This is a genomic window from Hyalangium ruber, from assembly GCF_034259325.1.
GTDB classification, from domain to species: domain Bacteria; phylum Myxococcota; class Myxococcia; order Myxococcales; family Myxococcaceae; genus Hyalangium_A; species Hyalangium_A rubrum.
Window position 1 is genome coordinate 1 of sequence record NZ_JAXIVS010000018.1, and the last position, 56766, is coordinate 56766.

At 67.1% G+C, this 56766-nt stretch carries 48 protein-coding genes and 1 pseudogene (1 of these 49 only partly in view); 31 read left to right on the forward strand and 18 right to left on the reverse strand.

The window, feature by feature from the left end; genetic code table 11:
- Positions 1 to 612: 612 nt before the first annotated feature.
- From SYV04_RS37340 to SYV04_RS37350, 3 genes and pseudogenes are all read right to left on the reverse strand, one after another.
- Positions 613 to 2316, reverse strand: a complete 1704-nt coding sequence (locus tag SYV04_RS37340) for a hypothetical protein (RefSeq protein ID WP_321550827.1) — start codon at positions 2314 to 2316, stop codon at positions 613 to 615.
- A gap of 189 nt (positions 2317 to 2505) precedes the next feature.
- A pseudogene (locus SYV04_RS37345) lies at positions 2506 to 3298 on the reverse strand (IS5 family transposase).
- A gap of 701 nt (positions 3299 to 3999) precedes the next feature.
- Positions 4000 to 4389 carry a hypothetical protein gene (locus SYV04_RS37350; protein ID WP_321550828.1) on the reverse strand — a complete coding sequence of 130 codons (390 nt, stop codon included), beginning with the start codon at positions 4387 to 4389 and terminating at the stop codon, positions 4000 to 4002.
- A 210-nt stretch (positions 4390 to 4599) separates the two neighbouring features.
- Here SYV04_RS37350 and SYV04_RS37355 point away from each other — a divergent pair, with 210 nt between their 5' ends.
- Positions 4600 to 5076: an IS110 family transposase gene (locus tag SYV04_RS37355; protein ID WP_321550829.1), complete on the forward strand. Its 477-nt coding sequence runs from the start codon at positions 4600 to 4602 to the stop codon at positions 5074 to 5076.
- Between the two features lie 92 nt (positions 5077 to 5168).
- Here the strand turns inward: SYV04_RS37355 and SYV04_RS37360 are convergent, their stop codons facing one another.
- Positions 5169 to 6074 (reverse strand): LysR family transcriptional regulator, encoded by a 906-nt coding sequence (locus SYV04_RS37360; protein WP_321550830.1) that lies wholly within the window; start codon positions 6072 to 6074, stop codon positions 5169 to 5171.
- 242 nt (positions 6075 to 6316) lie between these two features.
- Between SYV04_RS37360 and SYV04_RS37365 the strand changes: the two genes are divergently transcribed.
- From SYV04_RS37365 to SYV04_RS37395, 7 genes are all read left to right on the forward strand, one after another.
- Complete coding sequence (locus SYV04_RS37365; protein ID WP_321550831.1) at positions 6317 to 7213, forward strand: aldo/keto reductase; 897 nt, start codon at positions 6317 to 6319, stop codon at positions 7211 to 7213.
- A gap of 43 nt (positions 7214 to 7256) precedes the next feature.
- Positions 7257 to 8354 carry an alpha/beta hydrolase gene (locus SYV04_RS37370; RefSeq protein WP_321550832.1) on the forward strand — a complete coding sequence of 366 codons (1098 nt, stop codon included), beginning with the start codon at positions 7257 to 7259 and terminating at the stop codon, positions 8352 to 8354.
- Positions 8355 to 8415: 61 nt separating this feature from the next.
- On the forward strand, positions 8416 to 9591 hold the full coding sequence (locus tag SYV04_RS37375; protein ID WP_321550833.1) for an aldo/keto reductase: 1176 nt from the start codon (positions 8416 to 8418) through the stop codon (positions 9589 to 9591).
- A 113-nt stretch (positions 9592 to 9704) separates the two neighbouring features.
- On the forward strand, positions 9705 to 10508 hold the full coding sequence (locus SYV04_RS37380) for a (R)-mandelonitrile lyase (protein ID WP_321550834.1): 804 nt from the start codon (positions 9705 to 9707) through the stop codon (positions 10506 to 10508).
- Positions 10509 to 10834: 326 nt separating this feature from the next.
- On the forward strand, positions 10835 to 12265 hold the full coding sequence (locus SYV04_RS37385; protein ID WP_479691455.1) for a restriction endonuclease fold toxin 5 domain-containing protein: 1431 nt from the start codon (positions 10835 to 10837) through the stop codon (positions 12263 to 12265).
- A 22-nt stretch (positions 12266 to 12287) separates the two neighbouring features.
- Positions 12288 to 13007, forward strand: coding sequence for an immunity 52 family protein (locus SYV04_RS37390; protein ID WP_321550836.1), 720 nt, complete (start codon positions 12288 to 12290; stop codon positions 13005 to 13007).
- Between the two features lie 104 nt (positions 13008 to 13111).
- Positions 13112 to 14620, forward strand: a complete 1509-nt coding sequence (locus tag SYV04_RS37395; protein WP_321550837.1) for a CPBP family intramembrane glutamic endopeptidase — start codon at positions 13112 to 13114, stop codon at positions 14618 to 14620.
- Positions 14621 to 14698: 78 nt separating this feature from the next.
- On the opposite strand, the gene SYV04_RS37400 is transcribed toward SYV04_RS37395, so the two are convergent.
- Positions 14699 to 16084, reverse strand: a complete 1386-nt coding sequence (locus SYV04_RS37400; protein WP_321550838.1) for an immunoglobulin domain-containing protein — start codon at positions 16082 to 16084, stop codon at positions 14699 to 14701.
- Positions 16085 to 16428: 344 nt separating this feature from the next.
- Here SYV04_RS37400 and SYV04_RS37405 point away from each other — a divergent pair, with 344 nt between their 5' ends.
- Complete coding sequence (locus SYV04_RS37405; protein ID WP_321550839.1) at positions 16429 to 16893, forward strand: acetyltransferase; 465 nt, start codon at positions 16429 to 16431, stop codon at positions 16891 to 16893.
- Positions 16886 to 17842 (forward strand): alpha/beta fold hydrolase, encoded by a 957-nt coding sequence (locus SYV04_RS37410; protein WP_321550840.1) that lies wholly within the window; start codon positions 16886 to 16888, stop codon positions 17840 to 17842. Before SYV04_RS37405 ends, SYV04_RS37410 begins: the two co-directional genes overlap by 8 nt.
- Positions 17843 to 17865: 23 nt before the next feature.
- On the opposite strand, the gene SYV04_RS37415 is transcribed toward SYV04_RS37410, so the two are convergent.
- Positions 17866 to 19263: a pyridoxal phosphate-dependent decarboxylase family protein gene (locus tag SYV04_RS37415; RefSeq protein ID WP_321550841.1), complete on the reverse strand. Its 1398-nt coding sequence runs from the start codon at positions 19261 to 19263 to the stop codon at positions 17866 to 17868.
- A 70-nt stretch (positions 19264 to 19333) separates the two neighbouring features.
- Here SYV04_RS37415 and SYV04_RS37420 point away from each other — a divergent pair, with 70 nt between their 5' ends.
- Both SYV04_RS37420 and SYV04_RS37425 read left to right on the forward strand, forming a co-directional pair.
- A complete protein-coding gene (locus SYV04_RS37420) occupies positions 19334 to 21943 on the forward strand; it encodes a carboxypeptidase-like regulatory domain-containing protein (protein WP_321550842.1) in 2610 nt (869 codons plus the stop codon).
- A 61-nt stretch (positions 21944 to 22004) separates the two neighbouring features.
- Positions 22005 to 23558 (forward strand): tannase/feruloyl esterase family alpha/beta hydrolase, encoded by a 1554-nt coding sequence (locus tag SYV04_RS37425; RefSeq protein WP_321550843.1) that lies wholly within the window; start codon positions 22005 to 22007, stop codon positions 23556 to 23558.
- An 84-nt stretch (positions 23559 to 23642) separates the two neighbouring features.
- Here SYV04_RS37425 and SYV04_RS37430 read toward each other — a convergent pair whose 3' ends face one another.
- A complete protein-coding gene (locus SYV04_RS37430) occupies positions 23643 to 24257 on the reverse strand; it encodes a glutathione S-transferase family protein (protein WP_321550844.1) in 615 nt (204 codons plus the stop codon).
- A gap of 150 nt (positions 24258 to 24407) precedes the next feature.
- On the opposite strand from SYV04_RS37430, the gene SYV04_RS37435 reads away from it, so the two are divergent.
- From SYV04_RS37435 to SYV04_RS37460, 6 genes are all read left to right on the forward strand, one after another.
- On the forward strand, positions 24408 to 25106 hold the full coding sequence (locus tag SYV04_RS37435) for a Type 1 glutamine amidotransferase-like domain-containing protein (RefSeq protein ID WP_321550845.1): 699 nt from the start codon (positions 24408 to 24410) through the stop codon (positions 25104 to 25106).
- Positions 25107 to 25144: 38 nt separating this feature from the next.
- Positions 25145 to 26401, forward strand: a complete 1257-nt coding sequence (locus SYV04_RS37440; RefSeq protein WP_321550846.1) for an LLM class flavin-dependent oxidoreductase — start codon at positions 25145 to 25147, stop codon at positions 26399 to 26401.
- Between the two features lie 4 nt (positions 26402 to 26405).
- On the forward strand, positions 26406 to 27074 hold the full coding sequence (locus SYV04_RS37445) for a type 1 glutamine amidotransferase (protein ID WP_321550847.1): 669 nt from the start codon (positions 26406 to 26408) through the stop codon (positions 27072 to 27074).
- A gap of 323 nt (positions 27075 to 27397) precedes the next feature.
- Complete coding sequence (locus tag SYV04_RS37450) at positions 27398 to 28102, forward strand: DUF6875 domain-containing protein (protein ID WP_321550848.1); 705 nt, start codon at positions 27398 to 27400, stop codon at positions 28100 to 28102.
- 18 nt (positions 28103 to 28120) lie between these two features.
- The gene (locus SYV04_RS37455) at positions 28121 to 29284 is read left to right on the forward strand and encodes a PrnB family protein (protein ID WP_321550849.1); all 1164 of its coding nucleotides are present in this window, start codon (positions 28121 to 28123) and stop codon (positions 29282 to 29284) included.
- A gap of 24 nt (positions 29285 to 29308) precedes the next feature.
- Positions 29309 to 29974, forward strand: a complete 666-nt coding sequence (locus tag SYV04_RS37460; protein WP_321550850.1) for a class I SAM-dependent methyltransferase — start codon at positions 29309 to 29311, stop codon at positions 29972 to 29974.
- Positions 29975 to 29983: 9 nt separating this feature from the next.
- Here the strand turns inward: SYV04_RS37460 and SYV04_RS37465 are convergent, their stop codons facing one another.
- On the reverse strand, positions 29984 to 31144 hold the full coding sequence (locus SYV04_RS37465) for a MalY/PatB family protein (protein WP_321550851.1): 1161 nt from the start codon (positions 31142 to 31144) through the stop codon (positions 29984 to 29986).
- A 321-nt stretch (positions 31145 to 31465) separates the two neighbouring features.
- Here SYV04_RS37465 and SYV04_RS37470 point away from each other — a divergent pair, with 321 nt between their 5' ends.
- Both SYV04_RS37470 and SYV04_RS37475 read left to right on the forward strand, forming a co-directional pair.
- On the forward strand, positions 31466 to 32182 hold the full coding sequence (locus tag SYV04_RS37470; protein ID WP_321550852.1) for a hypothetical protein: 717 nt from the start codon (positions 31466 to 31468) through the stop codon (positions 32180 to 32182).
- Positions 32183 to 32452: 270 nt separating this feature from the next.
- Positions 32453 to 32872 (forward strand): DUF1801 domain-containing protein, encoded by a 420-nt coding sequence (locus tag SYV04_RS37475; RefSeq protein WP_321550853.1) that lies wholly within the window; start codon positions 32453 to 32455, stop codon positions 32870 to 32872.
- A gap of 12 nt (positions 32873 to 32884) precedes the next feature.
- Here the strand turns inward: SYV04_RS37475 and SYV04_RS37480 are convergent, their stop codons facing one another.
- Positions 32885 to 33781, reverse strand: coding sequence for a hypothetical protein (locus SYV04_RS37480; protein ID WP_321550854.1), 897 nt, complete (start codon positions 33779 to 33781; stop codon positions 32885 to 32887).
- A gap of 311 nt (positions 33782 to 34092) precedes the next feature.
- Entirely contained in the window at positions 34093 to 35136 is a 1044-nt protein-coding gene (gene add / locus SYV04_RS37485; protein ID WP_321550855.1) for an adenosine deaminase, read from the reverse strand.
- Between the two features lie 157 nt (positions 35137 to 35293).
- Here add and SYV04_RS37490 point away from each other — a divergent pair, with 157 nt between their 5' ends.
- The 7 genes from SYV04_RS37490 (at position 35294) to SYV04_RS37520 (ending at position 40836) form a co-directional block, all read left to right on the forward strand.
- A complete protein-coding gene (locus tag SYV04_RS37490; protein WP_321550965.1) occupies positions 35294 to 36088 on the forward strand; it encodes a sigma-70 family RNA polymerase sigma factor in 795 nt (264 codons plus the stop codon).
- A gap of 85 nt (positions 36089 to 36173) precedes the next feature.
- Positions 36174 to 36482 (forward strand): pilus assembly protein N-terminal domain-containing protein, encoded by a 309-nt coding sequence (locus SYV04_RS37495; RefSeq protein ID WP_321550856.1) that lies wholly within the window; start codon positions 36174 to 36176, stop codon positions 36480 to 36482.
- A 73-nt stretch (positions 36483 to 36555) separates the two neighbouring features.
- Complete coding sequence (locus tag SYV04_RS37500; protein WP_321550857.1) at positions 36556 to 37998, forward strand: protein kinase domain-containing protein; 1443 nt, start codon at positions 36556 to 36558, stop codon at positions 37996 to 37998.
- A 72-nt stretch (positions 37999 to 38070) separates the two neighbouring features.
- Positions 38071 to 38361, forward strand: coding sequence for a hypothetical protein (locus SYV04_RS37505; protein WP_321550858.1), 291 nt, complete (start codon positions 38071 to 38073; stop codon positions 38359 to 38361).
- 96 nt (positions 38362 to 38457) lie between these two features.
- Complete coding sequence (locus SYV04_RS37510; protein ID WP_321550859.1) at positions 38458 to 39624, forward strand: chitobiase/beta-hexosaminidase C-terminal domain-containing protein; 1167 nt, start codon at positions 38458 to 38460, stop codon at positions 39622 to 39624.
- A gap of 153 nt (positions 39625 to 39777) precedes the next feature.
- Positions 39778 to 40494, forward strand: coding sequence for a hypothetical protein (locus SYV04_RS37515; protein ID WP_321550860.1), 717 nt, complete (start codon positions 39778 to 39780; stop codon positions 40492 to 40494).
- Between the two features lie 96 nt (positions 40495 to 40590).
- Positions 40591 to 40836, forward strand: coding sequence for a hypothetical protein (locus SYV04_RS37520; protein WP_321550861.1), 246 nt, complete (start codon positions 40591 to 40593; stop codon positions 40834 to 40836).
- Here the strand turns inward: SYV04_RS37520 and SYV04_RS37525 are convergent.
- Positions 40822 to 41661 carry an SDR family oxidoreductase gene (locus tag SYV04_RS37525; RefSeq protein WP_321550862.1) on the reverse strand — a complete coding sequence of 280 codons (840 nt, stop codon included), beginning with the start codon at positions 41659 to 41661 and terminating at the stop codon, positions 40822 to 40824. The genes SYV04_RS37520 and SYV04_RS37525 overlap by 15 nt on opposite strands.
- Before the next feature lie 93 nt (positions 41662 to 41754).
- Here SYV04_RS37525 and SYV04_RS37530 point away from each other — a divergent pair, with 93 nt between their 5' ends.
- Entirely contained in the window at positions 41755 to 42663 is a 909-nt protein-coding gene (locus SYV04_RS37530; protein ID WP_321550863.1) for a LysR substrate-binding domain-containing protein, read from the forward strand.
- A gap of 38 nt (positions 42664 to 42701) precedes the next feature.
- Here SYV04_RS37530 and SYV04_RS37535 read toward each other — a convergent pair whose 3' ends face one another.
- Together SYV04_RS37535 and SYV04_RS37540 are read right to left on the reverse strand one after the other, a co-directional pair.
- The gene (locus SYV04_RS37535; RefSeq protein WP_321550864.1) at positions 42702 to 43457 is read right to left on the reverse strand and encodes a class I SAM-dependent methyltransferase; all 756 of its coding nucleotides are present in this window, start codon (positions 43455 to 43457) and stop codon (positions 42702 to 42704) included.
- A 77-nt stretch (positions 43458 to 43534) separates the two neighbouring features.
- Positions 43535 to 45742 (reverse strand): fused MFS/spermidine synthase, encoded by a 2208-nt coding sequence (locus SYV04_RS37540; RefSeq protein WP_321550865.1) that lies wholly within the window; start codon positions 45740 to 45742, stop codon positions 43535 to 43537.
- A 113-nt stretch (positions 45743 to 45855) separates the two neighbouring features.
- Between SYV04_RS37540 and SYV04_RS37545 the strand changes: the two genes are divergently transcribed.
- The gene (locus SYV04_RS37545; protein ID WP_321550866.1) at positions 45856 to 46290 is read left to right on the forward strand and encodes a hypothetical protein; all 435 of its coding nucleotides are present in this window, start codon (positions 45856 to 45858) and stop codon (positions 46288 to 46290) included.
- 10 nt (positions 46291 to 46300) lie between these two features.
- On the opposite strand, the gene SYV04_RS37550 is transcribed toward SYV04_RS37545, so the two are convergent.
- From SYV04_RS37550 to SYV04_RS37560, 3 genes are all read right to left on the reverse strand, one after another.
- Positions 46301 to 51616, reverse strand: coding sequence for a trifunctional serine/threonine-protein kinase/ATP-binding protein/sensor histidine kinase (locus SYV04_RS37550; RefSeq protein ID WP_321550867.1), 5316 nt, complete (start codon positions 51614 to 51616; stop codon positions 46301 to 46303).
- On the reverse strand, positions 51613 to 52116 hold the full coding sequence (locus tag SYV04_RS37555) for a hypothetical protein (protein WP_321550868.1): 504 nt from the start codon (positions 52114 to 52116) through the stop codon (positions 51613 to 51615). The genes SYV04_RS37550 and SYV04_RS37555 overlap by 4 nt, the downstream gene beginning before the upstream one ends.
- Before the next feature lie 362 nt (positions 52117 to 52478).
- A complete protein-coding gene (locus SYV04_RS37560; RefSeq protein WP_321550869.1) occupies positions 52479 to 53246 on the reverse strand; it encodes a hypothetical protein in 768 nt (255 codons plus the stop codon).
- 284 nt (positions 53247 to 53530) lie between these two features.
- Here SYV04_RS37560 and SYV04_RS37565 point away from each other — a divergent pair, with 284 nt between their 5' ends.
- Entirely contained in the window at positions 53531 to 54679 is a 1149-nt protein-coding gene (locus SYV04_RS37565; RefSeq protein ID WP_321550870.1) for a spectrin repeat-containing protein, read from the forward strand.
- A gap of 24 nt (positions 54680 to 54703) precedes the next feature.
- On the opposite strand, the gene SYV04_RS37570 is transcribed toward SYV04_RS37565, so the two are convergent.
- The gene (locus SYV04_RS37570; RefSeq protein ID WP_321550871.1) at positions 54704 to 55300 is read right to left on the reverse strand and encodes a ClpP family protease; all 597 of its coding nucleotides are present in this window, start codon (positions 55298 to 55300) and stop codon (positions 54704 to 54706) included.
- Positions 55301 to 55404: 104 nt separating this feature from the next.
- Here SYV04_RS37570 and SYV04_RS37575 point away from each other — a divergent pair, with 104 nt between their 5' ends.
- Positions 55405 to 55959, forward strand: a complete 555-nt coding sequence (locus SYV04_RS37575) for a hypothetical protein (protein WP_321550872.1) — start codon at positions 55405 to 55407, stop codon at positions 55957 to 55959.
- 38 nt (positions 55960 to 55997) lie between these two features.
- On the opposite strand, the gene SYV04_RS37580 is transcribed toward SYV04_RS37575, so the two are convergent.
- Positions 55998 to 56766, reverse strand: the 3' portion of a protein-coding gene (locus SYV04_RS37580; protein ID WP_321550873.1) for a cytochrome P450. The gene runs 668 nt beyond the window's last position; 769 of the gene's 1437 nt are visible here — the last part of the coding sequence; its start codon lies beyond the right edge, outside the window; the stop codon is at positions 55998 to 56000.

Genomic DNA, 56766 nt, shown 5'->3' on the forward strand with positions numbered 1-56766 from the left:
TGCAGCAGTCGTCGAGGCTGAGCTCGACGCCATCTGCCGGGACGACTCCTTCCTGCGCCGCCTGTGGCAGAGTTCGGAGCTTCCGATCCCGCCAGCCCTGACATTACTTTCCTGAGAGCCTATAAATTAGGGGAGGTCGTCTACCAGGAGCCCTACCTTCTGCTGGGCCTCGGGAATGGAGGCAACGCCTGCACCGAGGACCTTCTCTTCGACTGTGGCGCGTCGATCATCGCGCGCGCCTCGTTCCTCCGGTTACCGGAGGTTGCGATCCCTATCCTTGGCGGCAAGGACGGCCTGCGGACGCTTTGGGCCGTGGAGAAGGGAGTCTTCGAACAGGCGGACTACCTGGAAGCGGCCAGGCTCTTCGCCTCGCGCCACGTCTACATGGTGAAGAGCCTCGCGGTCTGGAATTGGAGCCGCTCAGGCACTGTTGGCTGCGGAATGGCCAACAGCGCAACGCAACTTCTTCGGCTACCTGCCCGAGGAGCTTCAAAGGCATTTCCCTGAGGGACGCGATGCCGGGCGCCCTGCACGCGAGCCCGGGGGCAGAAGCGGGCTTCCTGGAAGCGCGCTTGGCGGCAGCTGCGCGTTCACCCGTCCTGCGCGCCAAACTCATTGGGCTTCGGTATCGAGCGTAATCCAGGCGAAGCCTTCACCATCGACCGACACCTTTGAAAGAGGGCCCTCGCCTGTCGGCAGCGTCCCGGCGGCGAGCGCCGTTTCCCGGCGACTGAGAAGGTCATCTCGATACCGCTCCACGTCGTTCGCCAGGCGTTCTCGGGAGGGCCGCTTCGAGAGGGCGAGGAGTTGCGCCGCGGCAAGTGCCGCGTCGTCGGCGTTCTTCGCGACGACCCGCAGCTCCGTTGTGCGGCGGGAAAGAGGCGCACGGTAGAGCCAGACGTTTTGCCCCTCGCGGACCGGAAGCGCAGTCACAGCGGTAGCTGAACGTGCGCGACGCAGCGTCGACGCCACCGTCTCCCAAGTGACCCCCTCAAGGAGCAGCGGCGGCAATGATGCCCGGTCTCGGGGCCGTCGAATGCTCCTGTGAGAGTGCTCCTTGAGCCACGTCTCAGGAGGGACGAGCTCGACCTCCTTTGCCTTCGCTGGGGGTGTCCGCGCAGGCGGCCCCCGCTTCGGGCCTTCCCGGTCCACCTGTGGAGCGCTCATAACCTCATCCGCCGACCCGCTGGCGGTAACACCTGGGGCCATCGCCGCAGTGGGATGCGTTCCCCGCTCGAAGTCGTGGAGTGTGACCGCGTCTGTCAAGGCTTCGCGGCCTGCGATGTGCTCCAGCTCCTTCAGCATCTTCCCCGCATCCGCCCAATCGTTGTCCGCTGCGAACGCGACCATGTCGAGGAGGGGCTGAAGGTGAGCCTGCGACTGGGGCTCCGGCGTGGTGTGGAGCAAAGAGGAGAACGCCTCGTGCAGAAACTCCGCCGCCTCAGCCCAATCGGCCTTGTTGGCGAGCATGTACGCCTCGAAGACCTGGGCAGGGCTCTTTGGCACCATCGGCTCGATGACGGTTTTGCTGTTGAAGAACAGCGGAAGGAGCACCATCGGCGCGCCGGCTCTGCGGAGGCATTCGGAGCACGTGTGGGGGCATGACTTCTGTTTCTTGAACTGCAAGCCTGGCAGCATGCCCAGAACGAATCTCCCGTCCGCGATAAAGGGGGTTGCAATCGCGGAGCGATGCGCGCTGACCCGAGCGCGGCGCACAATACGCTTCGTCACGACGGCCGATGCCTTGCCGCTGCCGAGCGGCCGGCTCAGCGTGTACACGGACGAAATCTGCTCTAACGCTTCCCGGCGCCTGGCGGAGATTTCACTACAGATGGAGTACGTCAGGGGGTCGAAGCTCCGCCGCGCGGCCTTCGCTCGAAGGCGCTCCGCGTTGTTAGTTCGGGCCTTCGCCTCAAGGGCGACGATTTCGTTTTTCGCCGGGTCGAAGCAGAGAAAGTCGGGGCGCATGTCACCCGACGGGCGAACGATTCGCGCGATGCGTGCTCGTGGGACATGCACTTGGCGGACTACCTCCGCCGCGAGGAACTCGCCGAAGTCGCCCAACAGCGAAGTGGGGACGGACTGAGAATCGTCGCCACGCCAATTTCCAGCGAGGAGGTCCGCGTAGAACTCAGGGAGGGCGCTGAGGATCTGGCCCCAGTTCCCCTCCAGCCGTGGCGCGAATTGCTCGAGCGTTTCCGGCGCGACTTCGAGGTCCAGCGGCTTCGCACGAGCCGCGAGAATCCCCTTCTTTATCGCGGATGCCTTGTCGCCGATGTGGAGCCGCGGCGTGACGATTTGGAACTTGGCTGGCATATCTCCCTCGAAAATGGCGGTTCGCTCTCCGCGTTGACCGTGGGGCTCCTCAATGTGAGCAGCGGTTCCGGGCGTTGTGAGCAGCGGAGCGTTGACAGGTTCCGGTTTCCGCGCCCCCACGCGGCCGCGCCACGCAGGCTTGCCGGAAAGACACTATAGAATATGTCTCTTTAGAGCGCCTAACAAAAGTCAGGTTTGAAGGCGGCGAAAGAGTATCAGGCAGTAGCCCAGGACGAGGAAGCCGAAGTGGATATCCTCCCGCCGTTCATCGCGTACCCGTAGGCGCCGCTACCGGTTCTTCCACGAGTTCGTTCGCTCCACCACCCAGCGGTGGCGCCCCAGCCGCTGCTTCGATTCGATGCCGGGTCTTGCAATACGAGGAGCGATGCCGCGTCGTCGCAGTTCCCGACGGTTCTTGCGCGAGGCGTACGCCTTGTCGGCGTGCAGTTTGGCGGAGCGGTGACGAGGACGCCCCTGCGGCTGCTTGACATCCGGGATGACGTCCAGCAGGGGGAACAACTCGTGGGTGTCATGGACGTTGGCCTCCGTCAGACTCTCGGCCAGAGGAAGGCCCTCTCTGTCGACGAGAAGATGATGCTTGCTACCCGCCTTCGCTCGGTCCGTCGGGTTCTTGCCTGCGAGGGCCCCCTTTTGAAGCTCGGACTGTCGAGGAGTCGATCGAGACACGGCTGAAGTCCACCAAGTCCTGCTGCCCCAACTCGTTGAGCAGGGCGCGCTGGAGCTTCTCGAACACTCCGGCCCGAATCCACTGCTCCAGGCGCCTCCATGCCGTCATCCCCGACAGGCCGAACTGCTTCTGTGGGAGCATCTCCCAGGGGATGCCGGTTTTGAGCACGAAGACGATGGCCTCCAAGGCGGCCCGGTCATCGGCACGTGGCCGGCCGGGCTTCTTCTTCTTGGGGGCGGGAAGCAGCGGAGCCACTCGCTCCCACAGTGCGTCCGGTACCAGCTCGCGAGCCATGCACCACGGTGTTCACGGTCCACCCGTCCGTCCAACTAAGCGTCGTGCAAGCGATATTCGTGCGCTACGCAGGCTCATCGGGTGCATCACGCAGGGGTGGAAATGGCATGAGCAACTCCAGCGCCTTCTCGACGGGCATCGCACCGTACAAGATTTCAGAGGTGCATTGGTCTGGGGCAGCAGCTTTTTGAAAACCGCTGATCGACGCACAGGAAACTCAATCAATCTGAAAGCGCTCTGCCAGGCACTCTACCATCACAATTTCACGAAGGCGGATCAACCGGCTCATGCACAGGCTCTGCTTCAAGTCATTACGGCAGTCGCGGCTGAGTTGGGGCTTCGCAACGAACTCGCTGAGGCACACAGGTCCTGGCGGCATCACACGCGGAATCAGTTCAGCTGGAGGTTGGCTGCACAAGACGGTGAACCTGAACTGGATCCCGTATTGGCCGAACTCTGGCCAAGGAAGAAGTCCTGAGGGGCGAAGGACCGCGTGCCCGGAGCTGGTGCTTGACGGTGGACTGGACCTGATCACTTCCGTTGCCAGGGACTACAACTGTTGTCAGCCCCCTCGGCGACGGGCGCGGCACCGGGGGCTGGCTCTGGATCGAGCGTGGACTACAGGCCTGGAAGAACCTGCACGGGGACGGATCTTGCCGCCCCCTCCCCCTCCTCGCTCGTGTCCGTGGGCCTCGCTAGAATCAGGCTCTGGGCTGCTTGAGCGTGCCGACCGTGAAGACCACGATGCTTGCCACGAACAGCAGCCCCGACACCAGTGCGAACACCGCTGTGACGAGCATGGCCCGAGTGATGGACTGCGCCAACAGGGCTGCCTTCTCCGCGGGATCCGCCGAGACGGTCTGGAACGCCCACACCAGGCTGAGTGCCGTGCAGGCCATGCCCAGGAGCCCGGCGCCGAGCGAGAGGACCGGCATCCATGCGGCCCGGCGCCACCAGCTACCGCCCTGCCGTTCCGCGACGCTCCGTCCCCAGACCCGCAGCGCCCAGGTGATGAGCACCTGGACCGCCACGCTGACAATCGCGCCAACAATGAAGCCAATGAATTCAGCGAAGGATCCCGAATCCGTCATCGGCGCCCATCATAGGGCCAAAAGGAGTGGTGGGCTCCAGCCGCGTCCCCGCATCGCAACGTGATGATCCGCACCGTGCCGGACGACCGCGCAACTGGCGGCCCATGGCCTCTCCAGCGTGACGCACGGCGCATCGATGGGATGAAGCGGCGGAGCACTATCCATGTGGTAGTGCAGCAGCCCACCACTCAGGACAAGTGGAGGCGCGCAGTGGACTTCATCGGCATCGACGTGCACAAGAGGGAGAGCCAAGTGTGCATCCTGGCTGCAGGGGGAGAGGTGGTGGAGAAGCGCATCCGCACCGAGCGGGAGCGTTTCGCCGAACTGCTTGAGGGCAGGCCCTCTGCCCGCATCTTCATCGAGGCCTCCACCGAGAGTGAGTGGGTGGCCAGATGCCTGGCGAAGCTGGGGCACGAAGTGGTGGTGGCCGACCCGAACTTCGCCCCCATGTACGCGACACGGAGCCGGCGAGTGAAGACGGACAAGCGCGACGCGCGGACGCTGGCGGAGGCGTGCAAGCTGGGAGCGTACAAGCCGGCTCACCGCACCTCGGATGCTCGCCGTCATCTGCGTGCCCATCCGGGCCACCGGGCGGATCCCCTCGCTCTGTCCCGACGGGGACGGCGAACTCTTACGAGCAAATCGGTTCTTGGCGGACCAGATTTGGACCCAATCCGGCGCGCATAGATCGCCGCTTCTGCGCCAAGTAGAAGTGGCCAGTTGGGGAGAGCGGACGTGTTGGGGCACTGCCGGCTGTACGTCGTGGCCCTGATGCGGAGTCACATCGTCTTGGCAGCCACTTCCTTGGCAACCTCGATGAAGAGCCGCAGCGGTCCCGAGCGCTGTGCGCGGCTCGGGAAGTAGAGAAAAAAGCCGGGCACGCTGGGCGCATACTCCTCGAGCACGCGCACCAGCCGCCCCGTGTGCAGCGCCTCCTTCACCGCTGGTTCGAAGGCGTATGCGAGCCCCAGGCCCTGCTCGACCAGGGCCTGCGTCAGCTCGCGGTGGTTGGTGACGATGCCGCCGCGCACGGGCACCCGCCAGTTGCGCTTGCCGCGCTCCAGTTCCCAGGCGTAGAGCGCACCGCTTGAGGGGACGCGGATGGTGAAGCACTCGTGGCGCAGCAGGTCCTCAGGCCGCCGAGGCGTGCCGTGCTTCGCGAGGTAGCTGGGGGCGGCCACCACAACGAAGCGAAAGGCGTCGGTGAGGCGCACCTGCACCATGTCCCGCTCGATGGCCTCGTGGAGGCGCACGCCCGCGTCGTAGCCCTCGACGACGATGTCCACGAAGCGGTTCTCGACCACCACCTCCACCTCCACCCTCGGGTGGCGGCCGCGGAAGGCCGGCAGCACCGGGGCGATGACGTAGGGCACCGCGATTTCGGGCACCGTCAGCTTCAGCCGCCCCACCGCTTCCCCCGGCTGTGCCGACACCTCCTGCAGGGAGGCAAGCGCCTGGCCGAGTCCCGGCCCTGCACCCTCAAGCAGTCGCCGGCCTGCTTCGGTGAGCGCCATGCTGCGGGTGGTGCGGGTGAAGAGCACTACCCGCAGCTGATCCTCGAGCTGGCGCACGGACTGGCTCACCGCCGCCGGAGAGACACCCAGTTCGCGCGCCGCTGCGCTGAAGCTCCGCAAACGGGCCACCACGAGGAACGTCTGCAACTGTGGCAGGAGGTTGGTCTTCATCGGGAAGTGTCCATGCGGACGCTGATGGGGCGCCCTGTCTGCGCATCGCGCCTCGGACCTGACGCGCTGGCCGCGACTGCCTCTTAGCAGCAGCCATTTTCAACTGCAGCTTTAAAGCCCTTTGAGCTCTCGCCACCTAGTTTGGTGCAGCCCAGAGGGCTACTTCTCTTCTTGTCACGGCGGAGCCCTCGAGTCGGGGGCCGCCACCCACCGCGCGACGGACGCGCAGGGAAGAGAAGAGCATGAGCACGAGGAACCCCTTTCTCACCCTCAACAACGGCGTGCAGATGCCGGCCCTCGGGCTCGGCGTGTTCCAGAGCACGCCCGAGCAGACATCGAGCTCCGTCGTCGCGGCCCTCGTGCGTGGCTACCGGCTCATCGACACGGCGGCCGCCTACCTCAACGAGCGGCAGGTGGGTGAGGCCATCGCCCGCAGTGGCGTGCCGCGCTCCGACGTGTTCGTCACGACGAAGCTGTGGATCAGCGACTACGGCTACGAGCGCGCCCTGCGCGCCTTCGATGTGAGCTTGCGCAAGCTCGGCCTGGAGTACATCGACCTGTATCTCCTCCACCAGCCGTTGCCCTCGGACTTCGAGGCGACCGTGGGGGCGTACCAAGCCGCCGAGAAGCTGCTCGCGGACGGGCGCGTCCGTGCCATCGGCGTGAGTAACTTCAGCCCGAAGCAGTTGGAGGACCTCGCCGCGCGCACCCGCGTGGTGCCCGCCGTGAACCAGGTGGAGGTGCACCCCTTCTTCACCCAGCGCGAGCTGCGCGCCCACCACGCGCGCCACGGCATCGTCACCCAGGCCTGGTCGCCACTCGGCGGCGTCAACGTGTATATGCCCGGTGACCCCAAGGCGGTAAAGAACCCGCTGGCGCACCCGGTCGTCGTCGTGCTCTCGGAGAAGTACCGCAAGACGCCCGCCCAGGTGGTGCTGCGCTGGCACGTGCAGAGCGGCCTGTCGGCCATCCCCAAGTCGGTGCGGCCCGAGCGCATCGCCGAGAACTTCGACGTCTTCGACTTCGCCCTGACGGCGGAGGAGGGCGCGGCCATCGACGCGCTGGACACCGGCGTGCGCGGCGGCCCGCCCGCCGAGGTCGTCGACAGCATGCGCTTCTCCATCTCCATCCCGGACTGAGTGGTCAGTTCTCGAAGACGCGGGAAAAGAAAGCATTGGACCGATGAAACACCTCGAGGCATTCGCGCTGCTCACTGTCGTTCTCAGCGCCTCTGCATGCGCAACCAGGGCCGAATACAATCCACCCGGAGCGCTGCTCATTCAGGAGCAAGGCAGCTTCGCGGTCGGCGGAACGGTCATCACCGCGCCCGGCACGTTCGACCCCTTCAGACAGGGCCATTTCAACCCCGCGGGGCAAGATCCCGCGGGGCAGACGTTGCACGGTGATCACGCCTATGTGTCCTATCAGCTCCCGGTAAATGCCAGAGCGCTCCCGCTCGTGTTCTGGCACGGCCATGGCCAGTCCGCGAAGACGTGGGAGAGCACGCCGGACGGCCGGGAGGGATTCCGGAGCATTTTCCTGCGCCGCCGCTTTCCGGTGTATTTGATCGATCAACCCCGGCGCGGCCGCGCGGCGCGCAGCACTCAGCCCAGCACACTGACGGCTGCGCCTGATGAACAGCTCTGGTTTGGTATCTTCCGCATTGGCCTGTGGCCGGACTTCTACCCGGGCGTGCAGTTCTCGAGCGATCCGGAGGTGCTCAACCAGTTCTTCCGGCAGATGGTGCCCAACACGGGCCCCTACGACGCGGACGTCAATATCAACGCCGTCTCCGCGCTCTTCGACCGGATCGGGCCCGGCGTTCTCGTCACACACTCACAGAGCGGTGGACTCGGCTGGCGCACGGCGATCAAGAACAGAAGTGTGCGAGCCATCGTTTCCTACGAACCGGGTAGTGGCTTCATCTTCCCGCAAGGCGAAGCACCTGAGCCGATGACGTACGCCGGAGGCACGGCAAGAGGCGTCGAGGTGCCGCTGTCGGACTTCATGCAGCTCACGAAGATCCCGATCGTCATGTACTACGGCGACTTCATTGCCGAGAGTCCGACCCCGAATCCGGGCCAGGACCAGTGGCGTGCCACGCTCGCTATGGCACGGCAGTTCCGCGATGCGGTGAACCGCCACGGCGGTGACGTGACTGTCGTGCACCTGCCCGAGGCCGGGGTTCGCGGCAATACGCACTTTCCCATGTCCGATCTCAACAATGTCCAGGTCGCCGACCTTCTGTCGCAGTTCCTCGCGCAGAAGGGGCTGGAGTGAGCCTGGTTGAGCCGTACTACCGAAGAGCAGCCGTCGCAGGACAATGAAGGAAACACCATACATGCGTTCGAAGAAAAATCAGCCCCAGAGCCCCGGCACGGCAGGAAGCAGCCGGCGTGACCTTCTCAAGGGTGCGGTGGCGATGGGTGCAGCTCCGCTCGTGGCCGGGGCCGCAGGTTGCGCGGGCCCGAGCATCGGCGCCCCTCCTCAAGAGTCGAAGGAGCCGCTTGGACGCCGTAAGCTGGGGCGGTTGGAGGTGTCGGCGGTCGGGCTGGGCGTTCAGAACATGAGCCGCAAGTATGAAACGACCGTGCCGAATCGGTCCCAGATGCTCAACATCATCCGGGCGGCCTTCGACCGCGGTGTCACCTTTTACGACGCGGCCGAGGCTTACGGCCCTCATGAGGTGGAACGCATCCTCGGCGAAGGTGTGGCCCCCTTCCGAGATAAGGTCCAGATCGCAACCAAGTTTGGCTGGAACATCGATCAGGAGACCGGCAAGCGACGCCCCGGGCTCAACAGCCGGCCGGAGCACATCAAACGGGTGGTGGAGGGCATGCTGAGGCGCCTTCGCACCGACCGCATCGATCTTCTCTACCAGCACCGGGTGGACCCGGAGGTCCCGATCGAGGACGTCGCTGGCGCAGTTCAGGAGCTGATGGGGCAAGGCAAGGTTCTGTACTGGGGCCTGTCCGAGATGGGGCTGAACACGCTGCGCCGAGCTCACGCCGCGCTGCCCGTCAGCGCCGTCCAGAACGAATACTCCATGCTGTGGCGCGGGCCGGAGCGCGACGTCATTCCGCTCTGCGAGCAGCTGGGAATCGGCTTCGTCCCGTGGAGCCCACTGGGGATCGGTTTCCTCGCCGGTGCCATCGACGCCAATACACGGTTCGCTCCGGGTGACATTCGCGGCGTTGAGCCCCGGTTCTCGCCAGAGAACCTGCCCCACAATCTGGCGCTCGTGGAGCTGGTGAAGAGTTGGGCTCAGCGGAAGCAGGCCTTCCCCGCGCAGATCGCTCTGGCGTGGCTGCTGGCACAGAAGCCCTGGGTCGTGCCCATCCCCGGGACAACACAGATGGCGCATATGCTCGAGAACAACGGCGCGGCTGCGGTTCGATTCACGTCCTCCGAACTCGCTGACTTGAATTCCGCGATTGCCGCGATTCAGGTCCAGGGGCAGCGTCTGCCAGACGCAGTGCTGGTCTTCTCGGGTGTGGAGTCGCCGCCGAAGAAATAGGGAGTTTCGAAAGGACCGACATGAAACTGCTGCCCCTGATCGCATTAGCGCTCCCGCTCGTTGCTGCGGCCTGTGCCCACACAAATAAAACTGGGACCGTCTCGGGTGCGCAGGTGCCCGCGACCGCCCCAGGCGACGGCGCGCAGGCGCTGCAGATTGCCCGTAGCGGCTCGCAGCCCCCGCGCCAGGGACCTGCCGAGAACTTCACGGGGGAGGTGCGCGTCGACCCGCTGTTCCAGGCGAAGGCCCCGGCACGCGCCTCGGGCGCCGCCGTCACGTTCGAGCCTGGCGCCCGGTCCGCCTGGCACTCGCATCCCCTGGGCCAGGTCCTGTACGTGACCGAGGGCGTGGGCCGAGTGCAGCGCTGGGGTGACCCCGTCGAGGAGATTCGCGAGGGGGACGTCGTCTGGATTCCGCCGGGGCAGAAGCACTGGCACGGCGCCTCGCCAAACAGCCGGATGAGGCATATCGCGGTTACGGAGCAGCTCGACGGCAAGGGGGTGGACTGGATGGAGAAGGTCAGCGACGCGCAGTATGGCGCGCCCGCCACGCGTCAGCCGGCCACGGCCGCCGCCCCCGCACGCCTTGGCGTCGGTGCAGATGGCCAGCCCACCACGGCGCAGCGCCTGTTCGGCGACATCTCGCCGAAGATGGTGGAACTCACGGACGGCGTGCTCTTTGGCGACATCTGGGAGCGGCCGCAACTCTCCAAGCGGGACCGCAGCCTGGTGACGGTGAGCGCCCTCATCGCGATGAACCGCCCGGACCAGCTCCGCGGCCACTTCGCCCGTGCGCGTGAGAACGGTGTGACGCGCGAGGAACTCATCGAGAGCATCACCCACCTGGCGTTCTACGCGGGCTGGCCGAGCGCGGTCACGGCACTCGGCGTGGCGAAGGAAGTCTTCGAGAGCAAGTGACACCTGGGCGAGGACACCTCCCGCACACTTCGCCACCCGCGAAGGGCCACCACCATAAGCACCTACCACCCTGCCCCTGCCTCGCACGGCCCCGGCCGCCGTAGGAGCGCTCGCGGCCGCCTGTACTTTCAAGACGGCGCTATTCCCAACGGAAACGGCGCTCGACTGGGTTAGAGCTCTCTCGCCAGAAGCTCCGAGCGGCGGGTTCGATTCCCGCCGCCTCCGGTATCCACGAGCCCTGTGATGGAGCAATAGGCCCGCGTCATCCTGTTAATCTCCTCCTGTGCGCCTGGTAGCGAGCGGGGGCACTGCCTAGGAGGCTGCAGGTGCTGCGCTGGTGGGTTCCGCTACTATTCGCGTTCCTCGCGGGGTGCAGTGCGTCTACAAAGCTCGTCCGACTCGATACAGGTCAGGGCGAGGCGCTCGTCCACTCCCCACGCCGAGACATGGAGCCGGTGGAGGTGAGCGAAGCGCAGTTCAAGCAAGCTGTAGCAGCGCACGCCCCGGCTGTGCCAGCCGTGGAGCGTCCTTTGGAGCACGCCCGGCAACTGCTCGGAGTGCCCGAGCGAAGCGGCTGGTACCGGTACGAGGGCAGGAACCCGCGGCTCATTCCCTCCGCGCCGGGGAACCATCAAGACCTGCGCCTGTTACCAGCGGATGACGAACTGAAGAGTCGCTATCTGCTGTGGTGCGCGAGGACATGGGCCAAGGGGGATTGCCTGCGCCTGCTGGTAGATAGCCCCTCTCTGGACGGGGATGCCAAGTACGCCTTGGCCATGGCGATTGCCCAGAGCCATGTGCTGGGGGCCATGAAGGAAGAACTCGCGCAGATGGTGAGCCCCCAGGCGGTAGTGGCCACGATCGTCAGTGGACTGACCATGTACGCCATTTTGTTGGCGCTCCCAGAGCCGGTGACCAAGGGTGTGGCCGCGCTGCTGACACTGGGAGCCGTGGCGTACCTGGGTTGGGACACGGTGTGGCGTCTGGTGGATGGGTGGCTGGTACTGATGAAGGAGGTGGATCGGGCCACCACCTTCGATGAACTCCAAGCGTCTGGAGAGAAGTTCGCGGGAGTGATGGGGCAAAAGGCGGCCCGAGCGTTTGTCATGCTAGCCACCGTGGCGATGGGAAACACGGCAGCGGGCATGGCGACGACGCTGCCAAAGTTGCCAGGCGCTGGGCAGGCCGCAGGGGTGGCCAGAGCGCAGTTGAACATCCACATGACGGCTCCTGCGCTGGCTCAAGTGGAATCCGTCGCCATCAGTGCCGAAGGCGTCACCATTGCACTGGCCCCCAACGCCGTGGCCATGGCGGCGCCCGACAGCCGCGGCAGTCAGGGTGACGCGAAGGCTGTGCTCTCCCGCTCCCAGGGTCCGGGAGAATGGGGCCACGCGGACGAGTCCATGTCTGAGCAGGCCCGCCGCTATCAGGCACAGGTGACGGGTGCCCCTGAAGGCTACGTCTACCGCGTCAAGGTGGGTGACAAGTCCGTCAAGTTCGATGGCTTCGATGGGGAAGTTCTGCTCGAAACCAAGAGCACTGGCTACGCACAATGGCTCAACAAGAAGCTGGATTTTTTCGGGAACTTCGAGGGGCGCGACCAGATGCTCGAACAGGCCAGGCGCCAGCTCAGGGCCGCCCGTGGAACGCCCATCCGCTGGGTCGTCGCCGAAGAAAAACTCGCGGGTGCGCTCAGGAAGGTATTCCAGGGAGAGGGCCTCCCCATCGAGGTCATTCATGTTCCCCCGGATCCGTGAGGAATCGAGGAATCGCCGTTCGATGATAGAGACCTATTACGCTGGCTCCTACTGGCTCGCCCGGCCTGAATCCGCCGAGGCTTGTGCATACCGCGCGGAGCATTTCTTCCGTAGCCTGGAACGCTGCGACCCAGCGTGGAATCGCTGGTACCCGCCTGCGGATTCCTTTGAGCAGGCGCGCAAACGCCAGTTCACTCCCAATGCCGCGAGTTTCCAGAAACTGTTCGCACAGCAGAAGCACCAGAGCGGTGAAGGCTTCAGTTTCCGCTTGTGGACGGGTGAAAGTCCGGAAGAAACCTCTTCTGCTGGGGCATCGTGCGGTTCAGCTGAGTCTTGGCTTCCATCCAACTGTGTGCTCACACCCTTCGATGAAGGTCCTGTCGGAGAGCGAGTGCTGACCGCTTCCGTCATGACCGACGTGCTGCGCTCCATGAGCGTGGCCTGGGAACCCGAGTGGGCAGTGGCTACCTCTCATCAGCACTTGGAGATGCTGGCTCAGCAGGTCATCCCCCCAGGCACTTTCGTAGGCTGGGTGATGTATTTCTCGCGGCTGCGAGGCACCGTGCCCCCACTGCCTGCCCCTGTGCGTATCGAGCCCTTGGAAGACAAGGGCACCCTCGTCATCCTTACCCCTGAGCGGTTCTCCGCCTCCAACCCCGAGCACGTGGCCCTGGCCGCCCGTGTCCATGAGTTACTGAAGCGTGCCGGGCTGCTGCGGCCGTTGCAACCCTGGCCGGCATGACGGCTTCACCAAGATGGCGGGTTCGATTCCCGCCGCCTCCATGCAGAACAACCCGCCGCTTTGAGTTCGCTCTCCTGCAACCCATGCACTAGGTTGGGACTCGCGTGTCCGAGACTGAGCTGCTGCCCGAGTCTGAGCCACCCACCCCCCCCGTGCCGCCTCCCGGGCAGCCCGTGCCGCCCGTGCGTCCCTTCAATGACGCGGTGACGGTGGGGTTCACGCTGGTGCTCCTCTTCGGTGTCATCACCACCATCGTGGGCTCGCTGGAGGGCACGCGTTACTTCGAGTCCTTCCGGCAGCCGCTGGCAGTGACAGCGCAGTTCTTCGATCGCGAACTGGAGATCGCCGAAGTGCCGCCTCCCACGGCCGCGTGGGCCCAGCCGTTGAAGCCGCTGCTCATCTCGCCGATGCCCGAGGTGCATGAGCTCGTCATCCGCGCGTTTGAACAGGCGCTCGAGGCGCATCTCCGCGGGACGATTGGCGGCCCACCGGAGGAGGTGCGCCTCGTGGAAGGGCGGCTCGCGCTGGTGCTGGGCGAGGCCGGCAGGAGCAAGCCGCTGGAGGGGCGGCTCCACTCCCTCGCGGCGATGGGGCAGGAGGAGGCGCGGCTCGCGAGGGTGATTCGCTACGCCTACGGGTTCTCGGACGAGCCGCTTTCCCGGGAACAGCTGGAGGAGGTGCTCCCGCTGTTGAACGATCCCGCGCGCCCGAAACACACCTGGGCCACGGACCGGCTGGAACAGCGCACCCTGCGCCGCTTGGGCGATCAGGAGGGAGCGCGCAACGCCGAGGCGCGCATCCTGGAGCGCGGCTCGCGGGCGTTCACTCACGACCTGGCGCTGTACGGGACGATGATGGGGGTGGTGCTGGTGGGGCTGCTGCTCGGGGTGCTCCGACTCCTGCTGCGCCGTCCGCTGCCGCGAGTGGCCTCGGGTTTCAGCCCCGCGCCCTGGACCGGGAGCGAGGGCTACGCCATGGCGGTGCGGGCCGTCGTCTTCTCTCAGGCCGGCTTCTTCTGCATCCCCGACGTCAGCCCGGCGAGCATGCTCCTCGGATTCCTGCTCGGCTGGGTGCCGATGCTGTACTACCTGACCCAGCGGGTGCCCAAGGCATACGGTGTCCAGCCCTCCGGGTTGTTCGGCCTCCGGCTCGAGGCGCCCGTCACGTCGCTGCTGCTGGTGACGCTGGTGCTCGTCTCGCTCGAGCAGGCGTTCGCGATGGGCGTGGGCATCGCGGGCCGCTCCCTGGAGATGGAGCGCTGGTACGAAGGGATGATGGAGGACCTGATGCGCGGCAGCCCCGCCGAGGTGGCGGGGCTCGTCATCATGGCGGTGATCGGCGCCCCGCTCTTCGAGGAGCTGGCCTTCCGGGGGATCCTCTACACGTCCCTGCGCACCCGGTTGGGCCCGTGGCTCTCGGCGGTGGTGAGCGCCGCGCTCTTCACGCTGCTGCACGTGTACTCGCCCATCGGCATGCTGATGCTGTTCACCGGCGCCGTGGTGAGCGCCCTCGTCTACGAGCGCACCCGCAGCCTGCTGCCCTGTATCATCGCTCACGCGATGAACAACCTGCTCGTCGCGGGGACGAGCCTGCTCGTGTACCGGGGGGCTTGACCTTCAATTCCCGCCTCCGCCAAGACCAAGCTCTGGGAGGTTCGTGGAGCCGGAGAGGCCGGCCCATTCTCGGCCCCCTCAGGGACTGGGCGTCGGGGCTCTCTCTTGACGCTCCGGTGGAGCGGGCACCCGCACACTCTGGGGGTGAACCACCTGGGGGATGACCCGCTGGTATCGCTCGCCGTGGGTCAGCGTCCCCAGGGCATAGACGACGAAGGGCGTTGAAGGGAGTTCCACCGATCCGAACAGCTCCAGCGGGTCTCCTTCCGCGTCCGGTGCGAGGTGGAGGGTGCGCAGGGGTACTCCCGCCTTGCTGCGCAGCTCGACCTGGACCGAGGCGATATCGCCGGAGAGCTCCACGGCCACGGTCATGGGCATGCCACTGACAGGGGAACCCTGGATGCGGAAGAGCCCCTGATGCCCGGGGCGCCCGCGAGGCTCGACGAAGGTGAACTGGTCCAGGTTCACCGGGCTCTCTCCGACGACGGTGAGCGAGTACGCGCCGCTCGGGTTCGTGGTGATGGTCCAGAGGCCGGCCTTGGGGGCGAGCACGGTCGCTACAAGGCCTGTCGAGAGCGAAACGAACTCCACCTCTCGATCCGTGGGCTTCACCACGGACCCATCGGGGCGGAGGAGCTGAAGAGAGGGGCTGCCGCTCATCGAGACCGTCACCCGTGACAACGTGGAGTCCACAGGGAGGGTGAAGCGCCTGTCGCCACCGCCGACGTCCGTCACCGAGAGGAGGGTGACGGCGTTGGCCGGAGCCAGGGTGGGCCCCACTCCGAGGAGCAGCTCGAGCTGACTCTGGGTGAGCTGGGCCTTGAGGTCACGGATGAACTGTTGGGTGGCCTCGCGCGCGGAGCGGGCCGCGGCACCGTGGAGGTGGGAGTGCTCGGAGAGCACCGGGAAGAGCGTGTCCTTGTTGATGCCTCCTCGCGGGCCGCGCCCGGAGTCGAAGGGCCCGCCGTGGCGACACTTGGAGGAGATCGCGGGTTGCTCCACCTCCCCCCCGTAGTAGCCACTGGTCAGGCTGGGGGTGATGACGTTGTGGGTGCAATCGATGCCTTCACAGGGCTTACACGTCGGGGCCTCCGGAGCCGCGACCTCTGGGAGCCCGATGCTGGCGTTCCACAAAGCCGGGAGGGCACCGCGCCCTCCGGACTCGATGAAGGTGGAATGTGAGTAGAAGTCCTGGAGGGTGTGGAGCGCCTGGCCCAGGCTGCTCCGGGCGCCCGTGGCGTCCCCCACGGCGAGCTTGCGCTTCACCTCGTCGGTGAGCGTGATGAGCCGTTGCTTGCCCGCGGCGAAGCTCTCGCCATCGAAGTGCTTGAAGCCATTCGTCTGGTCTTCATCCACCGCGGCGTTCGCGGTCCAGATTTCCTGGATGGCCTGCTTCATGGACGGGGTCAGCTCTGAAGTACCGAAGAACTCGGCATCGAGTTCCTGGATCGATTGCTTCGTCATCTCCTGGTGCGTGACACCCGATCCACCCAGGCCACACCGGAGACCCTTGGTGGGACAGAACGCCTGCGCCGGGTTCGACACACCCAAGGCGACCATGCCCAGCCCCAGTGCCCACGAGCGAACTCTCCAGGACACGCCCCTTCCCTGCCCCGCCATTCCCACCCCTCCCCGCGTGTGAGCGCAAGCTATGGCTTGCCCCCTGGCCCCGCAATCCCCGCGCTTCCATCGCGCCAGGCCGCGGTTGCCTGGGAATTGGGAGACACGGCTGGAGTTCAAGCTGGCCTGGACACTGCCCACGGGAACGGGGCGGCGGTGGAAGCGCTCAGCGGAGTAGAGTCGCGTGGATGGCGATCATCCTCCGCTCCTCCACCCTCGCCGATGTCGATGCGATGTTCCGCGTCTGGCATGACGCCGTGCGGGCGACACATCATTTTCTGACCGAGGAGGACATCGCGTTCTACGCGACGATTGTCCGCGAGCAGTACTTACCCGCAGCGGCCTTCACCGTCGCGGTGGACGACGCGGATGGCGGCGAGCAGATTGTGGGGTTTCTGGGCGTCACCGGGCCGAAGCTCGACTCACTGTTCATCGACCCGGCCGTCCACGGCCGCCGAATCGGTCGGCGGCTGGTGGAGTTCGCCCGCGCGGGACACGACTTCATGGACGTGGACGTCAACGAGGCCAATCAGGCAGCCCACGCGTTCTACGAGCACATGGGGTTCGTGCGGATCGGCCGCACACCCATCGACGAGCAGGGCCGGCCGCTGCCGCTGCTGCACCTGCGGTGGACACGCGGGGAGAATGGATGACTTTGTGCATCTGCACACGAATGGAGGAAGTGCCATGTGTCTGAAATCATTCGCCTTGCTACTGATGCTGACGGGAGTCGCCGCGACGCCCGAAACCCAGAGCGCCGCTGGCCCTCGCCCAACCCAGAGCGGGCACCTTCCCATCCATGGCCTCCAGGTCTACTACGAGGTCTATGGCGAGCTCGGGAAAGGGAAGACGCCTCCCCTCCTGCTGATCCCCGGCGCCTTCGGCTCGACCGAGTCCATGAAACCCATGGTCTTGGAGTTCATGAAGAAGCGAGCGGTCATCGTGTTCGACCAGCAGGGTCACGGCCGCACGGCGGACACCTCTCGAAAGATGTCCTACGAACAATTCGGAGACGACGCAGCGGCGCTCTTGCGCGCGCTCAAGGTCGAACGCGCGGACGTGCTCGGCTACTCCCAGGGCGGCGGCGCCGCGCTCCAGCTCGCCATTCGCCACCCGAAGCTCGTCAACAAGCTCGTCTCGCTCGCCGCGACGTACCGCAAAGACGGTTGGTACCCCTCGGTGTTCAAGGCCATCGAGGGCCTGGACGCGAAAATGTTCGCCGGTTCTCCCATCGAGGCGGCGTTCAAGAAGATGACGCCCGACCCGAAGGCTTTCGCGGCGTACATCGAGAAGATGAAAGTCTTGAACATCAATGACCAGAACATCAGCGATGCCCAGATGCGGGCGATTCCCGCCATGACGATGGTCATCATCGGCGACGCCGACGGAGTGAAGCCCGAGCACGCGGTGGCGATGTTCAAACTGCGCGGCGGAGGCAGTGAAGAGGCTGCCGCCTCGGGTCAGCTGACGACGCTTCCCAAAGCTCGCCTCGCCATCCTTCCCGCGACGTCTCACCTCGCGGTGGGTTCGGACCCCGCGATCCTGTCCGCGCTCGTCACACCGTTCCTCGACGACGTGCCGCCCGTCCAGGTGGCCTGGTAGCGAGGCCCCGTCTCCAGAACTGCTCAAAGGTCCTTCGCGGCCGCCAGGACTTCCTCCACCACCTGCCGGACATCCTCCGGGGTGGTGCGGTGGTTCACGAAGCAGGCCCGTAGGGCGAAGCGCCCGGAGATCGTCGCATTGGAGAGGTAGACCCGGCCCCGCGCGTTGAGCCGGGTCAGGAGCCCGGCGTTGAAGGCATCCCGCTCGGCCTCTGGTACGGCGCCCGCGTACCGGAAGCAGACAGCGCTCAGGGAGACAGGGGCCAGCAACTCCAGGGAGGCCTCCGCCTCCACGGCCTCGGCCAATCGCCGGGCATTCTGGAGATCCCGGTGGATCGCCTCCCGAAACGCGGCCAGGCCATGGTAGCGCATCGACAGCCACAGCTTGAGCGCGCGGAAACGGCGGGAGAGCTCGATCGACTCATCGAAGAAGGCGAAGCCCTCCACCGAGTCGCTGCTCATCACCCGCACATAGTCGCCCGAGAAGGAGAAGGCGCGGCGGGCGGCGATGGCATCCCGGAAGAGGAGCACCCCGCAGTCCACGGGCTGGTAGAGCCACTTGTGCGCATCCATCGAGAGCGAGTCGGCGCGCTCGAGCCCCGTGAAGAGCTCGGGGAGCGCCATGGCGGCGGGCACTCCGAAGGCGCCATCCACATGGAGCCAGAGGCCGTGCCGTGTAGCGAGCTCGGCGAGAGCGGGCAGCGGATCCACGGCGCCGGTATTGACCGTGCCGGCGGTGGCGACCACCGCCAGCGGCCGCCTGCCAGCCGCGACGTCCTTCGCGATGGCCTGCTCGAGCGCGTCGGGCCGCATCCGCCACTGCGAGTCGGTGGGAATGAGCCGCAGGTTTCGCCGCCCCAGGCCGAGCAGCGCCACGGCCTTGGCGATGGACATGTGCGCTTCGGTGGAGGCGTACACCACGCCCGAGGGAGAGCCGTTCTCGTTGGCGGGGGCGTGCGCTTCTCGCGCCATGGCGAGCCCCATCAGGTTGGCCGCCGAGCCGCCCCCCGTGAGACTGCCGGAGAAGCCCGGACAGCCCACGGCGGTGGCCAGCCCTCGCACCACGGCGCGCTCGAGGCTCACCGCCGCGGGAGAGGAGCGCCAGGCCGTGATGTTCTGGTTGAGCACGCTCGCCAGAAAGTCTCCCAGCGCTCCCACGGGCTCACCCGAGCCGAGCACGTAGCCGAGAAAGCGCGCATTGCCCGCGCGCGCTCCTTCCAGCAGCAGCGGCAGCGAGTCGAGCGCGGCTTCCTTCAAGCCCACCTCGGGGAGCCCCTCGGCGAAGGAGGCTTCGGTGTCCGCGCCCGTGAGCGCCGGGGCGATCCGGCGAGAATCCAGGGTGACGAGCCACTGCTCGGCAAGAGCGGTGATGCGGTCTGCCAGACGCCTGAACTCCTCGGGCGATAATTCAAGTGCGTTCATGGGGTTGGGTGCGGCTCTGTATCAGGAATGTCCAAGCTGGGTAGAGTTCGCACATGAGCAGGAGGGCGTGATGAACCGGAAGGCAGCCGTCATCGGGGCCGTGCTGGTGCCCCTGGGGGTGGTGGGGCTCTGGGCGCTCCTCGACACCCGCCCCACCCCTGGCGCTTCGGACAGCGTGGCCTCCGCCGCACCTGCGTCCCCCTCCCCCTCCCCGCCCAAGCGACGCTCCCCGGAGAGGCGCGCACCGCTCCCTCCGCTCAGCGAGGCGGAGCCCGGACAGGTGGTGGATGTCGAGGTCATCGCGGGGAGCACGCCCGTGGAAGGAGCCCAGGTCCAGCTCTACTGGAGCGAGCCTGGAGCTTCCCCCGCTTCACCGTCTCGCTGGCGGGGCGTGAGCGGAGGCGAGACAGGAGCGGACGGGCGCTGGCAAGGCCCGGCACGAGCCGGGAGCTACTTCGTGACGGCTCGCGCCGAGGGCTTTGCCCCTACCTCCCTCGGAGGGACGCATCCCCCGGGACAGGAGCGGACCTCGGTGCGCCTCTACCTGGAGACGGAGGCAGAGCTGGTGGGCTCCATCCTGTCGAAGGCCACGGGCGAGCCCGTGGCCCTGGCGGAGGTCCTCCTCACGCCGCAGGTCTTCCCGCCGGAGCTTCCAGAGCCCTTGGAAGGCCCCGAGGAAGAGCAGCGCTTCGCCATGAGCAGTCCGAGCGGCGAGTTCTTCTTCACGGGGCTGGCGCCGGGCCGCTACCGCGCCGAGGTGCGCGCCTCGGGCTACCTCCCCCAGGTGCTCCCCTCCCTCCCGGTCCCCTTCGGAGGACGCGTTACCCTCGAGCTCGCGTCGGGGAGCCACCTCGAGGGCATCGTGCTCAGCGCGGACGGACAGCCCCAGGCCGAAGCGGAGGTCGTCGCCTTCGGCCGGACCCCGCAGGCGCAGGCCACCACCGACGCCGAGGGGCGCTTCTCCCTCGATGTGCCCGCCGGCACCTACTCCCTCTCCGCCCAGCATGGAACGCAGTTCGGCGAGCTGGGCCAGCCGGTGACGGTCTCCGCGGGCCAGCAGCTCCGAGACCTGCGCATCACCCTGAGCGCGGGCGCCAGCATCTCCGGGTGGCTGCGACAGGAGGACGGCACGCCGATCCTCGGAGGACGGGTGGAGGCCTCCCCCCACAAGACCTACAAATCCGTGGGACGCTCGGTGACCGATGCGAGCGGCGCCTTCTCCCTCTCGCCTCTGGTTGCTGGGACCTATGACCTCCGAGCCGTGCTCCCCTCGGGAAAGAGGCTCCTCCACGAAGCGCTCACCGTGGCTCCCGGCGAGCACGCCACCGTGACGCTGACCGCCAACCAATCCCAAACCAGCCTCGAGCTGCAGGTGACGTCGCTCACGACACCTGAACACCCTCTGGAAGGTTGCCAGGTGAAAATGAGCGCCTTGCAGTCCCAAGCCCAGAGCGACAGTCAGGCCCTGGAGGGCAGAACAGATGCCCAAGGCCTCTTCTCCCGCACGGGACTGGAGGCGGGACTGTACCGACTGGAGGTCCAGTGTGCGCCAGGCGCTCCTGGCTCCGTGCTGATGGCAGCCGTCCGGCAGAACCAGACGAGACGCCTCACCGTCAAACTGCCTGGCGCGGCAGAGACTGAAGGTGGGATGGCGACGATCGAGGGTCGGGTCCTCCAGCGCTCGGGAACTCCTGTCCACGGCCCCGTCACCGTGCAGGTACAGCGGAAGTCCCCTGAGCGTCCGCAGACGCTCGAGTCCTACCTCTCTGGAGTCCTCACGGATGAGCAAGGGCGTTTTCGCCTCGTGCTGCCTCCCGGGCCGTATCTCCTGAGCACGTGGACGGCGGGGTCGGACCACTGCTCTGACGAGGCCAGCACTCCAATCCAGGTCGAAGCGGATCAGCGCATGGAGGTCACCCTCCACGTGGAGCAGCAACGCGAGCCCGTGGTCGTGCTCCATGTTCAGCAGGAGGATGGAACAGCCTTGAGCTTGAGACCGCTGCAGGTGCGCGCCACTTCTTTTTTCAGATCGGGGTACACGGATGCGCTGGGACAGTTCGCGCTGTGTGCCTACCGTTCAGAGAGCTTCCCGAGCGGTCCCTGGGTGGTCGAGTCCCTCACCACTCGGCAGATAGCGCTCCCGGAGTGGTCGCGCGACAGAGACCTCCCGGTCCGCCTGCGCTCCGTGGCTTCCGTTCGGGGGCGCCTGATCTCTGTGAGCGGCGCTCCGGTGAGGCGCTTTCACGCGACGCTGTGGAGCCAGGCCATGTCCCTCAGCCTCCAAAAACACGAATTCGTGGGAGACCAGTTCGAGTTTCAGGGGGTGCCGGCTGGCCAGCGTCTGCTCTCCATCCAGGTGGAGGATGGACGCAGGGCCGTGGTCTCGATCGACCTGCAGCCCGGGCGAGTGCTGAGCGTGGAGGTTCCCGTGGATTTCGATGTGCCGCTGACAGGCCGGCTCGTGGATGCCACCACGCGAGCCCCGCTGTCCGGCGTGCATGTCTCCATCTCCATGTATGACCAGGTCATTACTTCCCCGAGCGGGCGCTTCTCCTTTCGGCTTCCCCCCGGCGAGCACCTGATCCACACAGGCCGCGGATCCTCATGGGCGAAACACTCCGTGAAGCTCACGTCGGGCCGGCCGCACGACATGGGGGACATCCCGCTCGCCGCACCGTGAAGCATTCTGCGCTACTGTCCTGCGCCTCGACAGGGGTTGCTGTGGACATCCGGAGGAAAAAGTGAAAGCGATTGTACGTTCGGCACGCGCTGGCTGGGCCATCGGGCTTGCGTGCCTGTTGGCGGCATGCAGTGGAGATGACGACAACGTTCCCCCCGCCCCCACGCCAACGCCACCCGCCGCGCAGCTATGCGCCGACCTGGCTGGCAAGACGATCGGCGGCGCGACGATCAGCGCCACGAACATCGTCGCCGCAGCGGGCACCGTGCCCGAGTACTGCAATGTGATCGCGAAGATCCCTCCGAAGCTCAACTTCGAGGCGCGCCTGCCGTCCCAGTGGAATGGCAAGTTGCACTACAACGGGGGTGGCGGCTTCAACGGCATGATGACCCCTCCCAGTGCGGACGCGCTCTCCAAGGGCTTCGCGGACGTGGGGAGTGACTCCGGGCATAGCGCAGACCCCTTCACCGCCAACTGGGCGCTTGATGACCAGACCGCATTGGTGAACTTCGCGTTCGCCTCGGTCCCCACCGTCACGAATGCAACGCGCGAGATTCTGAAGGTGCGCTACGGAAAGGACGCCGACCGGTCGTACTTCGAGGGATGCTCGAACGGTGGCAGGGAAGCGCTGATGATGGCGCAGCGATACCCTGCTCAGTTCGACGGCATCATCTCGCGCGCGCCCGCCTACAACTTCACCGGCTTGCTGATGGCCTTCAACCGCACCGCCAAGGCCCTTGCGGCACCCGGCGGGGCGTTTACCTCCGGCAAGGTCGCCACGCTGGCCGGCGCCGTGCGTACCGCCTGTGACGCGCAGGACGGCGTCGCGGACGGCGTGGTCTCGAATCCACAAGCCTGCACCTTCAATCCCGCGACACTGCGGTGCGCGGGCGGCACGGATACCGGTGATTCATGCCTGTCTGACGCACAGCTCGCGGTCGTCCAGTCCTGGACCACCGACTTCTCGCTCTCGAGCGGCAATTTCTTCCTCAATACGGGATGGGCCCTGAGCGGCAACGAGGACGGTCTGTTTGCCTGGCCCGCCTGGGTGACTGGCGCCAACGGCGATCCCAGCACCTCGGTGCAGTTCGGCTTCCAGCTGGGCATGGTTCGATTCATGCTCAACAAGGACCCGGCGCTGAACACGCTGACCTACGACCCGAACGCCAACCCCGGTGCCGTGATGAGCTTGTCGGCGCTGCTGGATGCGACCGACCCGGAGCTCACCTCGTTCCGCGCGCGCTCCGGCAAGCTGATTCTCTGGCATGGAGAGAACGACTCCGCGATCAGCTATCGCGGCACGGTCCGGTACTACACGCAGGCAGTGAATGCCGCGGGCGGCCAGGCGAACGCCGACCCGTTCCTGAAGCTGTACCTCGCACCGGGCGTGGACCATTGCGCAGGAGGCCCTGGCGCGGACACCGTCGACCTGTTGGCCGCACTGGATGCATGGGTGACGACCGGCACGGCGCCGGGAGACCTCACGGCGACCAAGGCGGATGAAAATGGAAACCCGGTCCTGAGCCGTCCGCTGTGCCGCTACCCGAACTACCCTCGATACAACGGCAGCGGCGATGTGAACGCGGCTTCGAACTTCACGTGTACCGCTCCCTAACACCGCGGCTCGGGCATCGCGCTGTGGAGGCGGCGGGAGTCGAACCCCCAAGGGGACTTCGCTCCCGCCAGCGCTCCGAGGGCGCTACACCGGCGGCCGAGCCTTCTGCATGCTCGGGCGCGCATCCATGCGCTCGGCCCAGGCCTTCACGTTGGGGAAGGGCCTGAGGTCAATGCCCGCCATGTCCCGCATCAGCAGCGTCGTGGCGAGCGCGAAGTCCGCGACGGAGAGCTTCCCCGTCAGGTACTCGCGGCCCGTCAGCGCGGCCTCCAGCACCTTCAGGTCGCGCTTCACCGCCTCCATGCCTTCGGCCAGCACCTTCTCGTCCTTCGGGTGGCCAAAGAGCTTCTGGTAGTACGTGTTCCAGTTCACCTTGAACGCGTTGCCATAGAAGGCGGCCGAGTGCCAATGCAGCCACTTCTGCACCTCCGCCAGCCCGCGCGGATCCGTGGGCATCAGCCCACGCTCGGGCACCTTCGCGCCCAGGTACGTGACGATCGCGTTGGACTCCCAGACGATCAGGTCCCCATCCACGAGCACGGGCACCTTGGCATGCGGGTTGATGGCCAGGAACGCCGGCTGCAACTGCTGGCCCTTGGCGAGATCGACGGTGATGAACTCCACGTCGAGCCCCAGCTCATGAACGACGGCGGTGACCTTGAATCCAGAACCCGAAAAGGGATTGTTGTAGACCTTCATGCTTGATGTTCTCCGTGCGGGCGAGGCGCGCGAGGTTGCCTTCCCCGCCCCCTGCCTGTCCAGGACTCACGAGCCCGCCGCCGCCGGTTCTCTCGTGGTACATGGAGTGGGTAGTGGTCCGGCACACGCCGCGACGGGAACGGAGCCTCGATGGCGACACGACAGATCGTGGCCCTGAGCGGGGGCGGCTTCCTGATGGAGCCGGGCAACCCCCGCCTGGACAACCACCTCCTGGAGCTCCTCGGCTCCACCCGGCGGCGCGTGTGCTTCATCCCCACCGCCAGTGGGGACTCGGCCGACTTCATCGTCCGCTTCTACCAGGCCTATCCCGCCAGCCGCTGCCAGCCCTCGCACCTGCCGCTCTTCGTTCGTGGCAAGGAGGAGCTCCGCGCGCGCCTGCTCGAGCAGGACGCCGTCTTCGTCGGTCCGGGAAATACGCTCAACATGCTCGCCCTCTGGCGGCTGCATGGGCTGGATGCGGTGCTCCGGGAGGCTTGGGAGCAAGGCGTGATGCTGTGCGGCATGAGCGCCGGCGCCATGTGCTGGTTCGAAGGAGGCCTCACGGACTCGCTCGGGTCGCTCGCGCCCTTTCGCAACGGGCTGGGGCTGCTGCCGGGCACCCTCTGCCCCCACTATGACTCCGAGCCGGAGCGTCGGCCCGCCTACCAGCGCTTCATCTCCGAAGGCCTCTCGGGAGGCCTCGCCGCCGATGATGGCGTGGGGTTCCACTTCATCGGTACCCAGCTCACCCACACCTTCTCCTCCCGAGAGAAGGCCCAGGCCTGGCGCGTGGAGCGAACCGAGGCGGGCGTCCGGGAGCAGTCTTTGCCCGTCACCCTCCTTCAGTGAACATCCGGCAAGGTAGCTCGCGCAGGTAGGAGGTCCGCATGCTCTTCGACGTCTTCCACTCCCTGGGAACCTTCTCCTTCGAGCAGTCCGAGCGACAGACCTTCCAGGACTTCTTCGCGCAAGTCCGCCTGGCCGATGCGCTGGGGTTCGGCACCTGGTGGACCGCCGAGTCCCACTTCTCCAGTGAGGTCCAGAAGCGCCACAAGGAACCGGTCGTCCCCCACTACGTCGGAGAGGTGGGGCTGAACAACGACAGTCCCCAACTCGCCCACGGGGTGTTCGAATGCACCCGGCGCATCGGCTTCGGGACCGCCATCTACAACATCGTCGGTGGCAACGGCGGGCCCATCGCCGCCGCCGACCGCATCCGCTCCCTCGTCTTCCTCAACAGCCTTCGGGAGACGCCGCGCCAGCTGCACATCGGCGTGGCCAGCGGGCGCTTCCCGTACATCAACAAGCCCTTTGGCATCGTCCCCCGCGACCGCGAGGAGGAGGTGCTCTGGGAGCACTACAAGCGCTTCATCTTCCTCGAGGCCCTGGAGATCTTCCTGCGGTTGAGCAAGGGGGAGACGCTCAGCTCGGAAGACGTGACGCAGCGTGCCTTCACCCGCGAGTGCTTCCCCTCCGAGGCCGCCTGGGCCCGTTTCCTGGCCGAGGTGAAACAACTGCCGCCGCGCGCCGGCGCCTCCCCGGAGCGCCTCCCCTACCAGCCGCGATGGGTGTTCGAGCCACTCCGGCTCGTCCCCTCCCTGCCCGACAACGCCTCCGCGTTCTGCCGCTTCGTGCTGGGCTCCACGGATCCCCTGGCCCGGGAGCTTGGCCTGCGCCACGTGGATCTGGACCTCTTCAGCCTCTCCGTCACGCCCCCGCCCGCCCTGGAGGCGCTCCATGCCGAGATGTACGAGCGCAGCCTCGCCAGTGGCCGCCTGTGGCACCGCGGCCGGATGCCCCGCACCTCGCTCATCTTCATCGACAAGGACCGCAAGCGGGCCGAGGACATGGCGTCTCGCGGACTGGACGTCTACCTCGAGGGCATGCGCGGCACGGTGAATGTGCCCCGCAAGGAGGAGCTGCTCTCACGCGTGCTCGTGGGGGATGCGGCGATGGTGCGCGAGCAGCTCTCCCCAGGCAATCCGCGCGGGTTCCACCCGGAGGATTGCCTGATGCTCTGGTTCGAGTTCGCCAGGGACCACGCGGACGTCGTCTCGCAGATGCGCTACTTCGCCGAGGCGGTGATGCCCCACCTGGCCTCGCCCCTTGCGGCGCCTGGAGCTGGGGTAGACTCGCCCTCCTAGGAGGTTGAAAGCCACGCCGGTGCGGATCCTCTACCTGTCGCAGATCCTCTCCCATGACCACCCGCGCCGGGCCGCGTTCCCGGACGAGCGGCTGACGGTGGCGGAGCTGTTCAAGGAGCTGAACGCCGAGGCACACGTGGTGGATGCCACCTGCGAGGCGCTGCCGGACCCGCGCGGCTATGCGGGCGTGATGGTTGGCGGCAGCGCGGGCTCGGCCAACGACACGGAGCCGTGGCGGCTGCGGCTGGGTGAGTGGATGGGCACCTGGCAGGACGTGCCGCTGATGGGCATTTGCGGCGGCCACCAGCTCCTGGCCCGGGTGCTAGGAGCACGTGTGGCGAAGATGTCCCGCCCCCAGGTGGGCGTCCATCCGCTTCAGCTGCCCGGAATCCCCGACTTCACGGGCTGGGTCATGCACATGCATAGCGAGCGCGTGGAGGACGTTCCCCCGGGCGCCACCCTCTGGGCCGAGGACGTGGCGGGAATCCAGGCGCTCCGCTACCCCGGGCACCGCTGGACGGTGCAGTTCCACGCGGAGATGCCCGAGTCACTCGCCTACGGCGCGGGCCGCGGGCTGGGCGCCACCGCCGAGAGCTGGCCACAGCGCGAGGTGCGGGCCGCTGTCTCCGGGGGCCTGGCGCTCTTCCGCGCCTGGCTCAAGGACCTGCGCTAGGCGCGCGAACGCCGCGTCGGACTCACAGGGAATCTCGCGAGAGTGAAATCCCCGTTACGGATTCACTCCAGGTAGTTCTTTTGTTGCGAGTTGTCTGATTCTAATTATCATTTGCGTTCACTCCCGTGTTTCAAAAAGTCAGCTCAGCTCACCCTTGGTGACACACCGCGTAGGAGCTGCCCTCGATGCTGTCCCTCCCCCCGCCCTGTCCCAGCGGCATCGATTCTTCATTCCAGCACTCCGGCTCCGTCAGAAACGGAGTGGACCTTTCCAGGCTCGCGTTGGAGCCTCCCGAAGCGCTTTCCGCTCCAGCGCTCCCGAGAATGCACCATGCGCTGGACGTCCTGGCGCTAGAGGAAGGTGCGCTGCTCGAGGGACAGGACGCTCAAGAGACGGCGGTCCTGCGGGCCGTGGCGCAGTGGTCTCGAGACTACCTGACCCGACCGCATCCGGCGGTGGGACGCACGGGCGCGGTGTGCCCCTGGGTCGAGAAATCCATCCAGCAACGCTTGTATCACCTCACGTTGCTACCCGAGGCCCACCTGCGCATGGAAGAGGCGGAGCGGACGTTGCTCCTGCTCCTGAATCACTTCCTCGAGATGCCCCCCACGGTGTTCCGTCAAGGGCAGTTCAAAGCCATCGTGACGATCTTCAACGGGCTGCCGGGGGAGCTGGAGGCGGAGTTCATCAGCGGCCTCCACGATCGTCTCAGGCCTGCCTTCGTGAAGCAGGGGCTCATGCTGGGCGAGTTCTACCCGAGCTGCGTCAAAACGGGGTTGCACAACCGAGACTGGTATCCGCTGCGCTCGTCCCCACCGCTGCTGGTCATCCGCTCCATGGTGCGGCCGGACATCGCCTTCCTCCACACCCACGAAGAGTTCGTCCAGGCCTACCTGGGCAAGCACCAGCAGGAAGGCTGCACGGAGCTGCGCAACTACATCGCGCGCAACCGGGAGCACCTGGCGCCGGGCAACGTGAGCATGCTCGAGGAGACGCTGCTCAAGTTCCAGCAAGCCAAGGGCGGCTAGATGGAGTACTCCACGAACATGGCGCATGCACGAGGGGACGAGCCCCTTCCCGTCCAATCCGCGTGTCCAGGGCGCGGCTTCCTCCCCGAGCAGGACCCCTGCTCCCGGCTGCCTCCGGCCTTCGCCCCCTGGGATGAGCTGGGCAGCGAGCTGCCGCACCTGCTGGCCGCGGGCAGGGCGCGCGAGAAAATCGAACAGCTCCCGCTCCTGGACCCCCAGCACCTGGAGGACCCGCGGCACCTGGAGCGGGCAATGATGCTGCTGTCCTTCTTCGGGAACTCGGCGGTCTGGGAGAAGGGGCGGCAGCACCCGCAGCTGAGCTTCCCTCGCAGCGTGGCGGTCCCGTGGGTGAAGGTAGCCCGGCAGTTGGGGCGACCGCCGGTGCTCGCGTACACCTCGCACGCGCTGAACAACTGGCAGCGCATCGACCCCGAGGGCCCCATCGCCCTGGGCAACCTGAGGGTGCTCCAGACGTTCCTGGGGGGATTGGACGAGTCCTGGTTCATCCTCGTCCACGTGGAGCTCGAGGCCCGGGCCGTACCCATCTCGCGGGCCGCGGTGGCCGTCCAGGAGGCGGTGGTCTCGGACAAGCCCGCGCTGCTCCTCCAGCAGCTGCGGCTCATCGCCGAGGCGCAACAGGAGATGGAGCGGACGCTGCTGCGCATGACGGAGCGCTGCGAGCCCTCCATCTTCTTCAGCCGGATCCAACCCTTCCTCCATGGCTTCCTCGAGATGCCGGTGCTGTACGAGGGGGTCGAGGAGTTCACGGGCCAGCGGCAGCCGTTCGCGGGGGCCAGCGCGGCGCAGAGCGTGCTGGTGCCGCTGCTCGACGCGGTGCTGGGTGTGCGGCACGTGCAGGACACGCTGCACCAGTACCTGCTGGAGCTGCGCCGCTACGTGCCTCCCGCGCACCGGGCCTTCCTCGAGTCCGTGGAGCGGGGGCCCTCGGTTCGCGACTACATCCTCTCCCGCCAGACGCCGGAGCTCGCGGAGGCCTACAACGGCTGCCTGGAGGGGCTGGGCCGGTTCCGCCAGAAGCACATGGAGCTGACGGCCCGCTACATCGTCCAGCAAGCCCGCGAGCAGGCGCCCTCGCAGGGTGATAAGGGCACGGGCGGCACGCCCTTCATGCATTACCTCAAGAAGCACCGGGATGAGACGCACCGCTACCTCATCCGCTGAGAGCGCTCCGGAGAGAACACCGCAATGGACAATGAGTACTGGCTCAACCGCTGGCAGGTGGGACAGACCAGCTTCCACCAGGCCGACGTCGAGAAATACCTCCGGGCGAACCTCGGGCGGCTGGGACTTGCCCCGGGAGCGACGGTCTTCGTGCCCCTGTGCGGCAAGTCCATCGACATGCTGTGGCTGGCGACCCAGGGCTACCGGGTGGTCGGCGTCGAGCTGAGCGCCATCGCCTGTGAGGCCTTCTTCTCCGAGAACCGCCTGGAGGCCGCCACGCCGGTGACCGAGGGCCGCTTCCGCGTCCACCGCGCCAAGGACCAGCCCATCACCCTCTATGAAGGCGACTTCTTCGACCTGCGCGCCGCCCACACCGGGCCCGTGGCGGCCTTCTATGACATGTCCTCCTTGATCGCGCTGCCCGTCGAGCTGCGCAAGCGCTACGCCCAGCACATGAAGGACGAGCTGCTTCCCCCCACCGCCACGGGGCTGCTGATCAGCGTGGCCTACGATGCCCCGCACTACCCGGGCCCGCCCTTCTCCATCTCACCCGAGGAGCTCCCGCGGCTGTGGGGAGACCGGTTCCACCTCGAGCCGCTCGGGAGCGGCGAGAAGCTGGTGGGTCCCCCGACTGGGCGCATCTCGACGACCGAGAGCGCCTGGCTGCTCACGCCCCGCGCCCAGCGCTGAGCTACGCGCTCAGCGTCTGCGCTCCAGGGCCTGGCGCATCCGCTCCAGCCCCTCGCTCAGCAGCGCCCGGGGGCAGCCGAAGTTGAGCCGGACGAAGCCCTCTCCTCCCCGGCCAAAGCTCTCCCCAGGGCTGAGCGCCACCCGCGCGTGCTCCAGGAAGAAGGCCGTGGGGTTTCCCGGAATCCCCGCCCCACGGCAATCCATCCAGGCCAGGTAGGTCCCTTCCGGCGCCGTCATCTGGACACCGGGCAGGGAGCGCCGCACGAAGTCCACCAGGAAGTCGCGGTTCGCCTCCAGATACTCCACCAGCGCGCGAAGCCACGGCTCCCCCTCGTTGTAGGCGGCCTGCATCGCCACACAGCCAAAGAGGTTGGGCGAGGGGAGCATGTCCGCGCGCGCCGCGAGGAACTTCTGCCGAAGCGCGGCGTTCGGAATGACCGCGAACGCCATCTTGAGCCCGGCCAGGTTGAAGGCCTTGCTCGGAGACATGAGGGTGATGGTGCGCGCCTCGACCTCCGGGCTGAGCATGGCGATGCAGGTGTGCCGGTGGCCCCGGAAGACGAGATCGCAATGGATCTCGTCCGAGACGATGGTCAGCTCGTTGCGCAGGCAGTGCTCGGCTATGCGGGTGAGTTCCTCCCGCCGGAAGACGCGCCCCAGGGGGTTGTGGGGATTGGAGAGGAGCAGCACGCGCGAGCGCGGGTGGATCGCCTTCTCGAAGGAGTCCCAGTCGATCTCGTAGGCGCCGCTCGCGTCCCGGGTCAGGAACGCCTCGTCCCGACTGAGCCCGGCGTTCTTCGAGCACTGGAGCAGCGGGGGATAGGTGGGGACCTGCAGCAGCACGCCATCGCCAGGCTGAGCGAAGGCCCGGCACGCGACGTTGAAGGCGGGGATCAACCCAGGCAGGAGCACGATGGCCTCGGGCGCCACCTGCCAGCCATGGTGCTTGAGGAGGTAGCGGGTGACACTCTCGATGAGTTCGGGCAGCGGCTCGAAGGGATAGCCCAGGACACCCTGCTCGACGCGCGCGCGCAGGGCCTGGATGACGGGCTCCGGGGAGCGGAAGTCCATGTCCGCCACCCACATGGGCAGGACATCCCTCCCGTACTTTCGCCACTTGAGGCTGTCACTGCGCTCGCGCTCGAGGAGCTGGTCGAAGCCGTAGTCCATGTCTCCGTCCTGTACCGATGAAGTGCCCCATCCTACCAGTTAGAAATCGAGCCCAGTCCTAACCGGTTAGGAGTCGAGCCCAGTCCTAACCGGTTAGGAGTCATGCGATGTGCCTCCACCGAGTTGGCATCGGCGCACCGTCTCGCTGCGTGGACGGGTGTCCACGTTCTCGGACTGGGCCTCGTACACTTCACGCCCAAGTACCTGTTTTCAGGTCCGCTCAGAGGTTGGCGCGTCTCCTGCTTTACACCCTCGCAACCAATGCAGCCAGGTTGGCCGGGCTCACAATGACGTGCAGCCCTTCAAAAGGGGGAACCCCTCATGCTGAACCTGTGGAAGCCAAAGGAAGAGAAGAACACCCTTCAGAAGGACATGACACTCGAGGAAGTGCGAGTCGCCATGCGCCAGCTGCTGGGCGAGGAGAACACCAACCATTACCGCATGGGCGAGCTCTACAACTATGTGGTGAATCAGCGGCTGGCCGAGGCGGCGCACTACAAGAACGCGCAGGAGTACTTCAGCCAGCACCTGCGCGAGGTGTCGCAAGCGGCCCTGACCATGTACGGGGCGGTGGCGGAGTCCTTCAGCGTGCAGGTCTGCGGGCAGTTCGGCGTCACCCGCCTCTCGCTGCTGCTGACGTACGAGGAGTTCGTTGTGGGAGGGCTGAACCACGAAGAGCCGGGCGGCACGCTCATCCATGTACCGGGAGCGAAGGGCGAAGTGACGCCCAAGCGCTTCTCGGAGTGCAGCGTGGATGAGATGCGCAAGGCACTCCAGATCAAGCGCAAGCCCTCCTCTAGCCAGCCCTTGCCGCAGGAGGATATGTCCATCGCGGACCAGTACATGAAGGCGGTGGCGGGCCACTTCACCAAGGGAGATCGCGTCCAGGTACAGCTGCGCAACACCAAGGGCAAGCCGGTGCTCGACTTCAAGGGCATTCCGCTGGCGAAGGTGAGCAAGCTGGCCGAGGCGCTGCTGGCTCAGCCTCCCGCTCCGCGCGAGGAGAAGGAGGCAGCGCAGGCGCCGCTCGAGGTGTAAGCCCTGGCATCTGAAGGGTGGCACCGCGCTCCCGAGACAACCGGGGGCGCGGTGCCGTTTTCGTCCCCGTCTCCTACTTCCTCATGGGTCGCTCAGCCCATACGGAGCCTTCTGCTTCTGCCCCGAAGTAGCCGGACGGGGCGCCCCAAGGGCGGGCCAGTAACACTGCTTCTTCCATCCACCGATTGGAGCACCTCCACCGTCGAGACTTTCCGCTATTTTGCGCAGGAGCCCCCGAGCCTGCGTGGGGCTGCATTGGAGATTCCAGCCATGGCCGAACTCAAGACGAAGAAGACCGTTGCCAGCGTCGAGGATTTCCTCGCCAGCGTCAGCCCGGAGAAGAAGCGCCAGGATGCGATCGCCCTCTGCGAGCTCATGCGGAAGGTGACGAAGCTCGAGCCGAAGATGTGGGGTCCCAGCATGGTGGGCTTCGGCGATTACCACTACCAATACGAGAGCGGCCACGAAGGAGACACGTTCCTCGTCGGGTTCTCGCCACGAAAGGCGAACCTCACCCTCTACATCATGCCGGGCTTCGAGCCGTACACCGACCTGCTCTCCCAGCTCGGCAAGTACAAGACCGGCAAGTCGTGTCTCTACATCAACACGCTCGATGACGTAGACGCCCCCACCCTGCGGAAGATCATCCAGAGCGCGTTCGCGGACATGAAGAAGCGGAAGAAGGACTGACTCCCTCTGCGTTTACCGGGCCGTGCCGAGCACCAAGGTGGAGACGCCCGCGATGAGGGGAGCCAGCAGGGTGACGCCTTGCTGAATCTCCTGGAGCGCGGAGCCTTGCAAGCCCAGGTAGCTGCGAACGGCCTGCTGCTCATCGGTCCACTCCTTCCAGGTAGCCCGTGGACCGAGGGATTGCAGGACAAGTCGATCCGCGAGCGCCAGACCCACGTCCGACAGCGTCTTGGCGGCAGGCAGGTAGAGACTGGCGAGCATTCCCGTGAAGTAGATGCCGAAGCTCATGCCCACCGCGGTCGACATCAACTCGGGCTGCGCGGGGGCGGAGGCGTTGATCAGGTTCCGGAAAATGCCGATGCTCAAGAGCGAAGAGGAGATGCTCGCGGCCGCGAAGCCCAGAAACCGCTTCAACTGAGCGCGCAGGCGCAGAAAGCGTTGTACCTCCGCTTGGACGTCTGGCTCTGCCACCTCTGCAGGGGGCTTGTTCGGAGGCATGCACCCAATGAGTTGCACGTGGACCCCCACCATGCCGCCGGCGAGCATCACGCCGACCAACGAGCCGACGAGGTTGAGCAGATGCAGCTTGATGTACACATAGGGTACCTCGACCAACTCCTCCGCGTTGCTAGGGATGAAGGGTTGGCCGGCGATGACCTGGCCCCACACGGGTAGGGCGGCCATGGCAAAGAGGAAGCCGGCATAGAACACGACCGCCATCCGCTCCTTCCGCGTGGAGGGCCAGACCGAGGGGTTGCCCCGGAAGTCGCCCATCAGCCCCAGGAGGGCAGCCATCCAGAGCGTGGGCTGAAAGGCCACGAACACGTGCCAGAGCCGCGCGTGGCGTGAGTTCAGGAACGCCAGGCTCTCGAGGCTTTTCTCTCCCCGGAAGAGGAGCAGCGAAGCCATGAACGTCAGCGCCAAAAGGATGAAGAAGGCCAGGGGCGATCGGAAGATGAGCGCGAGGGCCGCGCCTGCATCCCGCCAGAACGAAAGAGGGTTTGCTTGCCGCGAGGCCCCAGGCATGAACGGCGCCCTGTCGTGCGATTCCCTCATGAATGTCCCCCCCGCCTGCAATGCCTCTCAGGCGATACACCTCTCACGCAGAGAGGAAGGGACCATGCTTGAAGCGAAATCCCCAAGCACGCCCAGGGGCTCGGGTCTGTTGGCGGGCGAGCAGCCCTCTCTCCCCACAGAACGGGAGAGACCCACCCCGCAGTTCAGCGCGTGACTTCCCCGGCGGCGATCTCACGCTGCGCTGCGAGCCAGGCCTGTTTGGTTTTCAGAGGCAGGAGGCTGTGCTCGAAACCCGCCGCCGCGAGCGACAGGACCTGCTCGGCACTCCAGGAGAAACGGGCCGCGCAGCGCAGGTACTCGTCAGTCAGGGAGGTAGAGAACAAGGGGGGATCATCGCTCGCCAGCGTCACGGCGAGTCCGGCCGCCAGGAGGCGCGGCAAGGGGTGCTGGCCGAGCTCGGCGCAGACACCCAGGGAGACGTTGCTGCTGGGGCACACTTCGAGGGCAATCCGTTTCTCGACGAGGTGCTGGACCAGCTCGGAGTCCTCCAGACAGCGCACCCCGTGGCCCAGCCTCTCCGCGCCCAGCCACCGCAGGGCCGCCCAGATGCTCTCGGGACCTGCATGCTCGCCGGCATGGGGCAGGCTGTGCAGGCCGTTCTCTCGTGCCCGCGCGAAGAGCGGCGCGAACGGCTGCAGCGGCCACTCCAAGGACTCGGGACCCGTCAGCCCCAACCCCACCACCCCTTGCTCCCGCCCTCGCAGCGCCAGCTCCAGAGTGGGCTCGGCCCGGTCGGCCTGATTCCGGAGGATGTCGAACACCCAGGCGAGCTCGACCCCATGCTCCTCGCGCGCTCGCATGCGGCCCTCGGCCAGCCCTGCCAGCAGCGCGTCTCCCGGAACTCCGCGCGCCACGTGCGTCATGGGCGTAACGGTGACTTCGGCATAGCGCACGTTCTGCTCGGCGAGCTGCCGCGCCAGGTCGACGGTGATGGTGGTGAAGTCCTCGGCGTCCGTGAGGCAGCTCGAGAGCGCGAGGTAGAGCCGTAGGAAATCGTCGAACGAGGTGAACCGGTAGTGCCGCCGCAGTCCCTCGACGCCCTCCTCACTTCCGGGGAGCGAGACGCCATGCCGACCCGCGAGCTGTAGGGCCAGCTCGGGCTGGATGCTCCCTTCGAGGTGAAGGTGGAGCTCGGCCTTGGGCAGGCGGCGGATGAGCTCCTCCCTGGGCAGTGCGAGTTCTGGCATACCTGCTATCCCACCACTGCCCCGGTGCGGAGGCCAGCGCAGCTCGAGGAGCGGAATGCCTGCACAGCACTTTCTGACTTCCCTCTTCATCCCCTGCCTACGCCCGCCAGCCCGAGGCCTCGAGGCGCCGCCGGAGTTGGAGGCGTATCTCTTGGAGATGCTGGCCAACGCCCGCGCGGCGTGGCCTGGCCTGAACCTGCCAGAGGCCACCTTCCTCCGCTACCTGGCCGAACGGCTCCCGGAGGAGGGCTCACTCCTGGACGCGCTGCGCAGGCTGCATGTCACGGACCTCTACCTCGCCTGTGCCTGCACCGAAGGGCTCGCGGCCGCTCAATCCGTGCTGGACACGCGCTTTCTCCCGAAGGTGGACGCGGCGGTGGCTCGGGTGGAGGGCTCGGGGAACAAGGCCGCAGAGGTACGCCAGCGCTTGCGCGAACGGCTGCTCATCTCGGAGGACGGAAGGCCCCCTCCCCTCGCCGGCTATCAGGGCACGGGCCCGCTCGTGGCCTGGCTGCGCGCGGCCGCGGTGCGCACCGCCCTCAACCTCCGGCGCTCGGAGCGCAGGCGGGCCCGCGTCGAGGAAGAGGTGCTCTCCGAGGGGCCGGTGGTGGGAGGAGACCTGGAGCTGGACTACCTGCGGCAGAAGCACCGGGTGGACTTCCAGGCCGCGCTCGCCGAGGCGCTGGCGGCGCTGCCTGCCCGTGAGCGCACCGTGCTGCGCCTGCACTTCGTCGAGGGGTTGAGCCTGGAGCGAATCGGCGCCATGTACCAGACGCACAAGTCCACGGTGTCCCGGTGGCTGGCACGCGCCCGGGAAGAGGTGCTCGCCGAGGTACGCAGGCGGCTGGCGGAGCGGCTCCAGCTCTCCGCCGAGGAGCTGCAGAGCCTGCTGCGCGCCATCCGCAGCCAGCTCGATGCCAGCCTCTCCCAGCTCCTGCCCCGCTCGGAGTAATGCGGTGCGCCAGACGATTTTTTCGCGGCGCTGTGCAACGCCGCGCGGTCACCGGTGTCACCTGGGCGAAAGGGAGGAAATCACCATGAAGCACTTCGCTCGCAGCATCCTTGTGGCCCTGACCCTGTTCGCAGGTCCCGTGCTTGCCAACCCGTCGTCCCCGCCGCCCGCGTCCGCGGATACGCATGAGACCCTGAGCCTGCGCAAGGGCGGCTCGAAGGTGGTGCAGGCTCCAGGCATGAACCGCGTGGCGGTGGGGGACCCCGAGATCGCCGAGATCACGTTCCCGGAGGATGCCGTCATCCACGTCACGGGGCTGAAGGCGGGAGAGACGACGCTCGTCGTCTGGATCGGGACGACGATCAAGACCTACCGCATCGTCGTGCAAGGCTGAGCCAGACGGTGAAGCCTCGCGCGAAGCCGGGGGCTTTCCCGGCTCTGCCCGAGGCTGAGAAGATGCCTTGGTCATGAACGCCTCCGCGCACTCCCTGCCCGAGCGGTGCCCGGACGAGAACGCGCTCGCGAGCTTCGCGAGTGGCGCCTTGTCCGGCCCGAACGCTTCGAGCGTGGAGACCCACCTGGATGGGTGCGCCGACTGCCGCGCCCTGGTGGCGGCGGTCGCGGCCGAGCACTCCGCCACGGACGCCATGAGCCTCCAGACGCGGCTGGATACGGGGGTGCCGACGCAGCTGGACACGGGTGAGTCGCTGCCGCCGCCCGTCCTCGAGGGGCCACCGCTACGGCCGGGAGAGGTGCTCGGCCGCTTCGTCATCTCCGGAGTGCTGGGAGCGGGGGGAATGGGCGTGGTGTACGCGGCGGAGGATCCACAGCTGGGGCGGAAGGTGGCGCTCAAGCTGCTGCGCTCGGCGAGGGCGGACGCCACGGAGGAGCGACAGGCGCGGCTGCTGCGCGAGGCTCAGGCCATGGCGCGGCTATCGCACCCGAATGTGCTGCCCGTCTTTGACCTGGGCACGGAGGGAGGGCAGGTGTTCCTCGCAATGGAGCTGGTCGAGGGACCGACGCTGGCGGAGTGGCTGCGGCAGCGCGAGCGCCCCTGGCGCGAGGTCGTGGAGCTCTTCCTGGAAGCGGGCCGAGGGCTGGCCGCCGCGCACCGGGCCGGGCTGGTGCATCGCGACTTCAAGCCGGCCAACGTGCTGGTGGGCAGGGACGGGCGGCCGCGCGTGACGGACTTCGGGCTGGTGCGCGTGGGCGCGAGCGGGGAGGAGGTTGTGGCCGAGGCGGCTGCAGGAGGCTCCGAGCTCGCCCTCACCCAGGCCGGTGCGGTGCCCGGCACGCCCGCCTATATGTCCCCCGAGCAGCTCGCAGGCCGCCCCGTGGATGCGCGAGGCGACCAGTTCAGCTTCTGCGTCGCGCTCTACGAGGCGCTGTACGGCCTGCGCCCCTTCGCGGCGGAAGCACCGCCGGAGCGCCGCTGGACGTTGCGGCGCCCGGAGCGTGGACCTCGCCTGCCAAGACAGGTGAAGGCCGCGCTCGCCCGGGGGCTGGCGCTGGAGGTGGAGGACCGGTTCCCCTCCATGGATGCGCTCCTGGCGGTCCTGGCCCGGCCCCCGCTCCTGCGCGGGCGCTGGTGGGCGCTGAGCCTGGCTGCGGGACTCGCCCTTGCGGGAGTGGCGGTAGGCACCCAACGAGAGTTCGCGGACGCCTTGAGTGTGGACGACCTGGTCCCCCTGTCGCTCGCGGTGGACGAGACGAGCGCCCTCGAAGTGCCGGGGGTGTCGCGGGTGGCCGTCGAAGAGCCTGGCATCGTGGACATCGTCGCGGATGGAGAGCAGCTGCACCTGGTGGGGCTGACACCCGGGGCCACGCGGTTGATGGTGTGGACGAAGGACAAGCAGCGCCACGACTTCCTTGTGACCGTCATGGGGCATCCGGCTCCCGCCTCCAGGTAATCCCTGCAATGGTTCCGGAGCCCATTCGTAGCGCCCCTGCCCCCTGCTATTTTCGGGGCCTGGAGGAGCACCATGAGTGAAACAGAAGCGCTCGTTGCGGTCATGACCGTGGGCATGGTTTGTGGCGTTCCCATCCTGGGCCTGACCCTGCGCTTCTCGCTCAAGCCTCTGGTGGATGCCTACATCCGCCTGCGCGAGGCACAGCTGGCGTCTTCCCAGATGGAGCAGCTCCGTGAGCGGGTGGCCTATCTGGAACGGGAGCTGGAGCGGCGGGGGTTGATGGAGCGCCCGCCCGCCATCGTCTCGCAGCTCAGCATGCCGGAGAGCGTGGCCCTCCAGCTCAAGGACCGGGAGCGCAGCTAGGCAGCGCCGCTCCAGGGCATAAGGGGCTCTCCAGACTTGCCGCCCGTCTCGCGCGGGTGCCAGTCTCCGGCTCCCTTACCGCACCGGGAGTCATACATGGCATCGAGGCCCGCTGGAGTCCTCCGGTTTCTTCTGGCGTGGGTGTGTCTGCAAGTCATCAGCGCGTGTGGTGATGACACACTCCCGCCCCAACCTGCTCCCGAGCGGGACACCACGGCGCCGACCACCCAAGCGACGCAGCCGGGGGGAACCTTCACCTCGGCCGTCTCGGTGACGCTGACGTGCGCGGACGCAGGGGGCAGCGGCTGCGAGGCCACCTACTACACCACGGATGGCTCGACTCCGACGAAGAGCTCCCCCCGCTACAGCGCGCCCCTCTCTCTGGAGGCCACCACCACCCTCCGGTTCTTCTCGGTGGATGTGGCGGGCAACGCGGAGTCGGTGAAAGCCGAGACGTACACCATGACCCTGGAGGTGGCCGATACCACGGCGCCGACGGTGAGCGCCTCGCCGGCAGGGGGCACGTACAACACGGCCCAGAGTGTCACGCTCACGTGTACGGACGGCACGGGCACCGGTTGCCAGGCCATCCGCTACACCACGAATGGCTCCACGCCAGCAGCCTCCTCCACCGCGTACACGGCGCCCATCGCGGTGAGCGCCAACACGACGCTCAAGTTCTTCGCGACGGATGCGGCCGGTAACGCCTCGGCGGTGGTGAGCGAGACCTATGTGCTCGACACCACGCCGCCGACGGTGTCGGCCAGCCCCACAGGCGGGACGTACGCCTCGGCGCGGACCGTGAAGCTCACCTGTACGGACGGCTCGGGCACAGGCTGCGCCGCCATCCACTACACCACGGACGGCAGCACGCCAGACACCAACGCCGCGCGGTACACGGAGAGCCTGTCCATCGGCGCCACCACCACGCTGCGGTTCATCGGTGTGGACAACGCCGGCAATGTGAGCGCCGTGAAGACCGAGGAGTACCTCATCGACACCACGCCACCCACCACGACCATCAGCCCGGAAGGTGGGGTGTACTCGGAGCCGCAGACCGTCGTGCTCAGTTGCAACCACGGCCCGGTGGGCGAGTGCGACACCACCTATTACACCCTGGATGGCAGCACGCCGGACACCAACTCCCCGGAGGCCAACACCCCGCTGTACATCGAGGTCACCACCACGGTGAAGTACTTCTCGATGGACACGTACGGCAACCGCGAGCCCGTGCAGTCCCAGACCTTCGTCATCACCCAGTGACAATTTCCGGTCGCCAGGTGACGTAAAGGGTCGGAGCGCGCGGGGGGCGTGAGGGCCACCCAACGAGCCAGCATGGATGAAGGCGGGCCCTGGCATGGGGCTCGCATCCCTGCCGAGTGCCTGGCGATCCGCCTCGCACCGAAAGGGCTCGTGATGTCCCGGAACCGCCTGTTCCTCCTGCTCCTACACCTGGTGGCGCTTCCCGCGTTCGCCGAGGACAAGGAGTCCTCTGAGTACGAGGACGCCTCGGAGTACGAGGAAGAGGAGGCGAAGAATCCGTCACTCGAGGGCTCGCGTCGCTTCTCGCTGCAGACAGGCTGGCGGTACACGCCCAACACCCGGTTCTTCGATAACTTCTATGCGAGGCAGGAGAACCGGGGCCTGACGCGCGCGGGGGGAGCGCTTGGAGGGCCGCTGCTGGCGGGGACCTTCGCGTACTCGCCCCAGAACTGGCTCGAGGTGGGGTTCGATCTGTTCTTCACCTACGAGCGGATGCAGCTCACGAAGAAGCCGGGGCTCAACGCCATCACCTTCGGGGCAATCCTGGGCCTTCGCCTCCAGAGACGGCTGGAGCTCGGGTCCAAGGAGTTCATCCCCTTCGTGGGAGCGCTGGTCGGGCCCACGTTCGCCGGCGCGTACTTCGACGGCGGGCAATCCGTGGAGAACTTCGCCCATGCCTTCGGGGCCACCGCGGGAGGCACGCTGCGCCTCTCCTCCAAATGGGGCCTCTGCGTCGAGTACCGGCTGACCTACGCCAAGGGGCAGGCGGAACGCCTCGGTACCTACGACGCGGGCGGGAGCTGGCTCGCTGTGGGTTTGACGTATGTCTTCCCCACGGCCCAGGACCGGCCGCTGAGCCGCAACTTCTAGCCCTTCACTGTCTGCCGCTTGGCAAAGCGAGGCGCCAGCACTGGTGCCAATCCGCGCGCCCGTGGGATGAAAAACCCATGGCCATCGCCGAGCTCCATGTCCGAATCGGGAAGCTCCTCGCCGTCATCGACGAGCTCCTGGGGGCGCCCACTCTCGACAGAGGAGGAGGCACGCCAGCTGCTGGTGGAGTTCCGCGCCAGGCTGCGCGATGTCTCCGCGGTGACAGCCGGACACGTCGAGCTTCGCAACCTGCGCGCCCGCGTCGAGGGAGTCCTGAACGTCGCCCAGGACTGGTGGAAGGCGAAGGCCGAGGAGAAGTCGCCCCCCTCACGGCATGCGTGACACCTTCGGCCCGACGCGCGCTCGCATGAACGCCATGTACTCACTCTCGGACGTCTGCCGGCGCGCCTCGACGAGCGGAAGGATGTCGCTGGTGGCGACGTAGCGCAGGCGATCCGACGCATCGTTCGTGGCCTCGAAGATGACCTCGGCGACGTGCTCCGACGTCGCGTCCTTGTCCGCGCTGCGTGCCGCACGCATCTCCGCGAAGACCTGGTTCGCCGCCAAGACGAACGGGTCGTAGTCGCGGATGTCGTTCGACGACATGCTCGCATCCTTCGCCGATCGCTCGCCGAACTTCGTGCTGGTGACGCCGCCCGGCTCGACGAGCTTCACGCGAATGCCGAGCGCGCCGAGTTCGTACGAGAGCGATTCGGAGAAGCCCTCGAGCGCGAACTTGCTCGCGTTGTAGAGGGAGATCATCGGCAGCCCGAACACGCCAGCGCCGGAGCTCACGTTGACAATGCAGCCTCCCTTGTTCTCGCGGAAGTGCGGCAGCACGGCGCGCACGACGTTCATGACGCCAAAGACGTTCACCTCGAACTGCTCGCGTACCTTCGCTTCCGGGGTCAGCTCGAACACGCCAAAGAGGCCATAGCCCGCGTTGTTCACCACGGCGTCGATGCGCCCGAACCGCGCGAGGCCCGCGTCCACGGCGGCGCGGATCGTCTCGGGCTTCTCCACGTCGAGTCGGGTGACGAACGTGCCGGGAATGTCCTGTGGCGTGCGCATGGTGGCGATGACGTTCCACCCTCGGGCAACGAAAAACTCCGCGGTGGCCTTGCCGAATCCGGACGACGCGCCGGTGATGAGGACCGTCTTTTTCATGAGGCTTCCTCCTGGGGAGTCGTTCAAATAGCGCCGGGCCACCGGTGCAACAATCGGTGCAAACCGGCATGGACTGATGCAAAAAGCAACACAATGAAACGCCCGGGTCTCTTCGAGCTCCAAGCCATCTCGGCCGTCGCGTCGCACCGCAGCTTCCGTGCAGCCTCGGCCGAGCTTGGCCTCTCGCCCTCGGCTTTGAGCCATGCGGTCGCCGCGCTCGAGAAGCGGCTCGGCGTCCGGCTCTTCCAGCGCACGACTCGCAGTGTCTCGCTCACGGAGGCCGGCGATCGGTTCCTCTCGCGCGTGCGGCCCGCGCTCGCCGAGCTCTCGGCGGCGATGGAGTCGGTCAACGCGTTCCGCGACACACCCACGGGCACGCTGCGCATCACCACCTCGGAGGGCGCCGCGCGGCAGGTGTTCACGCCGATCGTGCTCGAGTTCATGAAGCGCTACCCCGACATGAAGGTCGAGCTCGTAGTCGAGTCGCGGTTCGTCGACATCGTGAAGGAGGGCTTCGACGCCGGCATCCGGCTGCTCGAGGCGGTACCGCAGGAGATGGTGGCCGTGCCGTGCGGTCCAAGACAGCGCTCCGCGGTGGTCGGTTCACCCCGCTACTTCAAGGCGAACCGGCGCCCGATGGTGCCGGCTGATCTGCGGGCACATCGGTGCATCCGCCTGCGGAAGAGGAATGGCGGGCTCTACGCCTGGGAGTTCGAACGTCGCGGAGAGGAACTCGCGATCGAGGTGGACGGGCCGCTCACGCTCGACACGCTCTCCCTGGTCATCGAGGCCGCGCTGAACGGCGCGGGGCTCGCGTATCTGAATGAGTGGGACGTTCGAGCGTATCTGGCGTCCGGAAAGCTCGTGAGCGTGCTGGAGGACTGGCTGCCGGCGTGGCCTGGGCTGTGCGTCTTCTATCCCAGCCAGCGTCACGTCCCAGCGGGGCTGCGTGCATTCGTCGAGGTGGTGAAGGAGGTCACGAAGCGCGACGCTTCGCGCTGAGCCGTGTAGCCCGGACTCCCTCCACCACCTGACCCCGCCTACGACTTGGGGATGATGACGATGTCCTCGTCCTGCTCCAGGCGATACATCCCGTCGGCGCCCCGGCAGGCCTCAGCGTGCATGCGAACCTTGTCTTCGAGTTCGCGCACCGCGTCCTTGCTCAGGGCCGCGAGCTGCTCGGCCGTGAAACAGCCCTCGAGCACGAAGAAGCGACACAGCGTGTACATCTCCTCGAAGGTCTTCGTGAGGAACCCGCTCATCGTCGGGATGACCTCGTGCGGCAGCCGCTTCTGCTGAACCGTGGCGATCAACTGCTGGCTGAACACCAGCGTCTCCGAGAAGTCGCGGCACAGCTCGTAGGTCGGCCCTCTCGCGGCGGCCATGACGATGAGGCAGTGTCCGCCGGGGCTCACGAACGAGAGCAGCCTGTCGATGAACCCTCCCCAGTCGGAGGGGGACACGTGGTACAGGACGTGCGAGCACACGACGAGCTCATACTTCTCGGACGCGTGGTATCGATCCAGGGGCTCGACGAGGACCTTCGCCTTCTCGTGCTTGAACCCGACGATCTGATCCTTGTTGGGCTCGAGCAGGGTGAGCGAGCCGAAGTACGGCGCGAGCCGTTCGGCGACCTTGCCCGACCCCGCGCCCACGTCCAGCAGCGCGGGCTGCTTCGGCATCCGCGGAAGCAGTCGCTCCTCGACGAGCTGCCCGATGTTCTCGGGGTGCCTGGCGGTGGCCGCGAGGATGCGGAACGCCGTGGCGTACTCCTGCGGCGACATGGTGATTCCCATTCCAGCCTCCCTCTTGTTGGAACGACCCCGGACTCTACACGGCCACGCGGCGCGTGTACGACCCAACCCGAAGCCGCTCAGGGAGGCGGCTGGGCCACCGGCAGCGCGGCGGCCGGAGCGGTGACCGTCCGGGTCTTCACCGCCGCATGCTCCCTTCGGAGCACCGGCAGCACGCTGCTGCGCTCATCCGTCCAGGTAAAGGGAGGCGGCTCGGCCAGCTCCACGCGGGCAACGGTCGCTCCCGCCGCGACGAAGGTCGCCCCCCAGGAGAAAGCGGGATCCGCACTGAGGATCATCCACGTGCTGCTCAGCGCGTCTCCCTTCAGCTCATTGGTGACGAGCGTCGCATGCAGCCCGAAGGCCCGCGCGTGCGCCAGCGCGATGGGCACCAGGTCCATGTGGATGTTGCTCAGGTGCATCGCCAGCACGCCGCGAGGCGCCAGGTGCTTGCGGTAGAGGTCCACGGCCTCCTCGGTGAGCAGGTGCAGGGGAATCGAGTCCGAGCTGAACACATCCAGCGCCAGCACATCGAAGGCTTGGGGCTCGCCCCGCTCCAGCTCTGACTCCAAGGAGATGCGCGCGTCTCCCTCCACGGCCTCCACCTTCGCCGGGCTGTCCGCCAGGAAGGTGAAGTAGCCTCCTTCGCCGCGCGCCAGGGAGGTGACCTTCGGGTTGATCTCATAGAAGCGCATGGTGTCACCCGCCTGGGTGAGCGCCGCGCTGGTGCCCACGCCCAGCCCCAGCACGCCGAGACGCAGGGCCTGCACCTGGCCCGCCTCCTGGCGCAGGCGCCGCTGCTCGGCGATGGCCAGCCCCAGGCCGCCCTCCGGCGTGTAGTAGGCCGACGGGAGCGGCCGGCGCCCCGGGCGGATGAACTGGAAGCCGTGGTTGATGGCGCCGTGCTTCAGCGAGTACTGGTGCCACAGCGGATCGGCCCGGTACTGCTCCAGCACCTGCACCACACCGAAGAAGTTGCGTGCCGTCAGCCGCACCTCCTTGCGGCTGTCCAGCACCGCCACCACCAGCCCCATCACCGCTCCGGCCAGTACGAACACCCGCAGCAGCCGCCCCACCCGCGCCACGTTCCGCTCCCCTTCCGGGCGTTTCATGAGGACCCCCACCATCACGGCGCAGCAGGCCGCCAGCGCCAGGGGGTACTCGGCATAGGTGTCGAAGATTCGCTGCGCCACCAGGGAGACGAAGAGGCCACCGACCACCCCTCCCACCGACACCCAGAGGTAGAAGGCGCTCAGGTGCCGAGGCGAGGGCCGCAGTCGGTACAGCTCGCCGTGGCACACCATGCAGCCGGCGAACAGGGCTCCGCCGTGGGCCAGCAGCTGAAAGGGCAGCGGGAAGTGCGGCCCCTCGATGATGGCGCGGGCCACGCCGCCCATCGACGCGACGAGCAGCAGCATGCAGAGGGAGCGCGAATAGAGGGCCTCACGCTCGAAGGTGAGGATGAAGGTGAGCAGGTAGAGGCCCAGGGGTAGCACCCACAGGAAGGGGCCCGCCGCCACGTCTTGCGAGAGCTGGTTCGTGGTGGCCAGCAGCAGCACCGAGGCGCAGGCGCTCAGCCCCAGCCACGCCAGGGTGCGCCCCACACCGGGCCGCGGCTCCTCTTGCGCGGGTGCCTCCGCGCCTTCCTTCGGCGCGTCCTGCCCGGTGGCCCGCTCCTCCCCTCGTCTCCACATGTCCCACGCACACACGGAGCACCCCACGGTGAACACCAGGAAGCCCACGGCCCACCCCCAGCCCTGCAGGGAGCGCGGCACATACGGCTCGACGAGGAAGGGGTAGCCCAGCAGCGCCAGCAGGGAGCCCACGTTGGACAGGGCATAGAGCCGGTATGGGGAGACGCCGGGCCGCGCGCGCGCGAACCAGCTCTGCAACAGCGGCGCCGTGGTGGAGAGCACGAAGAAGGGCAGCCCGATCGTCACCGCCAGCATCGCCAGGAGCCGACTCGTGAAGCCCTCCGCGCCGGTGGGGCGCCACTCCGGCCCGGGCGCTACCGGCGAGCCCGCCAGCCACGCGCGCGCCGCGAGCACCGCCACGGTGAAGGCCACCAGCCCCAGGTGCAGCCGGACCTGAGCGCGCGGCCTCAGGTGCGTGGCGACGACATGGGCGTAGGCGTAGCCGGCCAGCAGCGCCGCCTGGAAGAAGAGCATGCACGCCGTCCACACCGCTGGGGTGCCCCCGAACCAGGGCAGCGCGAACTTCCCCACCAGCGGCTGAACGCCGAAGAGCAGGAAGGCGCTGAGGAAGAGCGTGAGGGCGTATCGGGCCATGGCGAAAGGTTACACCGTCAGTACAGACCGAGCGCCACTCCAGGACGCAGCGCTTCGATGCGAACTGGGGTAGATCGCCTGCACTCTCGACCCTCAGCCCCCGGTTGCTCCCTATGACAGCGAAGAAGTCCAGGACCGCGAAGAAGCCCGCCGCAGCCAAGAAGAAGCCCGCGGCCAAGAAGAAGCCCGCGGCCAAGAAGAAGCCCGCGGCCACCAAGAAGAAGCCCGCCGCTCAATCGGAGATGGACCGACTGCTCAAGGCCGCGGACCGCATCGAGGAGACCCTCCAGGACATGGACCTCGATGACCCGGAGCTCGATTTGACGCTCGAGGATTTCGAGCAGGTCCTCAGGGAAGTCCTTCGAATCGACCCGGGAAACATCGCCACCATGATCCGCCTCGGCGAGTTCTTCCTCGATCGAGCCGGGGCCGAGGATGTGGCGCTGGAGTTCTTCGGGCAAGCCTCCAAGCTCCAGCCTGGAGACAAGAAGCTCGCGAAGCTGATCAAGAAGGCCCAAGCGCAGCTCGAGGAGAACAGGGACTCCTGACGCGTGTACCCTACCGCCCATCCGTGGGCTGACCGGCTCCCGTAACGGGGAGCTTGAGGATGGCGGTGGCTCCCAGCCCTGGCCCGGGGCTCTCCAGCGTGAGCTGTCCCCTCATGAGCCGCGCCGTGAGGGCACTGGAGTGCAAGCCAAGGCCGTGGCCAGCCCTGCGGGTGCTGAACCCCTGGGTAAAGAGCTGCTTGCGCACCTCGGGCGTAATCCCCTGCCCCGTGTCCTCCACCTCGAGGTAGGCCCAGTGACTGTCACGCCACAGGCGGAGCTCCAATCGCCGCTGGCCCACGGCAACGGCCTCCAAGGCATGCCGGGCGTTGCTCAGCAGGTTGAGGAGGATCTGAAGCAGCCGGTGCCTGTCCACCATCACCCGAGGCATGGGCTGCAGCCTCTTCGTCACCTGAACCTCCGCGCTTTTCAGGGTGCTCTGCTTCAGCCGCAGGGCCTCCTCCACCACCCCGGCCAGCTCACACTCCTCTTCGAGCAGCGTCGCCTTCCCGTAGTTCTGTTGCAGGGAGACGATGGAGCGCACCCGCTCGACGTTGCTGGCCATGTCCTTCAGGCCCTTCTGAAAGACCGTCCGCTCCTGCGCCAGCCGGTCCGAAAGGCCCCGGAGGTAAGCCACGATGTGGCGGCCGCGGGGATCCTCCGTGAGGAAGTCCGATAGCCGGGTCTGGTTCTCCTCCAGGAGCTGGGCCACCTGCCCCACCCGGTCTCCTCGCGAGGAGGCCAGCGCATCGCGCAGATGCTCCGTGGACACCACCAGGCTGGTCAGGGTGTTGCCCACCTCGTGCAGCACGTTGGAGGCGACCTCCGCCATTCCCACCAGGCGGGCCGTCTCCAGCAGCTGGGCCTGGGCCTGCTTCAGCTCGTGCGTCCGCTCCTCCACGCGCACCTCCAGCTCCTCGTTGGCGGTGCGCAGGGCCGCCTCGGCCAACTGGACCTCCGTGTAGAGCTGTGCGTTCTCCAGCGAGATGACGGCGTGCGAGGCCAGGTACTGCAGCAGGGAGATGCGAGCAGGGCTGAAGGCGCCTGGGGCCAGCGAGTTCTCCAGGTACAGCATCCCCCGGAGCTGCTGGTTGCGCGTCAGCGGAAGACACAGCAGGCACCGGGCCCGGCTCTGGGAGAAGAAGGGCGCCGAGGAGAAGGGATGCGGCTCGGCGGTGTCATCGATGAGGACATGCTCGCCGGTGCGCTTCACATAGGAGAGCACCGTCCACGGTAGCTCTTGATCCGCGAGCTGCCGCGGCACGGCCCGGGCGTCTTGCGCGGAGGCCTCCACCACGGCCTTCACCTGCAGCTCATCACCCTGCGACAGCACGAGCGCGCCGCGCTGCGCCCCCGCGCTCTGCAAGGCCACGTTCATGAGCGTGGCCACCAGCTTCTGCAGGTGCATTTCACTGGAGATGGCCTGCTGGGCCTTGACGAGGCTGAGCGCATCCAACTGCGTCGTCGGGCCCGAGTCATACGTGTCACTCTGGCGGCCCGTGGACAGGTCGGCCAGGCGAGGCCACTGCTCGTCCATGTGCCGTACCTTGCCCTCCGCGCCCCACTGGCTGTAGGCCTCGCGGGCCTGGCGGGCATAGGACGTCGCGATGGTGGGGTAGCCCCGCTCCTTCCAGAAGCGCGCGGCCAGCTCACTGGCGACCGCCACGTTCTGGATCTGGCCATGCGTGTGGGCCGCTTGAATCGCCTCCTCGTAGGCCTGCATGGCTGCCTCGGGTCTCCCCCGCAGGCGCTCCAGCTCCGCGAACACCATCCGCTCCACCGGGGAGAAGGTCTCCGGACAGCTCGCGGACCAGTCGGCCAGCTGTTCCTGGTGCTTCTGGATCTGCTCCAAATACTCCTGCTGCAGCGGGGCGGGAGCCTCCCGGTAGCACGCCGCCAGCGAGAGCGCCCGGTAGTGGTGGTAGTCGAGCTGGAAGATGCGTCCGAGCTGCGAATAGAGCAGCGGCCGGGCCTGCTCCGCCGACTGGCGCGCCTCCTCATAGGCGCCACACATGAACCGGGAGCGCGCCTTGGTGATGGCATACCAGCAATACTGGGTGGCGAGGTTGGAGCTCTTGCGGCTCTCGAAGTACGCCTCGCTGAACTCGCCCAGGCTCAGCGAGGTGAACGACTCATTGAGCCCCCGCATCTGCTGCACGAAGCACTGGTGAATGCGGAGGGAGTCCTCGGCGGAGCGAAAGTTGATCTTCCGCGAGAAGTCCGTGCCGACGACCGTCTCCCGATACACCTCCGACAGCTCGGTGCCCATGAAGAACGGCAGGGACGCGAGCAGGATGCCGCTGAAGGCCGCGGTCTGGAAATCACCCGCCTGGAGCGCGTGCTGGAAGGCCTCCTGGTACAGCCCCTTCGCGTCCGAGAGCGGGCGCACCCAGGCGCTCAGCTGCCCCAGGGTGAAGAGGACCTTGGGGAGGTAGGCCGTGCCTTGGTAACGCGTGGTGACGGCCTGGGCGAGCCTGCCAAACTCATAGCCGCGGCGGTACTCCCGGAACTTGCCGCTGGTCACCAGGCCATACCAGGCATAGCCCACCCCCGTGGCGGCGGTGTTTCCATGGCGCAGGGAGAGGGTGACCAGCTTGCACAGCTCCAGCGTCAGGAGGCTCTCGCTGGTGAAGAAGGCGGGTGAAATGAGGGCCACCAGCAGGCCCACGATCGTCCGCACCTCCGGATCCGTCAGGGCCGGCAGCTCCAGGAGGCTCTCCACCGGGCGGTCTCCCAGCAGGGACTCCAACTCCTGACGGGCGGCGACCGCCTCCTCCCAGGTGGGCTGCGCAGGGATGACCACCCCCAAGCGCGCCAGGGCCTCCAGCAGACTGGCGGCGGCGGCGCGGGCCTCGCCCGTGAGCAGGAGGATTTCCCCCTGGAGCTGGTAGCCCGCCACGAGGTGCTGACGCGTAGGGGCTCTGGGCAGCACCTCCTCGATGATGCGGCGGGCCTCGGCGAGGTTCCCGCTCGCGGACTCGCCGCGGGCCTGCTCCAAGCGCAACTGGAACGCCTGCTCGGGCGCGGTCTGCCAGGGGTCACCGGGCAGCAGCGACAGCGCCAGGGTGAAGCAGTCGATGGCCGTGCGGTAGGCGGTAGAGGCCTTGGCTCGAAAGCCCGCCTGGATGTTCAGCTGCGCCAGCCGGGAGCGCTCCTCGGGATCCTCGATCGACCGCGCGCCCGCGTTGAGCTGTCCCACCACCTCGAAGAGGCGCTCGTGCAGCTCCTCGGGGGCGAGGCGGGCCCACAGCAGGCGGCCGATCTCCAGGTGGAGGGCTCGCCGCTCCTCCTCGGCGATGAGGGAGTAGGCGGCCTGCTGGATGCGATCGTGGAAGAAGCGAAGATGCTGGAGGTCCGTCCGCACCACCAGCCCCTCGAGGAGCGCTGGCTCGAGGCGCTGTTCCACCTCGTGTACTTGCTGGTGCGAGACGAGGGACAGTGTCTCCAGGGCGAAGGTATTGCCCACGCACGCGGCCCGGTGCAGCAACTGCTGTGTCGGATCAGGCAATTGCCGCAGCCGAACGGCCATGAAGTCCACGACGTTGTCCGAGTACTCCCGGGCACGCACGGCCTCGGCGTCCCAGCGCCAGTCTCCCTGCGCCCCCCGGGTGACCAGGCCCTCCTGGTGCAGCGTCTGGAAGAGCTGAAGGAGGAAGAAGGGGTTGCCTCCGGTCTTCTCCTGCAACAACTCCGCGAGCGGCGCCACGAGCGTGGGCGCGGCACCGGGCAACGCCTCCGCCACGAGCATCCGGGTGTGCGTGAGGGAGAGCGGCTCCAGATGGACGGCCGTGCTCCGTCCCCCCGCCTTGCGCGCTTCCTCCAACATCATCGCCAGCGGGTGCGAGGCGCTGACCTCATTGTCCCGATAGGCGCCGATCAACAGATGGGCCGGCGTGTCCGGGTGGGTGACCAGGGTCTGCAGCAGCTTGAGGCTGGCGAGGTCCGCCCACTGCAAGTCGTCCAGGAAGAGGACCAGCGGCCTTCCAGCGCGGGCGAAGACGCCGAGCAAGCGCAGGAAGAGGCGATTGAAGCGGTTGCGTGTCTCCGCGGACGGCAACTCGGGCACGGGAGGCTGCTTGCCCACCACCTGCGCGAACTGGGGCACCAGGTCCACCAGCACCTGACCGTTGCCCTCGAAGGCCTCCAGCAGATGCTGACGCCAAGCCTCCAGCTCCTCGTTGCTGCCGGCCAGGAGCTGCTGCACGAGCCCCCGGAGCGCCTGGGCCAGGGTGGAGTACGGCACGTCGCGCTGGAGCTGGTTGAACTTGCCGCTGAGGAAGAACCCGCGGCGCCGCAGGATGGGCTTGTGCAGCTCATGCACGACGGAGGACTTGCCGATCCCCGCGTAGCCGCTCACCCAGACCCATTCGGCCCGCTCCCCTCGCGCCACCCGCTCGAAGGCCTCCTGGAGCGCGGCGAGCTGCGCCTCGCGACCATAGAGGCGCTGCGGGAGCTGGAAGTGGGTGGGGAAGTCCCCCTGGCCCAGGGGAAAGTCCTCCAGCCGGCCCTGCCGAAGCCCTTGCAGGCAGCGCTCCAGATCAGCCTTCAGCCCGTCGGCGCTCTGGTAGCGCTCCTCGGCGGGCTTGGCGAGCAGCTTGAGCACCACCGCCGAGAGCATGGGCGGAACCGAGACCACTCGCGCGTGCGGAGGCTCGGGAGCCTGCGCGATGTGGGCGTGGATCCACTCCAGCGCGTCCTTGCCGTGGAAGGGCAACTGCCCGGTGAGCAGTTGGTAGAGGGTGACGCCCAGCGAGTAGAGGTCCGTGCGGTAATCCACCGCCCGGTTCATTCTCCCGGACTGCTCGGGAGACATATAGGCCAGCGTGCCTTCGAGCAGGGCGGCGTGCGCCGCCTCCACGTGCTCCACCTGCTGCAGCGTGGCGAGCCCGAAGTCGATGAGCCACACCCCAGCCTCCTCCGAGAGGAGGATGTTGTGGGGCTTGATGTCCCTGTGGACGACGCCCCGCCGGTGTATCTCCGTCAGGGTGGTGGCGAGGGAGTTGGCCAGGGGCAGGAACCGGGAGGCGTCCCAGGGCTGCTCCAGGCGCTCCGACAGCGACTGGCCTCCCACGTCCTCCAGGATGAGGAAGGGGCTCTCCTCGTAGACCTCGCAGCCCAGGACACCGAGAACGCCGGGCGAGCCCTGCAGGCGCTGCAACAGACCGTGCTCGCGCATGTAGCGGGCGCGCTCGCGTGGGCCCGGGCGCTCCTGGCGAGGCGTCTTGACGATGACGGGCCGAGCATCGGCCTTGCGTACAGCGCGAAACAGCAGGTTGTTGCTCGTCGTCTGGAAGAGCCCGAGGAGCGTGTAGCCGGGGAGCTCCATCATGGCGGGCGGACGCCCAGAGGTGCTTCCACAGGCCCCAGCTCGCGAAGACGGCCGCTGGTGAACCGCAGCTCTTTCAAGGTGATGCGGACCGCGGGCTTGCCCTCCTTGCCCTCAATGGCGGTACACACGAGGGTTCCGCTCGTCGCCTTCTCGAGAGGCGATGTCTCGGGAATCGGCGGGGCGGCTCCTCCCCATGGGAGGAAGTTACGGACATCCTTCATCCGGTAGAGGGTGACGCCCGTGTCCCCAGCCACGGAGGCTCGGTATTCCGGCTGACACCCCTTGGCCTCGGGAAGGACGACGTGGAGCGCGGCCGCTTCGTCCACGAGGAACGCCTCCACGCCGCCCTTGTGCCAGCCGTAGACGACGACCTCTCGGGCCCGCAGGCGCAGCTCGGGCGGCTCCTGTGCCGAGGGCTTCCGTGGCGTCTTCGCCCAGGCGACCACCGCCACGAGTCCTCCTGCAACCGAGACGAGGATCCACCGTGTCGCGTGTCTCAAGGGAGCTCCTGGCAAGCGTGGACTGCGTTTCCTACATGCTCTAGAGAATCTCGGCGAGTGGTGGAAACCCCCAACGCGCTTGCTCCGCGTCCGTCACGCTCCGCGGCAGGAGACACGGCATGAGGTGGCTCATGGCCGCTCCTGACCCTCTGGCCCCACCGGAGCTTAGGACGGACGGGAGCATGGCTCCAACACCCCGGGCCGATGAAGAGCAGGCACCCGAGCCCTTGCGTCTCGCTAACTCCGCGACCTGCCAGCATCAGCCCATTGCCCAGGCGTGCCCAGGAGGGACTCTCCGTCACGCCAGCGGGGGGCCACGGAATGGCCCCACGAACAGGCGCCCTGCCCCCCTCAATCTTCGGTCATGGAGAGCCGAGCAGCTCGCCCCCGGAAGCGCTCCACGGTCTCGTAAGAGGCCGGAGCGCATCAGAAGGCTCACGGCGTGGCAGTGTCTCCCGGTACATCGCCTGATCCAGCGGCAAGGTGCTGTCGAGGATGGCGTGCGCCAGCATCTTCAGCTCCGTCACGGAGACATTCTTGATGGTGACGTGCGTCCTTCCCTCTCTCAGGAAGGCCTTGATGCTGGCGGGAGAATCCTCGGCGAAGCGCTTGCGGATTCCCTCTCGCAGCAAGTGGACGCAGTACGCGTCCAGGCGAGGAACGATACCGGCCGCCTTCATCGAATCTCGCGCAACCGCTCTTCCTACTTCCTCCGGAGTGCATTCAGGGAACGGCTTCTCTCGCGGGTAACCGTCCTCGCCGGGCACCCGCATGAGCAACTGGTCCAGCGCCGCACCTTCCCATTGCCGCCGGAGTTTCTGCCCGTACCGCACCAGCACGCCCAGCCGCCGCGTGCCGTACTTCAAGACAACCGCCTCCGAGAACCGCCGGGCCGCCGCTTGAGCCCGGCCCAGCTCACCCTCCGAGAGGGCCCTGACCGCCGAGCCGAGTTGCCTCATCGCGCTCTCATAGGAGCCCACCCCCGCCAGCCGCCTGTCCACCACCTCGCTGATGATGCGGCCGATCTGGTACTGCTCGGCGTTGAGCCGCGCGACGTGGTGCTGCAGAAGCTCGCGCGCATGCTCGATCGTCAGGAGGGACACCGCTTCGTTTCCGTTCATCTCCGTCATGGATTGCTCCCGGTCCGCCACGGGACTGTGGCCGAGCCGAGGCAAAGCAGGACCCGGGCCAAAGCGAAGCCCTCGTGAATCCAGCCACTTGCGGTCCTCACTCCCGTGGGAGTCTCGGCGCGGAGCCTCACCGTCCATGGGATGAGACGGTGCCCCACGCGACCCCGGGATGACCTGGGTGCTGTTGAGCGGGGATCCATCGGGGCCTGGCTTGGAGCTGCACTTCCCAGACTGGCGCCTCCAGCGCGCTCTCTAGTATGGCGGTGGTGCAAGGAGTCCATGCCATGAGTTCGATTCGCAGCCTCGCCTTCCTCGCCCTCGCCCTGACGGTTGCTTGCGCCAAACCCAATGAGGCCGCCGCCGTTGGGAGCACCGAGCCGAAGAAGCCAGCCCAGAAGGCCGCGACGCAAAGCACGCCTCCGACGACCGACCTCGTGACGGTGCGCGACCCGGTCGAGAACGCCTACACGCTGGGAATGCCGAAGGGCTGGCACAACCGGACCTACTCGGCCCGGGTCTTCGACATCCACAGCATGGTGACCACCTCGGTCAGCCCGGACGGGAGCGTCCTGCTCTACAGCGGCGACCCCAGCATCCCCCAGTACTGGAATCCGGCCGCGGCGACGCCAGTCCACTACGACATGGCGCGGGTCCATCCCCGGATGAAGATCGAGCCGTTCGTCCCCGCCACGAACTACTTCCCCGACTACGTGAAGCGGAAGTTCGGCAAGCTGCCAGACTTCAAGCTCGTCTCGACCGAGGCGGATGCCCAGGCAGAGCAGAAGCTTCGGAAGAAGTTCGCCGACGTGGGGCTCCGGATGGAGCCGACCGTCGTGAATATCTCCTTCCGCTACACGGACGGCGGCAAGCCCATGAACGCGCTGCTCATCGGCACCTCGACCGACAGCGGGCCGTTCTGGATGGCCACGGTCACGGGGATTGCCACCTCGGGCGACCCGAAGCAGTACCTCCCGATGATCGAAGCCATGGGCCGCACCCATCAGATGAACCCTGATTGGCAGGCCGAGCAGAATCGAAAGCATCAAGAGCGCATGGCGCAGATCCAGGACTTCGGTCGGCAGATGACCGCCCAGCATCAACAGAACATGGCGGCGATCCAGCAGAGCGCCCAGCGCCACCAGCAGCGCATGCAAGCCATCTGGGCGCAGGGCGACGCCAGCATGAAGAGCTATTACGACCGCATGGCCTCCGGCGACGCCCAGCACCGGAACTTCCTCAACTACATCAATGAGGAGAACACGGTGGTCGGCGCGAACGGCAAGACGTTCCAGGTGGACAACAGCTATCAGCGCTACTTCATGCACAAGCAGAACCGCACGTACGTCGGCGGCGATATGCGCATGGAGCTCGATACCTTGCGTCGGCTCGGCCTGAACCCCGACGACTACGAGGAAGTGAAGCTCCAGCAGTAGGTCTTCGCGAACCTCGAGACGGCATCAGAGCTGCGTCTTATCCAGGATCTGATCCACCAGCCCGTAGTGCTTCGCCTCGCTGGCGCTCAAGCGCCGCTGAGCGTCACAGTCCAACTGGATCTGCGCCACGGTCTGGCCCGTGGCGTGCGCCAGCCGCTCGGAAAAGACCTTGCGCATCCGCATCATGGCCGACGCATCCCCTGGCCTCCCACCGCCCGTCAGGGGTGTGAGCATGAAGTGGCTGTGGGTCAAGGCGACGCGCTGCCCCCGCTCCCCGAGGGCAAAGAGGAGCGCGGCGATTCCAGAGCACTGGCCAACGCACACGGTGGACACGGCCGGCTTCACCAACTCCAGCGTGTCGCAGATGGCGAGCGCCGCCGTCACCTCGCCGCCGGGGGAGTTGAGGTAGAGGCGGATGCCCTCGGTGGGGTTCTCGCTCTCCAGAAAGAGCAACTGGGCAACGACGCGCTGGGCCACTTCATCGTTGATGGGTGTGCCGAGGAGGATGGTCCGCTCACGGAGCAGACGTGCTTCCAGGTCCTTCGAGGCAGGGCGCGGAGGGGAAGCGCTCCCGCTCGCGGTCTGCTCGCGGGACTTCTGGAAAGGGTTCCACCAGGCCATCAGCGCCTCCGGGGCCACATCTTAGCAAGCCTGAGCGCACACATTTGACCTGCGAGCCTCCAAGGGAGAACCTGCTTCCGACAGCCGTCCCAGGGACCGATGCCATGCCGACCGCCGATGGAGCCGATGCCTCCGCCTTGCCACCCGAGCTGACCCGGCAGGCCCTGGAGGCCCTGGAAGCACCGGAGCTCCACGCGACGCCACTGCCCTCGGGCTTCGCCACGCTCATGAGGCTCTGGCACTACGAGGAAGCGGGGCCGTGGCGAGCCTGGTCGATCTCTCGCCGCTCCAGCGCCATCGACTCTTCCGTGCTCCTCGTCCGCAAGGTGTCGTGGGATCGGCCGGCGGAGTACGCGCGGATCGCCGGGCCTCGGGCCCCGGCCGCGCTCCCTCCCCTGCTCAGCCTCTTCGAAGCGCGGTTCCCCGTGGAGTCCTGGAACTCGCTCCTCCAGGAGGCCACCGCGCTGAAGGTGCTGCCTCTGCTTCCAGGGAGGGAGATTCCCTCGGGAGGTGCCCGGGAGCGGCTCGGCCTCGCGTATCGGCTCCCGACGCAGACCGTCTCGTTCGAGTGGTGGGGGGCGCCGCCCGCGGAGTGGAGGGAGCTGGCGGAGTGGTCCTCGCGCGCCCTCGGAGCGATGGAGGCATGGCTTCAGCGCTGAGGAGATTGCCCTGCCCTGCCCTGTCCCTGGCACGTGGGTCAGGTGCCGACCGGAGCCTCGAACAGCTCGCGGATGTCTCCCTCGATGCGCGGAGGGCTCGCCACGCGCTGCCTGGCCAGCACGCGCATCGGCATGCCCGCCTTCGTCGACAGCGTTGCCTGCACCTGATGGTCGATGCGCGCCCCGTCGGGCGGCAGCAGCGTGAAGCGCTGGAGCAGCATCGCCAGGGTGATGCGGATCTCCAACGCGGCGAGGCTCGCCCCCACGCACACGTGTGGCCCAGCACCGAAGGGCAGGTATGCCCAGGGTGAGGGGGGCTCGCCCTTCAGCCACCGCTCGGGCAGGAAGCGGTTCGGGTGCTCGTAGAACTCCGGGAGCCGATGCGTGGCGAGCGGGCTGATGAAGACGTCGGCACGCTCCGGTATCGCGTGGCCTCCCAGCGTCGCCCCCCGAGCGGCGCTGCGCGCGGTGAAGGCCACCGGGGACAGCAGCCGCAGGCTCTCCTTCACGACGGCGTCGAGCAGCGGCAGCGCGGCGAGCTGCTCGTGCGTCGGGGGCGCCCCCTGGAGCACCGTCAGCTCGTCCTGCACGTCATGCAGCACGCGAGGATGCAGCGCGAGCAGCAGCAGCGTCCAGCCCAGCGCGTTGGCCGTGGTGTCGTAACCGCCGAAGAAGAGCAGGAACGTGTGCCCCGCCAGCTCCTCGTCCGTGAAGGGCGCGCCGTCCTCGCCGCGCGCATGGACGAGCGCGGCCAGCGCATCGCGGTGCTCGCCCGGCTGGGTGCGCTTCTTCGCGATGAGGGCGAGC

Excerpts from the sequence above, each read along its gene's own strand:
- SYV04_RS37370 (WP_321550832.1), top strand. The coding sequence starts at position 7,257 with ATGAAACACCTCGAGGCATTCGCGCTGCTCACTGTCGTTCTCAGCGCC.
- SYV04_RS37510 (WP_321550859.1), top strand. The coding sequence starts at position 38,458 with ATGGCATCGAGGCCCGCTGGAGTCCTCCGGTTTCTTCTGGCGTGGGTG.
- SYV04_RS37530 (WP_321550863.1), top strand. The coding sequence starts at position 41,755 with ATGAAACGCCCGGGTCTCTTCGAGCTCCAAGCCATCTCGGCCGTCGCG.
- SYV04_RS37455 (WP_321550849.1), top strand. The coding sequence starts at position 28,121 with ATGGCGCATGCACGAGGGGACGAGCCCCTTCCCGTCCAATCCGCGTGT.
- SYV04_RS37435 (WP_321550845.1), top strand. The coding sequence starts at position 24,408 with ATGGCGACACGACAGATCGTGGCCCTGAGCGGGGGCGGCTTCCTGATG.
- SYV04_RS37405 (WP_321550839.1), top strand. The coding sequence starts at position 16,429 with ATGGCGATCATCCTCCGCTCCTCCACCCTCGCCGATGTCGATGCGATG.
- SYV04_RS37505 (WP_321550858.1), top strand. The coding sequence starts at position 38,071 with ATGAGTGAAACAGAAGCGCTCGTTGCGGTCATGACCGTGGGCATGGTT.
- SYV04_RS37415 (WP_321550841.1), bottom strand. The coding sequence starts at position 19,263 with ATGAACGCACTTGAATTATCGCCCGAGGAGTTCAGGCGTCTGGCAGAC.
- SYV04_RS37545 (WP_321550866.1), top strand. The coding sequence starts at position 45,856 with ATGACAGCGAAGAAGTCCAGGACCGCGAAGAAGCCCGCCGCAGCCAAG.
- SYV04_RS37470 (WP_321550852.1), top strand. The coding sequence starts at position 31,466 with ATGCTGAACCTGTGGAAGCCAAAGGAAGAGAAGAACACCCTTCAGAAG.
- SYV04_RS37350 (WP_321550828.1), bottom strand. The coding sequence starts at position 4,389 with ATGACGGATTCGGGATCCTTCGCTGAATTCATTGGCTTCATTGTTGGC.
- SYV04_RS37495 (WP_321550856.1), top strand. The coding sequence starts at position 36,174 with ATGAAGCACTTCGCTCGCAGCATCCTTGTGGCCCTGACCCTGTTCGCA.
- add (WP_321550855.1), bottom strand. The coding sequence starts at position 35,136 with ATGCCAGAACTCGCACTGCCCAGGGAGGAGCTCATCCGCCGCCTGCCC.
- SYV04_RS37450 (WP_321550848.1), top strand. The coding sequence starts at position 27,398 with ATGCACCATGCGCTGGACGTCCTGGCGCTAGAGGAAGGTGCGCTGCTC.
- SYV04_RS37565 (WP_321550870.1), top strand. The coding sequence starts at position 53,531 with ATGAGTTCGATTCGCAGCCTCGCCTTCCTCGCCCTCGCCCTGACGGTT.
- SYV04_RS37460 (WP_321550850.1), top strand. The coding sequence starts at position 29,309 with ATGGACAATGAGTACTGGCTCAACCGCTGGCAGGTGGGACAGACCAGC.
- SYV04_RS37340 (WP_321550827.1), bottom strand. The coding sequence starts at position 2,316 with ATGCCAGCCAAGTTCCAAATCGTCACGCCGCGGCTCCACATCGGCGAC.
- SYV04_RS37410 (WP_321550840.1), top strand. The coding sequence starts at position 16,886 with ATGGATGACTTTGTGCATCTGCACACGAATGGAGGAAGTGCCATGTGT.
- SYV04_RS37560 (WP_321550869.1), bottom strand. The coding sequence starts at position 53,246 with ATGACGGAGATGAACGGAAACGAAGCGGTGTCCCTCCTGACGATCGAG.
- SYV04_RS37400 (WP_321550838.1), bottom strand. The coding sequence starts at position 16,084 with ATGACGAAGCAATCGATCCAGGAACTCGATGCCGAGTTCTTCGGTACT.
- SYV04_RS37525 (WP_321550862.1), bottom strand. The coding sequence starts at position 41,661 with ATGAAAAAGACGGTCCTCATCACCGGCGCGTCGTCCGGATTCGGCAAG.
- SYV04_RS37360 (WP_321550830.1), bottom strand. The coding sequence starts at position 6,074 with ATGAAGACCAACCTCCTGCCACAGTTGCAGACGTTCCTCGTGGTGGCC.
- SYV04_RS37540 (WP_321550865.1), bottom strand. The coding sequence starts at position 45,742 with ATGGCCCGATACGCCCTCACGCTCTTCCTCAGCGCCTTCCTGCTCTTC.
- SYV04_RS37375 (WP_321550833.1), top strand. The coding sequence starts at position 8,416 with ATGCGTTCGAAGAAAAATCAGCCCCAGAGCCCCGGCACGGCAGGAAGC.
- SYV04_RS37550 (WP_321550867.1), bottom strand. The coding sequence starts at position 51,616 with ATGATGGAGCTCCCCGGCTACACGCTCCTCGGGCTCTTCCAGACGACG.
- SYV04_RS37575 (WP_321550872.1), top strand. The coding sequence starts at position 55,405 with ATGCCGACCGCCGATGGAGCCGATGCCTCCGCCTTGCCACCCGAGCTG.
- SYV04_RS37520 (WP_321550861.1), top strand. The coding sequence starts at position 40,591 with ATGTCCGAATCGGGAAGCTCCTCGCCGTCATCGACGAGCTCCTGGGGG.
- SYV04_RS37475 (WP_321550853.1), top strand. The coding sequence starts at position 32,453 with ATGGCCGAACTCAAGACGAAGAAGACCGTTGCCAGCGTCGAGGATTTC.
- SYV04_RS37420 (WP_321550842.1), top strand. The coding sequence starts at position 19,334 with ATGAACCGGAAGGCAGCCGTCATCGGGGCCGTGCTGGTGCCCCTGGGG.
- SYV04_RS37570 (WP_321550871.1), bottom strand. The coding sequence starts at position 55,300 with ATGGCCTGGTGGAACCCTTTCCAGAAGTCCCGCGAGCAGACCGCGAGC.
- SYV04_RS37465 (WP_321550851.1), bottom strand. The coding sequence starts at position 31,144 with ATGGACTACGGCTTCGACCAGCTCCTCGAGCGCGAGCGCAGTGACAGC.
- SYV04_RS37480 (WP_321550854.1), bottom strand. The coding sequence starts at position 33,781 with ATGGCTTCGCTGCTCCTCTTCCGGGGAGAGAAAAGCCTCGAGAGCCTG.
- SYV04_RS37430 (WP_321550844.1), bottom strand. The coding sequence starts at position 24,257 with ATGAAGGTCTACAACAATCCCTTTTCGGGTTCTGGATTCAAGGTCACC.
- SYV04_RS37365 (WP_321550831.1), top strand. The coding sequence starts at position 6,317 with ATGAGCACGAGGAACCCCTTTCTCACCCTCAACAACGGCGTGCAGATG.
- SYV04_RS37500 (WP_321550857.1), top strand. The coding sequence starts at position 36,556 with ATGAACGCCTCCGCGCACTCCCTGCCCGAGCGGTGCCCGGACGAGAAC.
- SYV04_RS37515 (WP_321550860.1), top strand. The coding sequence starts at position 39,778 with ATGTCCCGGAACCGCCTGTTCCTCCTGCTCCTACACCTGGTGGCGCTT.
- SYV04_RS37490 (WP_321550965.1), top strand. The coding sequence starts at position 35,294 with ATGCTGGCCAACGCCCGCGCGGCGTGGCCTGGCCTGAACCTGCCAGAG.
- SYV04_RS37535 (WP_321550864.1), bottom strand. The coding sequence starts at position 43,457 with ATGGGAATCACCATGTCGCCGCAGGAGTACGCCACGGCGTTCCGCATC.
- SYV04_RS37390 (WP_321550836.1), top strand. The coding sequence starts at position 12,288 with ATGATAGAGACCTATTACGCTGGCTCCTACTGGCTCGCCCGGCCTGAA.
- SYV04_RS37440 (WP_321550846.1), top strand. The coding sequence starts at position 25,145 with ATGCTCTTCGACGTCTTCCACTCCCTGGGAACCTTCTCCTTCGAGCAG.